The 56,470-nt window shown below is 48.5% G+C and carries 62 protein-coding genes, 3 tRNA genes, 1 rRNA gene and 2 pseudogenes (2 of these 68 running past the window's edge); 8 read left to right on the forward strand and 60 right to left on the reverse strand.

Features of this window, described 5'->3' with window-relative positions; translation table 11 throughout:
• Positions 1-359: the 3' portion of a L,D-transpeptidase family protein gene (locus tag EBB54_RS15950; protein WP_125128178.1), read on the forward strand. The gene continues 1,405 nt to the left of window position 1, outside the view; 359 of the gene's 1,764 nt are visible here — the last part of the coding sequence; its start codon lies beyond the left edge, outside the window; it ends in the stop codon at positions 357-359.
• Between the two features lie 238 nt (positions 360-597).
• On the opposite strand, the gene EBB54_RS15960 is transcribed toward EBB54_RS15950, so the two are convergent.
• The 7 genes from EBB54_RS15960 to EBB54_RS15990 form a co-directional block, all read right to left on the reverse strand.
• Positions 598-1,239 carry an ATP-binding cassette domain-containing protein gene (locus EBB54_RS15960; RefSeq protein ID WP_125128179.1) on the reverse strand — a complete coding sequence of 214 codons (642 nt, stop codon included), beginning with the start codon at positions 1,237-1,239 and terminating at the stop codon, positions 598-600.
• Positions 1,240-1,302: 63 nt separating this feature from the next.
• Positions 1,303-2,112, reverse strand: coding sequence for an ABC transporter permease (locus EBB54_RS15965; protein ID WP_125128180.1), 810 nt, complete (start codon positions 2,110-2,112; stop codon positions 1,303-1,305).
• 6 nt (positions 2,113-2,118) lie between these two features.
• Positions 2,119-2,496: a DUF6034 family protein gene (locus EBB54_RS15970; RefSeq protein ID WP_148099375.1), complete on the reverse strand. Its 378-nt coding sequence runs from the start codon at positions 2,494-2,496 to the stop codon at positions 2,119-2,121.
• Positions 2,472-3,086: a DUF6034 family protein gene (locus tag EBB54_RS15975; protein ID WP_125128182.1), complete on the reverse strand. Its 615-nt coding sequence runs from the start codon at positions 3,084-3,086 to the stop codon at positions 2,472-2,474. The genes EBB54_RS15970 and EBB54_RS15975 overlap by 25 nt, the downstream gene beginning before the upstream one ends.
• Positions 3,087-3,166: 80 nt before the next feature.
• Entirely contained in the window at positions 3,167-4,063 is an 897-nt protein-coding gene (locus EBB54_RS15980) for a hypothetical protein (RefSeq protein ID WP_330554531.1), read from the reverse strand.
• Positions 4,053-4,958 carry an ABC transporter permease gene (locus EBB54_RS15985; protein WP_243127694.1) on the reverse strand — a complete coding sequence of 302 codons (906 nt, stop codon included), beginning with the start codon at positions 4,956-4,958 and terminating at the stop codon, positions 4,053-4,055. Before EBB54_RS15985 ends, EBB54_RS15980 begins: the two co-directional genes overlap by 11 nt.
• Entirely contained in the window at positions 4,955-6,478 is a 1,524-nt protein-coding gene (locus EBB54_RS15990) for a DUF6034 family protein (RefSeq protein WP_125128183.1), read from the reverse strand. The genes EBB54_RS15985 and EBB54_RS15990 overlap by 4 nt, the downstream gene beginning before the upstream one ends.
• A gap of 194 nt (positions 6,479-6,672) precedes the next feature.
• Here EBB54_RS15990 and EBB54_RS15995 point away from each other — a divergent pair, with 194 nt between their 5' ends.
• Positions 6,673-8,280 carry an ATP-binding protein gene (locus EBB54_RS15995; RefSeq protein WP_125128184.1) on the forward strand — a complete coding sequence of 536 codons (1,608 nt, stop codon included), beginning with the start codon at positions 6,673-6,675 and terminating at the stop codon, positions 8,278-8,280.
• Between the two features lie 202 nt (positions 8,281-8,482).
• Here the strand turns inward: EBB54_RS15995 and EBB54_RS16000 are convergent, their stop codons facing one another.
• From EBB54_RS16000 to EBB54_RS16040, 9 genes are all read right to left on the reverse strand, one after another.
• Entirely contained in the window at positions 8,483-9,337 is an 855-nt protein-coding gene (locus EBB54_RS16000) for a YitT family protein (RefSeq protein ID WP_125128185.1), read from the reverse strand.
• A 56-nt stretch (positions 9,338-9,393) separates the two neighbouring features.
• A complete protein-coding gene (locus tag EBB54_RS16005) occupies positions 9,394-9,909 on the reverse strand; it encodes a transcription repressor NadR (protein ID WP_044990291.1) in 516 nt (171 codons plus the stop codon).
• 40 nt (positions 9,910-9,949) lie between these two features.
• Entirely contained in the window at positions 9,950-10,801 is an 852-nt protein-coding gene (gene nadC / locus EBB54_RS16010) for a carboxylating nicotinate-nucleotide diphosphorylase (RefSeq protein WP_004075350.1), read from the reverse strand.
• 65 nt (positions 10,802-10,866) lie between these two features.
• Complete coding sequence (locus EBB54_RS16015; protein ID WP_125128186.1) at positions 10,867-12,351, reverse strand: FAD-binding protein; 1,485 nt, start codon at positions 12,349-12,351, stop codon at positions 10,867-10,869.
• Between the two features lie 134 nt (positions 12,352-12,485).
• Positions 12,486-13,391 (reverse strand): quinolinate synthase NadA, encoded by a 906-nt coding sequence (gene nadA, locus EBB54_RS16020; RefSeq protein ID WP_125128187.1) that lies wholly within the window; start codon positions 13,389-13,391, stop codon positions 12,486-12,488.
• 285 nt (positions 13,392-13,676) lie between these two features.
• On the reverse strand, positions 13,677-14,270 hold the full coding sequence (locus EBB54_RS16025) for a DUF6661 family protein (protein WP_125128188.1): 594 nt from the start codon (positions 14,268-14,270) through the stop codon (positions 13,677-13,679).
• Positions 14,260-15,324, reverse strand: a complete 1,065-nt coding sequence (locus EBB54_RS16030) for an AAA family ATPase (protein WP_125128189.1) — start codon at positions 15,322-15,324, stop codon at positions 14,260-14,262. Before EBB54_RS16030 ends, EBB54_RS16025 begins: the two co-directional genes overlap by 11 nt.
• A gap of 209 nt (positions 15,325-15,533) precedes the next feature.
• A complete protein-coding gene (locus tag EBB54_RS16035; RefSeq protein WP_125130849.1) occupies positions 15,534-16,727 on the reverse strand; it encodes a coenzyme F420-0:L-glutamate ligase in 1,194 nt (397 codons plus the stop codon).
• Positions 16,728-16,955: 228 nt separating this feature from the next.
• Positions 16,956-17,642: a DUF6198 family protein gene (locus EBB54_RS16040; RefSeq protein WP_125128190.1), complete on the reverse strand. Its 687-nt coding sequence runs from the start codon at positions 17,640-17,642 to the stop codon at positions 16,956-16,958.
• Positions 17,643-17,816: 174 nt separating this feature from the next.
• Between EBB54_RS16040 and EBB54_RS16045 the strand changes: the two genes are divergently transcribed.
• A complete protein-coding gene (locus EBB54_RS16045; RefSeq protein WP_004075338.1) occupies positions 17,817-18,701 on the forward strand; it encodes a LysR family transcriptional regulator in 885 nt (294 codons plus the stop codon).
• A gap of 148 nt (positions 18,702-18,849) precedes the next feature.
• On the opposite strand, the gene EBB54_RS16050 is transcribed toward EBB54_RS16045, so the two are convergent.
• The 5 genes from EBB54_RS16050 to EBB54_RS16070 form a co-directional block, all read right to left on the reverse strand.
• A complete protein-coding gene (locus EBB54_RS16050) occupies positions 18,850-19,209 on the reverse strand; it encodes a YccF domain-containing protein (RefSeq protein WP_125128191.1) in 360 nt (119 codons plus the stop codon).
• Positions 19,210-19,260: 51 nt separating this feature from the next.
• The gene (locus EBB54_RS16055) at positions 19,261-19,683 is read right to left on the reverse strand and encodes a hypothetical protein (RefSeq protein ID WP_125128192.1); all 423 of its coding nucleotides are present in this window, start codon (positions 19,681-19,683) and stop codon (positions 19,261-19,263) included.
• A 290-nt stretch (positions 19,684-19,973) separates the two neighbouring features.
• Complete coding sequence (locus EBB54_RS16060; protein WP_125128193.1) at positions 19,974-20,723, reverse strand: energy-coupling factor ABC transporter ATP-binding protein; 750 nt, start codon at positions 20,721-20,723, stop codon at positions 19,974-19,976.
• Between the two features lie 11 nt (positions 20,724-20,734).
• Positions 20,735-21,535, reverse strand: a complete 801-nt coding sequence (gene cbiQ, locus EBB54_RS16065) for a cobalt ECF transporter T component CbiQ (protein ID WP_125128194.1) — start codon at positions 21,533-21,535, stop codon at positions 20,735-20,737.
• Position 21,536: 1 nt separating this feature from the next.
• Entirely contained in the window at positions 21,537-22,538 is a 1,002-nt protein-coding gene (locus EBB54_RS16070; RefSeq protein ID WP_004075328.1) for an energy-coupling factor ABC transporter permease, read from the reverse strand.
• 368 nt (positions 22,539-22,906) lie between these two features.
• Here EBB54_RS16070 and EBB54_RS16075 point away from each other — a divergent pair, with 368 nt between their 5' ends.
• Positions 22,907-23,998 (forward strand): response regulator, encoded by a 1,092-nt coding sequence (locus tag EBB54_RS16075; protein WP_125128195.1) that lies wholly within the window; start codon positions 22,907-22,909, stop codon positions 23,996-23,998.
• Positions 23,999-24,125: 127 nt separating this feature from the next.
• Here EBB54_RS16075 and EBB54_RS16080 read toward each other — a convergent pair whose 3' ends face one another.
• The 26 genes and pseudogenes from EBB54_RS16080 to EBB54_RS16200 form a co-directional block, all read right to left on the reverse strand.
• On the reverse strand, positions 24,126-25,331 hold the full coding sequence (locus EBB54_RS16080; protein ID WP_125130851.1) for an ABC transporter permease: 1,206 nt from the start codon (positions 25,329-25,331) through the stop codon (positions 24,126-24,128).
• Complete coding sequence (locus tag EBB54_RS16085) at positions 25,331-26,107, reverse strand: ABC transporter ATP-binding protein (RefSeq protein ID WP_125128196.1); 777 nt, start codon at positions 26,105-26,107, stop codon at positions 25,331-25,333. The genes EBB54_RS16080 and EBB54_RS16085 overlap by 1 nt, the downstream gene beginning before the upstream one ends.
• Positions 26,108-26,121: 14 nt before the next feature.
• The gene (locus tag EBB54_RS16090) at positions 26,122-26,598 is read right to left on the reverse strand and encodes a hypothetical protein (protein WP_044990220.1); all 477 of its coding nucleotides are present in this window, start codon (positions 26,596-26,598) and stop codon (positions 26,122-26,124) included.
• On the reverse strand, positions 26,535-26,804 hold the full coding sequence (locus tag EBB54_RS16095; protein ID WP_004075318.1) for a helix-turn-helix transcriptional regulator: 270 nt from the start codon (positions 26,802-26,804) through the stop codon (positions 26,535-26,537). The genes EBB54_RS16090 and EBB54_RS16095 overlap by 64 nt, the downstream gene beginning before the upstream one ends.
• 163 nt (positions 26,805-26,967) lie before the next feature.
• Positions 26,968-27,657, reverse strand: a complete 690-nt coding sequence (locus EBB54_RS30200) for a hypothetical protein (RefSeq protein WP_154677798.1) — start codon at positions 27,655-27,657, stop codon at positions 26,968-26,970.
• 91 nt (positions 27,658-27,748) lie between these two features.
• Positions 27,749-29,002: a M56 family metallopeptidase gene (locus tag EBB54_RS16110; protein WP_125128199.1), complete on the reverse strand. Its 1,254-nt coding sequence runs from the start codon at positions 29,000-29,002 to the stop codon at positions 27,749-27,751.
• On the reverse strand, positions 28,999-29,400 hold the full coding sequence (locus tag EBB54_RS16115) for a BlaI/MecI/CopY family transcriptional regulator (RefSeq protein WP_004075310.1): 402 nt from the start codon (positions 29,398-29,400) through the stop codon (positions 28,999-29,001). The genes EBB54_RS16110 and EBB54_RS16115 overlap by 4 nt, the downstream gene beginning before the upstream one ends.
• 426 nt (positions 29,401-29,826) lie before the next feature.
• Positions 29,827-30,174 (reverse strand): PilZ domain-containing protein, encoded by a 348-nt coding sequence (locus EBB54_RS16120; protein ID WP_004075308.1) that lies wholly within the window; start codon positions 30,172-30,174, stop codon positions 29,827-29,829.
• A 137-nt stretch (positions 30,175-30,311) separates the two neighbouring features.
• A complete protein-coding gene (locus tag EBB54_RS16125) occupies positions 30,312-31,130 on the reverse strand; it encodes a 4Fe-4S binding protein (protein WP_125128200.1) in 819 nt (272 codons plus the stop codon).
• Positions 31,123-31,245 (reverse strand): CD1871A family CXXC motif-containing protein, encoded by a 123-nt coding sequence (locus EBB54_RS16130; RefSeq protein ID WP_408640800.1) that lies wholly within the window; start codon positions 31,243-31,245, stop codon positions 31,123-31,125. Before EBB54_RS16130 ends, EBB54_RS16125 begins: the two co-directional genes overlap by 8 nt.
• Positions 31,246-31,615: 370 nt before the next feature.
• Positions 31,616-32,089, reverse strand: a complete 474-nt coding sequence (locus EBB54_RS32645; protein ID WP_279229970.1) for a hypothetical protein — start codon at positions 32,087-32,089, stop codon at positions 31,616-31,618.
• A gap of 36 nt (positions 32,090-32,125) precedes the next feature.
• A pseudogene (locus EBB54_RS32650) lies at positions 32,126-33,172 on the reverse strand (collagen-like protein); the annotation flags it as partial.
• Positions 33,173-33,727: 555 nt separating this feature from the next.
• On the reverse strand, positions 33,728-34,138 hold the full coding sequence (locus EBB54_RS16140; protein WP_004075301.1) for a cupin domain-containing protein: 411 nt from the start codon (positions 34,136-34,138) through the stop codon (positions 33,728-33,730).
• Positions 34,139-34,140: 2 nt separating this feature from the next.
• Positions 34,141-34,839: a carboxymuconolactone decarboxylase family protein gene (locus tag EBB54_RS16145; RefSeq protein WP_004075299.1), complete on the reverse strand. Its 699-nt coding sequence runs from the start codon at positions 34,837-34,839 to the stop codon at positions 34,141-34,143.
• 14 nt (positions 34,840-34,853) lie between these two features.
• On the reverse strand, positions 34,854-35,891 hold the full coding sequence (locus EBB54_RS16150) for an aldo/keto reductase (protein WP_125130855.1): 1,038 nt from the start codon (positions 35,889-35,891) through the stop codon (positions 34,854-34,856).
• A gap of 216 nt (positions 35,892-36,107) precedes the next feature.
• Positions 36,108-36,977, reverse strand: coding sequence for a LysR family transcriptional regulator (locus EBB54_RS16155; protein ID WP_125128202.1), 870 nt, complete (start codon positions 36,975-36,977; stop codon positions 36,108-36,110).
• A 283-nt stretch (positions 36,978-37,260) separates the two neighbouring features.
• A tRNA-Asn gene (locus tag EBB54_RS30205) sits at positions 37,261-37,328 on the reverse strand.
• A 19-nt stretch (positions 37,329-37,347) separates the two neighbouring features.
• On the reverse strand, positions 37,348-38,256 hold the full coding sequence (locus tag EBB54_RS16160) for a HipA domain-containing protein (protein ID WP_125128203.1): 909 nt from the start codon (positions 38,254-38,256) through the stop codon (positions 37,348-37,350).
• 31 nt (positions 38,257-38,287) lie between these two features.
• A complete protein-coding gene (locus EBB54_RS16165) occupies positions 38,288-38,572 on the reverse strand; it encodes a hypothetical protein (RefSeq protein ID WP_004075285.1) in 285 nt (94 codons plus the stop codon).
• 549 nt (positions 38,573-39,121) lie between these two features.
• Positions 39,122-39,985 (reverse strand): TIR domain-containing protein, encoded by an 864-nt coding sequence (locus EBB54_RS16170; RefSeq protein ID WP_125128204.1) that lies wholly within the window; start codon positions 39,983-39,985, stop codon positions 39,122-39,124.
• Between the two features lie 215 nt (positions 39,986-40,200).
• The gene (locus EBB54_RS16175) at positions 40,201-40,404 is read right to left on the reverse strand and encodes a helix-turn-helix domain-containing protein (RefSeq protein ID WP_125128205.1); all 204 of its coding nucleotides are present in this window, start codon (positions 40,402-40,404) and stop codon (positions 40,201-40,203) included.
• Positions 40,376-40,834 carry an RNA polymerase sigma factor gene (locus EBB54_RS16180; protein WP_004075277.1) on the reverse strand — a complete coding sequence of 153 codons (459 nt, stop codon included), beginning with the start codon at positions 40,832-40,834 and terminating at the stop codon, positions 40,376-40,378. The genes EBB54_RS16175 and EBB54_RS16180 overlap by 29 nt, the downstream gene beginning before the upstream one ends.
• A gap of 358 nt (positions 40,835-41,192) precedes the next feature.
• A complete protein-coding gene (locus EBB54_RS16185; RefSeq protein WP_125128206.1) occupies positions 41,193-41,366 on the reverse strand; it encodes a cysteine-rich KTR domain-containing protein in 174 nt (57 codons plus the stop codon).
• Between the two features lie 3 nt (positions 41,367-41,369).
• Entirely contained in the window at positions 41,370-41,774 is a 405-nt protein-coding gene (locus tag EBB54_RS16190; RefSeq protein WP_125128207.1) for an FMN-binding protein, read from the reverse strand.
• Positions 41,771-42,340, reverse strand: coding sequence for a flavodoxin family protein (locus EBB54_RS16195; RefSeq protein ID WP_125128208.1), 570 nt, complete (start codon positions 42,338-42,340; stop codon positions 41,771-41,773). The genes EBB54_RS16190 and EBB54_RS16195 overlap by 4 nt, the downstream gene beginning before the upstream one ends.
• Positions 42,337-42,981 carry a TetR/AcrR family transcriptional regulator gene (locus EBB54_RS16200; RefSeq protein WP_125128209.1) on the reverse strand — a complete coding sequence of 215 codons (645 nt, stop codon included), beginning with the start codon at positions 42,979-42,981 and terminating at the stop codon, positions 42,337-42,339. Before EBB54_RS16200 ends, EBB54_RS16195 begins: the two co-directional genes overlap by 4 nt.
• A gap of 274 nt (positions 42,982-43,255) precedes the next feature.
• Here EBB54_RS16200 and istA point away from each other — a divergent pair, with 274 nt between their 5' ends.
• From istA to EBB54_RS16215, 3 genes are read left to right on the forward strand one after another with little or no spacing between them, the layout of a single operon-like run.
• Positions 43,256-44,818, forward strand: coding sequence for an IS21 family transposase (gene istA, locus EBB54_RS16205; RefSeq protein ID WP_125128210.1), 1,563 nt, complete (start codon positions 43,256-43,258; stop codon positions 44,816-44,818).
• A complete protein-coding gene (locus EBB54_RS16210) occupies positions 44,815-45,582 on the forward strand; it encodes an ATP-binding protein (protein WP_125128211.1) in 768 nt (255 codons plus the stop codon). Before istA ends, EBB54_RS16210 begins: the two co-directional genes overlap by 4 nt.
• 20 nt (positions 45,583-45,602) lie before the next feature.
• Positions 45,603-45,965, forward strand: coding sequence for a hypothetical protein (locus EBB54_RS16215; protein WP_243127695.1), 363 nt, complete (start codon positions 45,603-45,605; stop codon positions 45,963-45,965).
• Between the two features lie 377 nt (positions 45,966-46,342).
• Here the strand turns inward: EBB54_RS16215 and EBB54_RS16220 are convergent.
• The 9 genes and pseudogenes from EBB54_RS16220 to EBB54_RS16260 all read right to left on the reverse strand — a co-directional run.
• Positions 46,343-47,521 (reverse strand): annotated as a pseudogene (locus EBB54_RS16220) (type IV secretory system conjugative DNA transfer family protein); the annotation flags it as partial.
• Positions 47,518-48,009 carry a PcfB family protein gene (locus EBB54_RS16225; protein ID WP_125128213.1) on the reverse strand — a complete coding sequence of 164 codons (492 nt, stop codon included), beginning with the start codon at positions 48,007-48,009 and terminating at the stop codon, positions 47,518-47,520. The gene EBB54_RS16225 and the pseudogene EBB54_RS16220, both read right to left, overlap by 4 nt.
• 42 nt (positions 48,010-48,051) lie before the next feature.
• Complete coding sequence (locus EBB54_RS16230) at positions 48,052-48,363, reverse strand: DUF5720 family protein (RefSeq protein ID WP_120476417.1); 312 nt, start codon at positions 48,361-48,363, stop codon at positions 48,052-48,054.
• Positions 48,356-48,718 carry a DUF7768 domain-containing protein gene (locus EBB54_RS16235; RefSeq protein WP_016223819.1) on the reverse strand — a complete coding sequence of 121 codons (363 nt, stop codon included), beginning with the start codon at positions 48,716-48,718 and terminating at the stop codon, positions 48,356-48,358. The genes EBB54_RS16230 and EBB54_RS16235 overlap by 8 nt, the downstream gene beginning before the upstream one ends.
• A gap of 50 nt (positions 48,719-48,768) precedes the next feature.
• Positions 48,769-49,653: a DUF6017 domain-containing protein gene (locus EBB54_RS16240; RefSeq protein ID WP_125128214.1), complete on the reverse strand. Its 885-nt coding sequence runs from the start codon at positions 49,651-49,653 to the stop codon at positions 48,769-48,771.
• Positions 49,654-49,720: 67 nt separating this feature from the next.
• Positions 49,721-49,912, reverse strand: coding sequence for a hypothetical protein (locus EBB54_RS16245; protein ID WP_004054660.1), 192 nt, complete (start codon positions 49,910-49,912; stop codon positions 49,721-49,723).
• A 23-nt stretch (positions 49,913-49,935) separates the two neighbouring features.
• Positions 49,936-50,211, reverse strand: a complete 276-nt coding sequence (locus EBB54_RS16250) for a DUF5720 family protein (RefSeq protein ID WP_004054662.1) — start codon at positions 50,209-50,211, stop codon at positions 49,936-49,938.
• An 11-nt stretch (positions 50,212-50,222) separates the two neighbouring features.
• Positions 50,223-51,158, reverse strand: coding sequence for a ParB/RepB/Spo0J family partition protein (locus tag EBB54_RS16255; protein ID WP_125128215.1), 936 nt, complete (start codon positions 51,156-51,158; stop codon positions 50,223-50,225).
• Positions 51,115-51,936 (reverse strand): ParA family protein, encoded by an 822-nt coding sequence (locus tag EBB54_RS16260; protein WP_125128216.1) that lies wholly within the window; start codon positions 51,934-51,936, stop codon positions 51,115-51,117. The genes EBB54_RS16255 and EBB54_RS16260 overlap by 44 nt, the downstream gene beginning before the upstream one ends.
• Positions 51,937-52,123: 187 nt before the next feature.
• Between EBB54_RS16260 and EBB54_RS16265 the strand changes: the two genes are divergently transcribed.
• Complete coding sequence (locus tag EBB54_RS16265) at positions 52,124-53,353, forward strand: DUF4368 domain-containing protein (RefSeq protein WP_125128217.1); 1,230 nt, start codon at positions 52,124-52,126, stop codon at positions 53,351-53,353.
• A gap of 104 nt (positions 53,354-53,457) precedes the next feature.
• Here EBB54_RS16265 and EBB54_RS16270 read toward each other — a convergent pair.
• The 4 genes from EBB54_RS16270 to EBB54_RS16290 all read right to left on the reverse strand — a co-directional run.
• Positions 53,458-53,538 (reverse strand) — tRNA-Asn (locus EBB54_RS16270).
• A gap of 11 nt (positions 53,539-53,549) precedes the next feature.
• Positions 53,550-53,744, reverse strand: a complete 195-nt coding sequence (locus tag EBB54_RS16275; RefSeq protein ID WP_125128218.1) for a hypothetical protein — start codon at positions 53,742-53,744, stop codon at positions 53,550-53,552.
• A 505-nt stretch (positions 53,745-54,249) separates the two neighbouring features.
• Positions 54,250-54,321 (reverse strand) — tRNA-Asn (locus EBB54_RS16285).
• A gap of 96 nt (positions 54,322-54,417) precedes the next feature.
• A 23S ribosomal RNA gene (locus tag EBB54_RS16290) occupies positions 54,418-56,470 on the reverse strand (it continues 841 nt past the right edge of the window).

Here is a 56,470-nt window from a genome sequence, read left to right on the forward strand (position 1 = left end):
AGCATATGTGGTATCTGGAAAACGGCACCGTCGTTTTTGAGTCCGACGTGGTCACCGGAAAAAACAGCACGCCCACCCCTCCCGGAGTATACAATATCCTGGAAAAGCTGTCCCCCACCGTTTTGGTCGGAAATATAGACCCGGAAACCAATGAACCGGAATACCGTTCCCCCGTAGATTTCTGGATGCGCGTCACCTGGAGCGGCATCGGCTTCCACGACGCCACCTGGCAGCCCGCGTTCGGCGGAGACGTCTACCTCTGGAACGGTTCCCACGGCTGTATCAACATGCCATACTACAATGCACAGGAATTATATTCCATATTGCAGCTCGGGACGCCGGTAGTGGTACATTACTAAATTCGCCAATACCGAAAATTAAAATTACCGTGTACTTGCTTTCAGCAAAATTATTCAGTTTGCGGAAAAAATGCCGAAAGATTTATTAGGTAAAATACTGGTATATGTGAATGCATTTTTTTGATTGAGGCAGCCCCATCAAAGGGACTGCCTCAATTTTAGAAAATATGGACAGGATGTAATTCACGGAATGCTTATTCTTTTGGAACATCCCCTTTTCTATTCCCCTTCATCCCGGTCACCGCACCTGCGTCAATCTCCCCGCATCCATCTCACAGACCGTATCGCAGAGCCGCTCGATCTCCAGCATATTATGAGCCGCAATCAGAATCGTCTTTCCCCGCTCCCTGATCTCATCCAACAGGACACAGACCTCCTCCGCCCCCCGCTTATCCAGCCCGTTAAATGGTTCATCCAGTATCAGCAGGTCCGGGTCCTCCATGATGGCCTGCGCAATGCCAAGGCGTTCCCGCATCCCAAGGGAATACTGCCCCACCTTCTTTTTCGAATCCGGGTCAAGCCCCACCGTCCGGATCGCCCCGCGCACCTCCTCATCCGTAATCAGACGTTTCAGCGCCGCCAGGCGTTTTAGATTGGCAAATCCGCTCAGCCCCGGCAAAAATCCCGGGCTCTCAATGATCATCCCCACCGATTCCGGGAAATCCGCATCCTTTCCGATCTGCTTTTTGTCCACCCATACTGCCCCGCCGTCCGGCTTCAAAAACCCGCAGATACACTTAAACATGACCGTCTTCCCGGACCCGTTAAACCCCATGATCCCATGGATCTGTCCCCGCTCAAAATGATGCGTGATCCCCTTTAAAACCGTTTCCTCTCCAAATGATTTTGTCAAATCCATCAATCTGACCGCACTTTCCATTGTATACCCCTTTCTTTCCAAATGATTTCAACCCATTCATCCATTCCCAAAATCCGCCAAGCTTCACATCAGATCCAGCCTCCTTTTTACAGCCCCAGGAAAACATCGGAAACAGACTGCACACATTCCAGACAATATCCCGATGCAGAACACATGCCCAAAGTCAAAGTTCTCGCTGCAGCCGCCAAATATCAGCAGCGCTGCCTTACTCGCTGCTTCGCGGAAATAAACCGGATCTGCCCAGCATTTCGGGCTCAGAAAAAACAAGCTCCGGTAATACCGTTCCTGAAATACGGTCAGCACATAAAACGTGACAAACGGAAGCGCATATGCGATATACGGATTTCTTGCCAGTACGGCCGCCGTCCCGCCTGCCCCCGCCCAAAGCACGCCGTTTAAAAATCCTTCTCCCAGGCTGAACAGGATCACTCCGATTATGCCCCCGATTTCACTCCCGTCCGGCGGCGGCGAAAGCCTGTAAAACCTGACAAAAGCCAGCAGCAATACCAGAAGTTCCGAGCAGAATACCATCAGTCCCCCCGGCAGGACGCACTCCCATATCTTTTTCCTGCAGTAGCTCCTCTTCCCGATCCGGCAGCAGGAAAACAGGGCATACCGGCTGCGCAGTTCCATTTCGGCACAGGCGCCTGCTGCCAGCGGGGCGCAGATCGGGACAAACATCATCCCGTTCTTTGCAGTGATACAATACTGGAAAACCTCGATCCAGACTGCCGGCCCTTCCCCTTCCTGTCCGTCAAAAAGTACGGCAAGCTGCCCCATATACTCCCGCCCGCTCAGATAAAATGCCGCGGTAAGCACTGCCAGCCCCGTCCAGAACAACACATTGGCAAACACATTTTTTATTTCTCTCATAAGCGCCTACTCCCCGGTAATAACCCTTCCATCCAGCGCGTTCACCAGATAATATATATTTTGCCAGTCCACGCCGTCTCTTCCCTCCGACACGGTAAAATACCAGACAGGTACAAGCCATGCGTTCTCCGGATTTTCGTAAGCAGGAATATAAGCATATCCCAGAACCGCATCTGTCACCGTGTAGCGGGACAATGTGGTATCACTGTCCGGCTGTTCATATGAGGAATACCGGTAGAACACCTGGTCCGCCAGTTTTTTCTGGAGCTTTTCAAATGAAAGCAGCTCCGTATTTTCCGTCACCGTCTTTGCCTCCTCCATCATTCCTTCCCACACAAACCCTTTGACGCCGCTTTCTGTCACTGTAATGGTGATCGTTTCCACCGGGAAAGGCGGAGAATACATATCATCCGTCGTTTCCGAAACCGAACTGCTTCCTGCGCCTGATCTGCAAATCCTTCTGAAAATTTCACCTCCGCCTTTTCCGGTGTGCCGTTTGTCTCCGGAGCAATTTCCACCGCGGCCTCCATCCGCTGTCTTGTTTTTAATGGATTCACCCAGGAATAGCCGCTGCCGTAGAGCCCCTGTTTTTCATCCACTCTGGATATCACATTCCGAAACACCTGTTTTGTATATGGCTGAGGCACATACAATTCCTTTCCATCCGAAAAATAATCCACCAGCCTTTCCAGCTCCTCCTGCCCAAACACATGATTCCTCACTTCGATCACAGGCAGGTTTCCGATTTTCATTTTTCCAAATTCCAGATCCGCGCTGATCGTCACCCTGTCCTCACCTTTCAGCTCTTCCATCTGCCAGTGCTCCGGAATATCCGTGTCCCGGATTTCCCCGCTTTCCAAAGGCCCCGCGATCACATCCTCACTCAGTCCTTCGGCCTTACTCACTACCGCACTCTCCTCCGGCGTTTTCCGGCAGCCTGTCATAAGAAATACGCTGAGCAGCAGCAATGGCATGATTCTCCTAAATGATATCATTTTCCCAAATAGCCTGGTTTTCCCACAGCTTCTCATACATCCACCCTCCCATTGTAACCTCACTCATCCACCTGCATAAACGAGAAATCATAATTCCGCATTTTTCTCCCCGCCAGAAGCACCAACACCACGATCAGAGCCAAAAAGATTCCCGCACTCACCTGCACCCTGGGCAGATAATCGTATCCGAAATTATGCATGGGAAACGTGGCGTGGTTCAAAGGCGACAGCCACCCGCACAGCACATTTGCCCGGTACGCCAGATTCCCTGTAAAATGAAACAGCCTCTGGAAAATCTGCGGGTTCAGGAGCAGTCCGTACAGATTCACCGCAAATGCCCCCAGCACGCCTGCCGCGCTTCCCGCGTACAGGTTCAAAGCCAGCATCAGCACCGCAATAAACAGGGAGTATAGCAGCATCAGCAAAAATACAACCGCGGCGCATTGGTACGGCGTGGAGATCTCCATGGTCTTGATGGAAACCGGCACCGTAATCCCCTCTCCCCCTCCGTATCCCAGCATAGCCGCCGTCTCGCTCCATACATTTCCCAGAAAGGAAAAGGGCGCTCCCATGATCCCCTGGACGGCCAGCAGAAAAAGATTGTAGACCGCCGTTGTGAGAACCACATAGATCACCTGCCCCGCCAGCCAGACGCTCCGCCTTGTCCGTACCAGCCAGTAGGGCGTCGCCTGGCTCACAAAAGGCATATCCGCAAACAGCAGCACCAGCAGAAGAGACGAGAGCATCACCGAAGCCGCGTCCCCATAGGTCCAGATAAACGGCTCCAGGATCTGCAGCACCGTTTCATACCGCACCGCATGGGAAAGCACCTGGTCTGAGAGCATCAGGCAGAGCACCAGAGCCATAACAAATGTCATCGCGATCCGGGGGCTCTTCCTCCATTCGGCAAAGTTCTGCCCCGCAATCTGAAAAGCCTGTCTTATATCACGCATCATCCAACCTCCTTTTCAATGCCCGGATAAACAGAAAGCCGGTCAGGGCGCAGAGCGCCAGCAGGATCAATATGCAGATCAGGTCGTTGAAATAGACCGGCGCCATCCAGTATCTGGGATTCAGAAATAAAAACCTGCGGAAGTATCTCTCCTGAAATACGCTCAGCACGTAATACAGGACAAACGGCACTGCATACGCCAGATACCGGCTGCGGGTCACAATTGCGGCAAATCCGCCTGCCATCGCCCACAAGGCCCCGTTTAAAAACCCTCTCGGGAAGCTCACAAGTACCTGCAGCAGTACCGTTGAAAATGCCGGCCCTCCCCCGCCCAATACCGGGATATCCCCGAAAACAAGGACGCTGATCCCCAGCATCAGCAGCATGGAGACGCTGAGCATCAGCCCGCCGGAGAGGATCAGCCCTGCTGCCTTCCCCGCAAGGTATTGTTTTTTCCCCGTCCGCACGCAGCTAAACAGGGCAAATCTGCTGTGAAGCTCCTGCTCCGCCTCCCCGCCTGCCGCAAATGTAACAGCGATGGGAACAAAGAGAAGCGTATGTTCTCCGCCGGAGCAAAAGGAATACGCCAGAAACCACCCCGGCCCTTCCCTGGAACCGCCTGAATCCAGCAGGAACTGCAGGTGTGTCTGTTCCGACACCAGCGCGGCAGCCAGAATCAGCAGCACCCCCGCCCAAAAACGCAGGTTCAGGATATGGTTTTTCAATTCAGCCTTTAACATATACCACATCCCCTTCTTGTCCGACCGTTCCATGTTCCTGCTTAGTTGCTCCATTTTCCTGTCCGGCCGTTCCATGTTCCTGCTTCGCTTCTCCATTATGCTGTCCGGCCGTTCCATATCCCTGCTCAGTTGCTCCATTTTCCCGTCCGATAGTTTCATTCTGCAATGGCACCTCCATCCATCCCGTTGATTGTAACCTGAAAGCCTGCAAAGTCCCGGATGTCCCCATCCAGTCCCGAGCCCTCCATCACCTCGAAGTTCCAGGCCGGAACCAGCCAGGCATTCTCCGGCTTATCAAAGGCAGTCACATAAGTGTACCTCAGCTTAGCAGAGGTCACCTGGAATCGGAAATTGGTTTTATCTTCTTCCGGCTGTCCCTTGCCCAGGTAGTAATAATAGATCTGCTCAAACAGCCGTTCCTGTATGCTGTCAAATGGAAGCAGCTTCACATGTTCCGCGATGACCGCCTCCTCCTCACACATTCCCGTCCAGGAAAACGCTTTCACCCCTTCCTCCGTGACCGTAATCGACACGGTTTCTACCGGGAAGGGAGAGGTATAACTGTCCGCGGCCTCCTCTGCGGCTGACCCGCCGGCCCGTTCCGCGGAAATCCCTCCGTATGCGCGGGTAAACACATACCGATATGCGGCCCTCGCCTCCTCCGGTTTTGCCTGCCAGAAAAAATCCCCCGGCTCTGCGTATCTCACATCCGGCATTTCCTCCTCCGGAAACCATAGTGTCCGGTCTGCCGACAGAAGCTCCATCTCCGGCACACCCAGGTCTTTCATGACCTGTTCCGCCTGTTTCTGCCCCTCTTCCGCGGAAAATGTCTCCTGCTCCAGGGCATCCTGGTATTGCCCCAGCAAATCCCGAAACTGCTCCTGATATCCGCTGGTATCCGTAATAAACTCATTCATTGCCGCATACCGCTGGATTTCTTCCAGATCATAACGGTCTGTTCCGGTTATCCAGGTAAACCTGCTGCAGTTGGCGATCTTTGGATCATAACATTCCGCCTCGATATGCGACAGCCTGCCCTTCCCCACATCCGCCGCAAAAAAAGCTTCCGCATCCGGAATCTGCTCCTTCTCCACGCCCAGCTTATAAGCCCAGCTATTGGCCGCCTCCCCGGCCGCGTCCGCTGTTTTCTTCTGAAATTTCACTTCCGCCGTTTCATCCCGGCCAGGTTTCTCCGGCGCAAGACGGACAGCCTCCTCCAAACTGCTCTTCTTTTCAAGAAATGACCCCAGTACAGGGTTTGCGTAGACCCCTTCCTTTTGGTCAATCCGATCCTTCACATTCTGGAACACCTCCTTTGTATCAGCCTGGGGCACATAAAGCTCCTCCCCATTTGCAAAATACGCCGTAAACCTTTCCAGTTCCTTCTGGGTCATCGAATGGTTTTTCATTTCCACTACTGGCAAATTTTCCGTTTCCAGCTTTCCCATCTCCAGATCCGCCAGAATCGTTACCCTGTCATTGCTCTTCTTCTCCGACACGCTCCAGTGCCCCGGCAGATCAACCTCCTGCAGTTCCCCCGGCTCCAGAGGTTCGGCCATAAGCTCCTCACTCAGGCCCTCCGCTTTACTGGCCACCGAACTTTGATCCGGCGTCGCCTGACAGCCGGAAAAAAGAAGGATACCTGCTGTGAACATGGTAACTATTTTTGCTGTTTTCATAAATTCAGCCTTCCTTTCTCAAGCTTTATGCAGTGATTTTAAAGTATATAGCAGGTATACAGTCAAGTAATTCCTTAAAAAAACCGGTGAATCATAGTAGAATTTTCCTTTTTATCATGATAAGATGTAACTGTTCAGAAGGGTAGTCCGAAGATGATCCGCCGCACAGAAGTCGGCAGAGGAGGAGTGTTACAGTGGGAAAGATATTTAATGTGACGGGACCATGCATCCCTCAAAAGCATTATATGGCAGACATAACAGAATGCATCCGGCAGATACGAAAGATGATAGACGCCGGAGCGTATTTCACAATAAACCGCGCCCGCCAGTATGGAAAAACGACTACGCTGGCGGCATTGGATAAAGCACTGGAAGAGGATTATCTTGTGATCTGGCTTGATTTTCAATCGCTCGGAAGCGCATCTTATCAGAATGAAAACACATTTTCTCTGGCGTTTCTGCAAGTGTTTATCAGAGAGTTAAAGCGTCGTCATGGGAACGAAATGCCGGGTATAAGGGAACTGACTGCAAAACTGCAGGAAATCTTAAATGAAAAAGATCCGGCTTTTGACCTTATGAAGCTGTTCGAGCAGCTGCTGGAGGTCTGCGGCAATAGTGCCAGGCCGGTTGTTTTGATGATTGATGAAGTGGACAGCGCATCGAATAATCAGGTATTTCTTGATTTTCTTGCACAACTGCGCAATTACTATCTGGAGAGAGACACAAAAGGAACTGCGGCTTTCCAGTCTGTGATCCTTGCCGGAGTACATGACATTAAAAATTTAAAAAGAAAAATACGGCCGGAAGAGGACCATAAAATAAACAGTCCCTGGAATATTGCGGCCGATTTTGAGGTGGACATGAGTTTATCCAGAGACGGGATCGAAGGGATGCTCACAGAATATGAATCGGACCATCAAACAGGCATGAACCCTTCTAAAATGGCTGGGCTTCTGCATGATTATACATCCGGATACCCCTATCTGGTATCCCGGCTCTGCAAGCTGATGGACGAAAAAATCGACGCCCGGGATGAACACACAAAGAAAAGCGCCTGGACCAGGGAAGGTTTTCTGGAGGCAGTGCGCATACTTCTGATGGAAACCAATACGCTGTTTGATTCCCTGATCGGCAAGCTGGCTGATTATCCGGAACTGGAGCAGATGCTGAAAGAACTCCTTTTCTTTGGAAAACCCATCACATACAACCCGACCAACCAGGTAATCGGCCTTGCGGTCATGTTTGGATTCGTAAAAAATGCGGCCGGAAAAGTGATACCGGAAAACCGCATTTTTGATACTTTGCTTTATAATTATTTTCTTTCTCTGGATGAAATGAAATCTTTGGATATATATACGGCATCATTACTGGATAAAAATATATTTATCCATGAAGGCCATTTGAATATGAAAAAGATTCTGGAGAAATTTGTTTTGCATTTTCATGATTTATATGGAAACAGAAAGGAAACTTTTTTGGAAGAAGAGGGCAGACGGTATTTTCTCCTTTATCTTCGCCCCATTATCAACGGAATAGGAAATTATTATATAGAAGCCCGTACCCGCAGTCTGGGAAGAACAGATATTATCGTAGATTATCGCGGCAAACAATATGTGATTGAAACAAAAATATGGCGTGGAAACGAATATAATTCCCGTGGAGAAAATCAAATTATAGATTATCTGGATGACTATAACCTGCAAACCGGATATATGCTCAGTTTTAACTTTAATCAGAAAAAACAGATCGGCGTTCAGGAAATCGTAATCAACGGCAAACGCCTTATCGAGGCTGTCGTATAATGTAAACACTTAGCAAGTTTTTTTGAATTAGAAAGAACATGTGCCGAGACACTTAACGAAATTTCTCACCAGCTTAGCGGTTTCATGCATCCGGCAAAGCCTAGATGCATGAAACCGCTGCAAAAAATACGCATTCCCGTATACAAAAAGACGTGCCATCTGCAGCTTTTCTGCATCCATTGTTCAAAAAAAGAAGCGCACATTACGCTTCTTTAAATCCTTCCCCCACCACTTCATTGGATTCCATAATCACAATAAAGCACTTCGGATCGACTTCCTTTACCATTTTCCGAATGGAATACATCTGTTTATTGTTGCAGGCGCACATCACCACTTCTTTCTTCGCCCCGGTATAGCTTCCCTTCCCGGTCAGGATTGTGGCGCCGCGGCCGATATATTCATCAATCTTGCTGGCAACCTCCTGCCCTTTATCCGTCACGATCAGGGTCATCTTGCCGGAATCGATACCGTACATGATCTTATCAATTACCACCGTCAGCAGATAGGAAATGATCAGTCCGTAGATGGTCGCATCCACATCCTGGAAAATCACCCCGCCCAGCAGCACGATGGCGCAGTCCAGCACAAACACGATCCGCCCCAGGGAGATATGCGGCTTCTTAACCCGAATCGCCATGGACACAAAATCCATTCCCCCGGTGGAGGAGCTGTTCATAAAAATCAAAGCATAACCCAGCCCCGAAAAAATGCCGGTGCAGATCGCCGCCAGCATCCGGTCCCCGGAATACACCGGAAACAGCGGTACAACATAGTCTGTGATCAGAGAGGTAATGATGACCGAACGAACCGAACGCACAAAAAACTCCCGTCCCAGCGTCCGATAGCACCCTATCGCAATCGGCGCATTGAGAAGGATGGTCGCAAATCCGATGGGCACTCCCCACAGCCGGAACATGATCAGCGCGATACCTGACACGCCCGCCAGCGGAAATTCCGCATTTGCTGCAAAATTATAGATCCCGGCCCCGATCAAAATCCCGCCGAATATATCAATAAAAAGGTCATACCACAGCCTTTTCCAATCCAGTTTTATCATATCCTCTTTTCCTCTCCAGGAGCTTTTCTATATAGCATTCGCAGATCCGCTTATTTTTATCCCCGCGTTTCCACCAGAAATTCCTTTTCCCGCAGTGTTTCTTCGATCATGTCCAGTGTTTTTTCACAGTCCGCCTCCACCATGTGGTAATGATAATCCGATGTAATATTTTTCAGCGGACTGGATTTCCCGCTTTGGATTCCCTGCAGAAATTCCATCACATTTCTCCGGGAGCGGATTCCAAGCTCTGCCTTCATCCGCCCGTATACCCGGTGGTTGACGATCACATTGACCACGCAGCCCCCCAGATCCACGATGGAGCACAGCTCCTCCTCCATCCGCTCATCCGTGTGCCGCACCTTAAACGTCCGGTTCACCGTATGGGGAGCATTCAGAATATATCCGCGGTGTGTAGATATAATATCATATCCTGCTGCCCGAATCAACGCAATATCCTGCACAATCACCTGCCGGCTCACCTCGCAGCATTCCGCCAGCGCGCTGCCGGAGACCGGAGTCTTGCTTGACCTGATTCTTTCTATGATTTTATCTCTGCGCTCTGTTCCCGTCATCATACCTGTTTCTCCCTTTCCCGCTCCCGATTTCTTTACACTATATAGCATGCAGGTTTTTCAGCGAAATGTCAAGTATCGGAGCGGAATGTGTCAGCGCGCCGCTGGAAATATAATCCACCCCCAGGGACGTCAGCCGCCCGATATTCTCTTTCGTCACATTTCCGGAACATTCCGTCTCTGCCCTGCCGTCGATGATGCGGATTGCCTCCCGCATTTCCTCCGCGGACATGTTGTCCAGCATGATAATGTCTGCCCCGGCTTCCACCGCTTCCTTCACCATATCCAGATTTTCCACTTCCACCTCGATCTTCCGTACAAAAGGCGCGTACTCCTTTGCCATCTGAACCGCTTTTGTCACGCTTCCCGCCGCCCCGATGTGGTTGTCCTTAAGGAGCACCCCGTCGGACAGGTTGTACCTGTGATTATAGCCGCCTCCCACCCGAACCGCGTACTTCTCGAATATCCGCATATTGGGCGTCGTTTTTCTCGTATCCAGAAGCTTCGTCCTGCTGCCCGACAGGAGATCCGCGACTGATCGCGTATAACTCGCAATGCCGCTCATCCGCTGCAGGTAATTCAGCGCCACACGTTCACCGGAGAGCAGGACACGGATGTCGCCGGTCACCTTTCCCAGCAGTTCCCCGGCTTTCACCACATCTCCGTCCTTGCAGAAAAACTCCGCCTTCGTCTCCCCATCCAGCAACTGAAAAACCCGTTCAAACACCTGCAGCCCGGCAATGACTCCGTCCTGCTTGCAGATCAGCTCCACTTCCCCTTCCACGGCCTCCTTCATCACCGAGTTGGTGGTCACATCCTCACTGGAAATATCCTCCCGCAAAGCCTCCATAATCAAATGATCCATCTGCAATGTTTCTGTAATTTTATTCATCTTTTTTCTCCTCACTTCATTTATTCTATATCATCCAAACCGTCCCTGCGACGGCACTTCATTCCTTATATACCATCCGAATCGTCCCTGCGACGGCCTTCCATTTTCTCCCGGATCTTCATCGCCGCCCGCTTCGCAAACACCAGGCTTTCCAGCAGGGAATTGCTTGCCAGCCGGTTGGCCCCGTGAACCCCGTTGCAGCTGGTCTCTCCCACCGCAAATAGATGCGGCATAGAGGTCCGGCTGTCCGAATCCACCCACACGCCGCCCATAAAATAATGCTGTGCCGGAACCACCGGAATGCATTCCTTCAATACATCGTATCCCTCTTCCAGACACCTCTGATAGATATTGGGAAAATGCCGCAGGATCGTCTCTTTCTCAATATGCTCCATGGACAGGTACACAAAATCCGTCCCGTCCTTTTCCATTTGTTCCCGGATCGCGGCGGCCACCACATCCCTGGGCAGCAGTTCGTCCACAAACCGTTCTTTCTTCTTATTATACAGCACCGCGCCTTCCCCGCGCACAGATTCCGAGATCAAGAACCGCCTCCCCGGCTTTTTCGAATACAGCGTGGTCGGATGGAACTGTACATAATCCAAATGCTCCAGCCGGATACCGTGCTTCTTTGAAATCTCAATCGCATCCCCCGTCAGATGCGGAAAATTCGTGGAATGGGCATACTGCCCGCCGATCCCGCCTGTGGCAAATATGGTATAGCCGGCGCGGATTTCCATCTGTTCCCTGCCCGCATCCTCTCCCGGAGCTTCTGCCTTCTCCCGCTCTCTGCACGCATCCTCTCCCTGCAAAATGCCGTCTTCCTCAGGATGTTCTCTCAGAGCCGCAGCTTCCGAATCCGTTTCCCCCTGCCTGCCGCTTTTTGTATGTTCCGCCAATATCCCGACACATACTCCGTTCTCCACGATAATATCCGTCATCGCGGTATACTCATACAGTGTCACATTTTCCAGCCTCTTCACCTGCTCCAGCAGCCTGCTGGTGATCTCCTTCCCGGTAATATCCTTGTGATACAGGATCCGCGGCTTCGAATGCGCCCCTTCCCTCGTATAAAGAAACTCCTCCGAAGAAGCCCTTGTTCCGGCAATCCCTGTTCCGCCACCGGCAGACGCATCTCCGGCAGCCTCCGTCCTGCCCCCAACAGCCGCTTCCTTTCCGGCAATCCCTGTTCCGCCACCAACAGCCACTTCTTTTCCGGCAGTCTCCGTCAGCCCGTCCTTCGTCCTATGTTCAAATTCTACTCCGTATCCTACCAGCTTGTCAATAACATCCCGGGAACCGCGGATCATAAGATCCACCGACTCCCTCCGATTTTCATAATGCCCGGCCCGCATCGTATCCTCAAAAAAGCTGTCGTAATCCTCCTCGTCCCGCAGCACAGAGATCCCTCCCTGCGCCAGAAACGAATCGCTGCTTTCCAGATCAGACTTTGTGAGCATAATGATCCTCGTATCCCGGGGCAGGTTCAAAGCGCAGAACAATCCCGCAGCGCCTGTCCCCACAATTACCACATCGGTTTCTGTTTTCATAACCCTCTCTCCTATCCACTGCAACGGACATGTCCGGCTCCGCAGGCATCCCGCGCTGTATCAATCAAATATTTCCCGCGGTTTACCTCATATTCTAAAACATACCGCGTACCGGGCGCATTCGTCCGCAAATCTCATTTCCCCAGTTCCAGCATCCTCTCCAGCGGTTTCTTCGACAGCTCCTGCAGCCCGGCATCCACTTCCACCTCGTTTTCCCCGGTTTTCAGCACATGCAGGATCTTATCCGGAGTATTCAGCTTCATATCCCGGCACACCGGCTCTGTATCTGTAAAATAAAACCGCTTTCCCGGGTTGTCCTTTTCCAGCTTCCACCGCACCCCTTTTTCCGTACAGACGATAAACTCCTCACATGCGCTTTTCGACGCATACCCGATGATCTCCGACGTGCTGCCTATGTGATCCGACTGCTCCAGCACCTTTTCTGCACATTCCGGGTGGGACAAAACGATTGCCTCCGGGTGTTCCGCTTTTGCTTTCAGAAGCTCCTGAATCTGTATTTTTTCATGAACCGGGCAATACCCCTCATTGAACAGGAAATGCTTCTCCGGTACCTGCCTTGCCACATAGCGGGCCAGATTTCTATCCGGTATAAAGAAAATCTTCCGGTTCGGCAGGGCCCTCACGATTTTCACCGCATTTGCAGAGGTCACGCATACATCTGAGTGCTTTTTTAGTTCCGCCGTGGAATTGATATAGCATACCACCGCCAAATCCTCATACTGCTCCCGCATCCGTCGGATCATCCCGGCGTCCGCCATATGCGCCATCGGGCAGTCCGCCCCCAGATCCGGCATCAGCACCGTCTTTTCCGGATTGAGTATTTTCGCGCTTTCCCCCATAAAAGCCACTCCGCAGAATACGATCGTCTGCTCCGAAAGCCCCACGGCCACCCTGCTCAGATAAAAAGAATCCCCCACATAGTCCGCAACCTCCTGCACCCCCGGCTCCGCATAATAATGCGCAAGGATGACTGCATCCCTTTCCTTCTTCAACGCATGAATTTCCTCTGTCACTGTCATCTTTCATTTCCTCCCATGCAAATATTCCCCCCCCACTATAGGTTAGGAACAGTTATTGTAATGAACAGATGCCGCGCAGCAATATGCACGGCACCCGCAAACAGCAACCATTATAACATATGATATTACATGTGACAAGACAGATATGTTTACAATTTGTTTTTTTGTTAATTTTCTATCAGCAGCAAGACAGAGACTTTTACATATAGACACGCTCAAAGAAAGCTGAAGATCAAAAAAAAGCACCGTTCAGCAACGGTACTCCTCTTTAGCCGGCCAGCAGAATCAACTGACTATCCTGAATATTTTTTTATTATATGTATTAGAATCCACCACAGATACTTTACAATCCAGCCATTGCATTTTTCTCATAATGCTTCTCTGCAGTTCTGACATAATTGCAGACTTCGGTCTCGTAAAAGTCCCAAAATTTCCTTCTAATACCAAAATAACCAATTTCTTTTTTTCCGTCTGTGAAAAATTTTTTTCAAAAACCGCTTTTGCAATTTCAGCCAGTTGATCCAGTGACTCTTTTCTATCCCCAAAAGAAGAAACTCCGCAAAGGGCAGCAAGTGTCATTGCTACCTTCTGAGGTATTTCTATGTCAAGGCTTTCTCTTTCCCCTACTTCATGAGAAGTGTGCGCCGTATCTCTTTTTTGGTTATTAGGAGCTATTCTCCAGCGATTGTCTCCCTCATGTCCGGTGCAGTTTTTGACTTCAATAAACGCGATCGTATTTTTACTGTCTGAAATGAAATCTACGCCCTTAGACGCAGGAAATTTATTAAATTTGTTTCTATAAAAGGGATCGTCATCAAATTTGACGGTTGTTCCGCCATCCGGAAACTCGAACTGCATACCGCTTTCTTCAACTACCATAAATAATCCCCTGTTCTCTGTCGTATATCGCATCAAATTCCCGCATGATTGCATTATTTTTTAAACCGGATGCCGTTTCTTTCATTTCATACATTACAGCATTTGACTCTGAATCTCGATATAGGGACATGAAACGAATATCCAGTCCATCCAGATTTAATTCCGGATAGACGGTCAGCATATTAAACTCCTGCTGAACAAAATAGTCATGCGTGGTCACAAAAATCTGAACCCCCATTTTGGCCAGTTGTACCATAGCCTGTACAATCGGATGTATCATTCCAGGATTCATATTGGTTTCCGGCTCATCCCAAAAAAGAACTGCATTTTTATTCAGGCTGCCGGATAAGATCAGATAAAGAATCATTGACAGTTTACGATATCCATCAGAAAGCAGCCCCATCTCAAATTCACCCTCGCCTTTTATTTTGAGGTAAAACTTCTTGTCCCTTTGAATGATCTGCCCCTTCATGATCTCCTCAATGCTTTTCAAAATCTCATTCTGTTCATTTGTATTTGGCCCTTTGGAAAGCGGCCTGTCCAGAAGCTTCGCCAGATCATAATACATTTCCTCAAAGTCAATATGGTATTCATCATAAAGGCTCACAAAATGTTCCGTAGTTGAAATCATTTCCTTCGTCGGAATATAAATTGCATCAAATTTCTCGAAAGGAGACATTTGTTCAGACTTGATATCTACATGATTTTCCTGACGGTTTCCAAATCCCACCGATATTTTCTGCTTATTATCAAAAACCATCGCAAATTCCGTGCGGCTGCTTCCCTGCTTTCTTCTGACCAGTCTTCCGACCTTCATTCCATCAGGCCGAAAAACCCCCTGTAATTTTTCAACAACTTGCTTTTCTTCTATATCTTTCGTTGTGACTCCGCGTTTTTCTATGCTCATCGGTTTTAAAAGCGAATACATCACTTTGAGCAGCGTTGTCTTTCCTGTACTGTTCTCACCGCAAATAATATTTATATTTTTTGACCATTCAATTTCTGCTTTGTCAAATAACATAAAATCATTTAAAATAAGTGTTTCTATTTTCATGAAATTTCACCTCTGCAACATGCTATTCCTATTAATATTTCCAGTAACAGGCCTTTTAATCATAACATAGCTTCTTTAAAATAACAATTATTGATCGCCTCATATCAAAAAAACTGCCCGGAAAGGATTCTAACCCCCTTCCCCGGCAGCCTTATTCATCTTACCTTTTTCATTCTATCTCCGTCGATGACCCTTGACCTCAGATTTCATCAGCCCTGCGTATAATTATCAAAATACCCCTGCACCAGGATCACCGGCGTCCCCTTGTCTCCCGACCCGCTGGTCAGGTCACAGAGGGAACCGATCAGGTCCGTGATCCTCCGGGGAGTCGTCCCCTGGGATACCATATCTCCCACCAGGTTCTCCTTCTTCTCCTGAATCCGCCTGGAGATCGCGTCCTTAAGCTCCTTCCCCGACAGATCCTTAAAATCATTGTCCGCCAGATATTTCAGCTTCAATTCATTGGGCGTGCCTTCCAGCCCCTTCGTATTGGCAACCGAAACACATGGGTCAGCCAGCTCCCAGATCTTGCCTACCGGGTCTTTGAACGCGCCGTCCCCATATACCATGACTTCCACATGCTTTCCTGTTTTTTCCAGAATCTGCTTCTGCACATCCTCCACCAGGCCCGTACACTCCCTGGGGAACAGCTTCACCGATTCTTCCGTGGATTTGTTCGAACCAAGCAGCCCGAAACGCTCATTGCATCCGCTGCCGTCCACCGGGCTTGTCAAAATGTCGTCCAGCCCCAGCACAACCTCTGCGCCCGCGTTTTTCAAAATCCGCTTTGTCCTTGCCCGGGTATGTATGTCGCAGGCCAGCACATGCTTCGTATAGTTCAGGATCTCCCGCGGATTGTTGGCAAAGATCACCTCTGCCTCCGCGCCCTGCTCCCGAATCAGTTCACTGTAATAGCTCACATAATCCACACCTGTAAAACGATGCTTGTTCTCCCCGAACAGCTCCCTGTACCTTGCCACATCCAGCACGTCGCTGTACGGGTTGATGCCCGCTTCATCCACCTGATCCAGGGAAACCAGTTCATTTCCCACTTCATCGCTGGGATAGCTCAGCATCAGCACGATCTTCTTCGCACCCCTCGCAATCCCTTTCAGACATACGGCAAACCGGTTGCGGGACAGAATCGGGAAAATTACGCCAATGGTCTCTCCGCCCAGCTTTTCCCTTACATCCTCTGCAATCGCGTCAATGGATGCATAATTCCCCTGGGCTCTTGCCACGATGGACTCCGTTGCCGCGATGACATCCCGGTCATGAAGTGAAAAGCCTTCACTTTCCGCCGCCTCCAGCACGCTCGTCACAATGATATCTGCCAGGTTATCGCCTTCCCGGATAATCGGACACCGGATTCCTCTTGAAACAGTACCTACTTTTCTTTCCATGTTCCATTCCCCTTGTATAATAAAGTGAATCATATCTGCCCAGTCAATCTGCACCCCGTCTGCCAGCTTCGCAGCATCCGTCTGTACAGCACACACCGCTCCTGAACAGGTGCTCATGATCCTGTATCTTTACTTTATCACACCTGAAGGGATTTCACAATGCACTTTTCACAGTAAATTCGAAATCCACCCACATCTGCGGGGTCCACAGCAGCGAATCCATTTCGATTATGCCAGCCGCAGCTTCCGCCTTCTGTAGCTGCCGTTCCTTTGGTATGTCACAAATTCCACATGCCGGTCCAGCCAGCCGTCCAGCCGACCGACCACCTTCCCCATGGTCAGCGCGCTGAGCAGCGTCCCGATCCCCAGACCGCTGATCCCGCCAAGGCATACGAAGGTCAGCACCGCCGTTATGGCCACGCAGATCAGGTCAAAAGAAACCTTGATCCTGGAAAATGCCGTCCCTGTAATATCCGACAGCTCCTTTGGAAATAAATCCGTAGGGATGATCGGCATTTTGCAGCGGTTGGACAGCGCGATCCCCGTGCAGATGATCAGATAGCTGGCCAGAAAATAGCACGCCCGGAACGGAACCGCCGAAGGCAGCGCCTGCATCCATCCCTTATGCACATCCATCATAAGCCCGAACGCAAATCCAACGCCGAAGCTCAGAAGGTACTGCGGCACAAATCTTTTTCTCAGGATCATCAGGCTGAGCACCAGCATGCTCTGAAAAATATACGTCCATGTTCCCAGGGAAAATACCGGAAGCACTTCGCTCAATGCATATGTCATACTGGAAATTGCCGAGATCCCGGTTCCCGAATACAGCATCAGAACCACGCCGAAGCTGTTCATCACAACAATGACCGGAAGCACCAGTTCCCCTCTGACCAGCGTTTTCTTTGTATCCATTTAAAATCCCTCCATTTTTTCATACAGGTTCCTTTCTGCAAATACTAAGTTAACACACATCCATACATAAAACAAATGAATAATTTCTATTTATCCATAGACAATATCTATATATTGATGTACAATCATTCCATCCATATCAGATGAACCACTTATAAAGAAAGAAGGGACTCTATGAACCTGTACCAGTTAAGATATTTCGCGGAACTCGCACATGAACAGCATTACACCAACGCGGCCCAGCACCTGAATATCTCTCAGCCCAGCCTGAGCCACGCCATTTCACAGCTGGAAGAAGAGCTTGGCGTACAATTATTTGAAAAAGCCGGGAGGGGAACCCGGCTGACCGAATACGGACACGAATTTCTGCAGTGCGTCACACGCTCCCTGTCCATCCTGGACAACGGCATTGAAAATATGCGCCGCTACGCAAGGGGCGAGGGCCTGATCCGCCTGGGCTTTCTCACCCAGCTCGGCGTCCAGTTCATTCCCAGGCTGGCATCCCGTTTTCTCTCCCTGAACCCGGACTGCCGGATCAACTTTACCTTCCACGGAGACCGGACGCCGGAACTTCTGGATGGCCTGCGGCTCCGCAAATACGACCTGGTATTCTGTGTGCGCCCCATCGAATCCGACGACCTCTCCTGCGTTCCCATCGACCGCCAGGAGCTCGTCCTGATCGTGCCGAAAGACCATCCCCTGGCCGAAAACCAATCCATCTCCCTGGAAGACACGCTGCAGTATCCCTATATCTATTTCAACAACAAAACCGGCCTGCGTTTCGTCATTGACGAGCTCTTTGAAAAAGTCGGCCGCCGCCCGGAGATCGCCTACGAAACGGACGAGGAACAGATCATCTTCGGCCTGGTCGCCTACGGCTTCGGGATTGCCGTCACCCCCTACCGTGAAATCCTTCTCAAGCTGAATGTAAAGATCCTCCCCATCGTCCGCCCCGCATGGGAGGGCAACATCTATATGGTCACCAACAAACAGACCTACCAGACCCCCGCGGTCAAAAATTTCCGCGATTTTATACTCCGGGAGCTGTTACAGCAATGATCCCCCATACTGAAAACCTGCCGCTAGCAGCTTTTCTGCATACGATGGTATACAAAAAGACTGCCATACCCGCAATTTTATCTTCGGATATGACAGCCTTTTATTACAAGTCACGCCTAGTCCAAGCGCAGCCTGTAAAGTCTTATTTTTAATATACCACGGCCCCGAACGGCATCAATGCCAGCTTCGCCAGTTTAAAATGCTGCAGCCCAAAGGGGATTCCGATCACCGTAATGCACATCACCCCGCCGATCACCAGATGCTCCAGCGCCAGCGGCAGCCCCGAGATCAGCAGCCACACAATATTCAGCAGAAATGAACCCGCTCCGCCGCCATACTGCACATCCTTCCCAAAGGGGAAGAAACTGAGCTGCGCAAATTTGAAGCACTGCAGCCCCACCGGAATCCCCACAATAGAGATACACCACAGACAGCCGGCCAGACACCAGCTCAATCCTGTCACCGCACCGCCAAACACAAACCACAGCAAATTACCTAAACATCCCATATCTGTCATCCTTTCTTTCAAATCCCATTTTAAGAGTGAACATGAATCCTTTTATACCATGTGCTTTAAATCCGCCATCAGCCTTTCTACATAGCCAATCGCTTCCTCCACCTGTTCCCTGGCCTCTTTGATCCTGGTCTGCACCAGATAATCCGCTACAAGGCCGTCAAAGAAAAAGTCCGCAAACGAAAGAAATGTACTGACCTCCATCCGCAGCTCCAGCGGGAGCTGCACATCCCCCAGCTCCTTCTGAAACCGCTGCAGGTCTCTTTTCGCCGTCTCCATGTACTCCGCTGCTTCATTCATTCTCGAATGCTTAAACATGTCGATCACAAATCCCCCTCCGAGCAAGTCGGCAATCCCCCATTTTCTTGCGCTTTCCAGCTTTTCCTGTGCCGCGCGCAGGCTGGCGAGCGCCCGTGCTCCCGCGCCCATCGCTTCTCTGATCTCCTGTTTCATTTGTTCATCTGCCATTTCCATTTCCTCACTTTCTTAAGTACTCGCAACTTTTGAATCCCAGCAAGTTTATGTGGCTTTTCGTTTCATATGCTAATTAAAAAAAGACTCCTATTATGACACCAGCCACAATAAAAGTCTTGCTATCTCATTTGATACGGATATCTCTCGATATCGGTTGACGGTTTCAAACCCATCCGGTTTCGGATGTTCAGCTACTCCCTTTCAATTGCTTGACAAAAATATATCACTCTTCCCCTCTCCTGTCAAGCATCTTAAGGAAATCTTCAGGATTTTGACATACTATTTTATTCCGCCTTACCTGTCCTCCCCTGGAGGCAGAGAGGCAGCTCCAGCCCGTTCTCTTCCAGCAATTCCCGATCCGTAAGGATCACGTCTGTGGGCCCGTCCTTCACGATCCGCCCGTCCGCCATCAGCACCGTCCTCTCACAGGTGTCCAGCACCAGATCCAGGTCATGGGACGCAATGATCTTCAAGTGCTCAAATGAATTTAAAATCCGGATCAGATTCCGCCGGTTTCTCGGATCCAGCGCAATCGACGGCTCGTCCATCAGAATGATATCCGGCGTCATGGACAGGATCGTCGCGATGGAGACCAGCTTCTTCTCTCCCCCCGACATCTTGTAGATCTGCTTCTCCTTCAGATGGGAAATCCCGGTCATTCGAAGCGCCTCTTCCACCCTTCTGTCCACTTCCTGCTCCGGCAGCCCATAATTCCTCGGAGCAAATGCAATATCCTCATAAGCCGTATTCATAAAAAGCTGGCTGTCCGAATCCTGGAATACATACCCGATCTTCGAACGGATCTGGGCCAGCGTACGCTTTTCCACCGGAATTTCCTCGATCCTTATGGAGCCTGAAAAATCCAGGTTCAGCCCTACCAGCAGCTTCAGAAACGTGGATTTTCCCACGCCGTTTGCACCGATGATCCCGATGGAATCCCTCTCCGATGCGTGCAGCGAAATCTGCCCCAGAATCTCCTTCCCCTTTTCATACCCAAACGAAACCTGTTCTACATCGATGTGTATATGGCTCATATCCGCCCCTCCTATGAAAACAGCCCTCCGACGACCAGGATCACCGGCCAGATCCGAAACACGGCAAACACCCCCAGCCAGAACAGGAGGTATGCCAGATCCTGCCGCACAAATCCGATCCGTTCCCGCATATACTGATACTCCCCCTGATACCCTCTAAGCAGCATACTTTCATAAACCTCATTTGCCCGATCCACGCTGCGCAGAAGCAGCTGCCCCGCAAGCGATCCCCATGCCCGAAAATGAATCCCCTTCTGGTGGGGCGCCCGCAGCATATACGCCTGGGTGATCCGGTTTACTTCCTCCAACAGAACCGTGACATAGCGGTAAGTCAGCATAAACTGCGTCACCACCGCCTTTGGAACATGCAGCATACGCAGCGCGCAGCAAAGCTTTTCCACAGAAGTCGTGGCGATCAGAAGATAGGAAGCCAGCACACTGAACACCCCTTTCAGGATCAAAGTCACCATGGACAGGATTCCCCCATTGACCCGAATCCCGTCAATCAGCACATAATGTTTATCCAGAAAGGGGTTCAGGATGCCCACAAAACAGACAAGCGGCAGCACGATCCGAAGACGCTTTAAGCTGTCCGCAAAAGACAGCTCCGCCAGCAGAAACACAGCCATCGGATAGACCAGCATCCCCACGGTTCCCGCCGCGTCATATTTCTGAAAAGATACCACCGTCGAAATATACACAACCGTCAGCACAAGCTTGACCAGCGGATGCACCCGGTTCACCCACTGATCCCTTGATGAGAGCATATCCATATGATGGATTTCATAAATGGCCCCGTTGATCTGATTCATACTACTCCTGTTCCGAACACTTTCTAAACAACTTGAATATATGACACAATCCCGCGCAGAGCGCAACCACCGCCGCCGCTCCCGCAATTCCCGAAACAGAGGTTCCAAGCGCTGACTCGGAGCCTTTCAGCCCATAGTCCGGCAGAAGGGAGGTGGTCTCCTGGATGGAACCTGCTGCTTCATAGATCCCGCCGTCCGCTTCCAGCTCGGCCCCTCCGGCTACCTTTTCGATGGACCATTCCAGTCCGTCCGGATTGGAAGACGCTGCCAGTGACAAAAGCCCTCCGGTCAGCACCGCCGCCGCTGCCAGGACAGCTAAAGTATGCCGGAAGGAAAATCTGCCCTCTTCCTGCTCTTTCTCCGTGCTTCCGAAAAGAAGCTCCGGCCTTGCCTCATAGACAAACACAAGCACCGCCGCCGTAATCAGCCCTTCCACAAATCCGATTGCCAGGTGGATCGGCTGCATGGTTCCCACAAATATCCCAAACGGCAGTTCCGTGATTCCAGAGACATAAGTCTCCAGACACACGCTGAACGCCCCAAGCTGCAGAGTCAGCACACATCCCAGGATGGAGGCCGCCGCAATCTTCACTTTGGACATCCCGCCCTTCATCATAGGCTTCCAGATCAGCAGCGCCCCCAAAAAACATCCGTAAAAAGCCATATTCCAGATATTGCAGCCCAGCGCCAGAAGCCCCCCGTCGGCAAATAAAAGCCCCTGGATCAGCAGCACTCCGATCATCGTCAGAAATCCCCCCCAGGGTCCCAGCAGCGCAGACAGCATCATTCCGCCGCACAAGTGCCCGCTGGAGCCTGTACCGGGAATCGTAAAATTAATCATCTGCGCCGCAAAAACAAACGCGCCCATAACCCCCATGACCGGCACCTTCTTTGTGTCTATGTCCAATTTTACCTGTTTCACCGAATATACCGCCGCTGCCGCCGAGCAGGCAAACATGGTTCCCGCCACCGCCGGAGCCACCAGAGCATCCGCCATATGCATAGCAATCCCTCCCATAAAAACATTTTCTTCTTACAACTGTCATCTTCTTACTATAACAGACTACCATATCACAGCAGCAATGCAAGCCCCCCTGGGGGTTATATTATTGAAACATGGCAGGATTTGTGCTACACTGGAACTATACAGAAAACCTGTCACTGGCAGCTTTTCTGCATACGATGGTATACAGAAAGCCTGCCGCCGGCAGCTTTTCTGCGTGCTATGGTACATATATATACAAATACCGGCTGCCGCGCGGCGGGGTGCGCGCTCCGGGAAATGCAGCAAAAAGAGACACCAGATAAAAAAGCCTCCCCGGAAAGTACAGAGATCAGACCGGTGTCTCCGGATAAAATTGAGGTGGCACTATGCATAGGATTTTAGTAGCAGATGATGTGGAAATCAACCGCGAAATACTGCGTGATATGCTGATGGACGATTATATTGTAGAGATCGCGGAGGACGGTGCCCAGGCCGTTCAGAAGCTGCAGGAATGCCCGGACGGCATCGCAGCCCTTCTTCTGGACCTGCAGATGCCGAATATGGACGGCTACGCGGTCCTGGACTGGATGAACGAGCATAAAAAGCTCAAAACCGTACCGGTTCTGATCATCAGCAGCGAGAGATCCGCAGCGATTGAAAACTATTGCTTCGAACTGGGCGTTTCGGATTTTATACACAAGCCCTTTAACAGCTCCATTGTAAAGAAGCGTGTAGACAATATCGTAGAACTGTTCGACCGCAAAAACGGCCTGGAGCAAAAGGTCGCCATGCAGACCAGGACTCTGGAAGAACAGCGCCAGATCATCCGCCTCCACACGCGGCAGCTCAGAGATACAAGGATTTTCAATGATCTGATGATGCAGTACCGCAGCGCCATCATGGTAGTGGAAGCCAAGCTCAAAGTACTCTACGAAGAATTTGCCCATGAATATAACCGCAATCCCTTTGAGTCCATCAAAAGCAGGCTCAAATCGCCGGAGAGCATCTATGAAAAGCTGGATCGGAAAGGATTTCCCATTACGGTAGAAAGTATCCGTGAATACCTGTTCGACGTGGCAGGCGTCCGCGTAATCTGCTCCTTCCCGGACGATATTTACCGTCTGGCCAATCTGGTGGTGCAGTCGAACGACATCATTCTGGTACAGAAAAAGGACTACATCAAGAACCCCAAGTCCAACGGCTACCGCAGCCTGCACCTGATCCTGGATGTGCCGATTTTCCTCTCCATCGGAAAGCAGTATGTAAAGGTGGAAATGCAGTTCAGGACCATTGCCATGGACTTTTGGGCCAGCCTGGAGCACAAGCTGAAATACAAAAAAGACGTGGAAAATACAGAGGAAATCGAACGGCAGCTAAAAGTCTGCGCCGACTCCATTGATGTGCTGGATTACCAGATGATGCAGATCCGCAGCAAAATCGACAAAGGAAATACTGCATTGCTGACACGGGATTTTTAGAACCGCGCCCCATCCCAAACTCAAGACGCTCCTTTGTTACGGCCATACGGATTATTTTAGCATAACAACAAAAAAACGGCTTATGTTCACCCACTTACCAGTGAACATAAGCCCATTTTTTGCTCTTTTATATTGCCATCGTCTTTTCGCTTTCAAATGCCTTCGCGATCACTCCCACAAGCACCGCCCCCAGCGCCAGCGTGACTCCCAGTGTCATCCCGTACTGCGCAAACGTCACCTCCTGGGTCAAAATCCCCTGCAGCGTGATGGACGTATTATAAATCGGTATCATATAGAACCAGCTCTTTGGCGTATTCGTTGTAAACATCGTCATAATCCCAAGCACCAGAACCAGCATATACATCGGCATCACGTAGGAACTCGCCTCCTTGACCGTTTTCGCAAACACGGAAACCAGCACGATGATGGCCGAATACAAAAATGCGATAGCCACCAGCAGCACCGCCAGCATTCCGATCTGTTGGGGACTCAGCGCCAGACTGACGCCTAAGTCCTCCCCTGAAGCGCCGCCCAGCATCTGGGGCATAAAGATCACCATAGCAGCCACATACACCACCGAAGACACCCCGGAAATGATCATCAGCGCAGAAACCTTTCCCAGCACAATGGAGCTCCGTTTGATCGGAGACACCAGCAGGCTGGCCATCGTCCCCCGCTCCTTCTCTCCGGCCACCATGTCCGTTCCGATCCCCATAGCCCCGGCAAACAAAAGGATGGTCACAAAGTACGGCAGCATCGTTCCCAGCATCTTCCCTCCGGCCTTCTGGTCATCCTGGATGATCATGTCCGGATTATCCGAATTTACGGTAAATACCGTCAGCTGCTGCATGTCCTCTACCCGCTCGGCCAGCAGCGCCTGCCGGTACATTTCCAGCGCCCCCGAAGAGATCATATTGAATGCAGCCCTGGAATACTCCTCAGACGGATTGTAGTAGGTCTTCACCTGTACGATCTCGTCCCCCTTCTGATAATTCTTAACCGACTCCGTAAAATTCTCCGGGAACTCGATCCAAAGGTCGGCCTCCCCGTTTCGGATCTGCTCCTTCAGGATTTCTTTGTCTTCCACAGGCCGGATCTCACAGGAGACCTCCGCCTGTTTCAAAAACCCTTCAAAATCTGCAGGCGCATGCTCCACAAAAATGACAGAGACATGCTCCTCCACGTCCTGTTCCGCTTTTTTACTCATATTGCTGACAAGGCTCATCACCACAATCATGATCACAACCGGAAGGAAAAATACAGAAAAGATCATCTTTCCGTCCTTGAACACACGCGCCAGCTCCTTGCCGCAGATCTGCTTGATCCCGCTTATCATAACGCCTCCCCCTTTCTCCCCCTGTAAAGTTCAAAAAATGCGTCCTCCAGATCCTCTGTACCGGTCTCCTGGAGAATCTCCCCAAGCCTTCCCTCGGCCACCTTTTGTCCGTCAATGATGACGCCGATCCGGTCGCAGATCTTCTCCGCCTCGGACATGATGTGGGTGGAAATGATCACCAGCTTGCCCTCGTTCCTGAGCTTTTTCAGGTAATCCGTCACCCCTCTCGCCGTCACCACGTCCAGCCCGTTGGTAGGCTCGTCGAAGATCACAATATCCGGGTCGTGAACAAGGCACACTGCGATGGCCGCCTTCTGCCCCATTCCGGTAGACAATTCCTTGATCTTCTTATGTGCAAAATCCCGGATCTCAAAGTACTCAAACAGCTCTTCCTTCCTTGCCTGCAGCTTTTCCTGCGGCACATGGTGAAGCCTTCCGAAAAAATCAAACATGTAATCCACGGAAAACTGCGGATCCAGCTTGATGTCCCCGGTCAGAAAACCGATCCGCTCCCGCACCTGCTCCGGTTCTTTCTGCACCTCGTGCCCGGCCACATAGATCTCCCCCCGGGTCGGACGGATGATAGTGGAAATGCATCTGAGGGTGGTGGTCTTTCCCGCCCCGTTGGGCCCCAACAGCCCGTAGATCTCTCCCGGCACCGCCCGGAGGCTTAAATCATCCACCGCGGTCTTTATCGGGTTGGTGGTCTTGGATTCCTTCATCTGCTTCTTATTCAGCTTATAAATCTTCGTCAGATTCCTGATCTCAATCATACTCCTTACCTTCCTTACATTCTTTTATCATAGATAAATCTTCCCACAATGAACAGGACAAAATACAGCATCACCAGCCCCCATGCCGTCCAGAATACCTCCATACTGAAAAATCCGGAAACAAGCATGATCACATATCCTGTCATAATCAGCAGCACCCCAGCCGTATTATGCGCTTTTAAAGTGAGCTGGATATTCCGCTCATCAAATTCCTGCAGCCGTTTCATCCGAAGCTTCTTCTCATCACGCAGGAGGCTTCTGATCCGCAGAAACAATATAATGCTTGCCACAAGTATCCCGCATCCGAGTCCCATGTACAGGCCGGCCACAAAGTCCTTCTCCTCCCTGACCCGTATAAGAATGACCGACACTGCGATGGATGCCGCTCCCCCGAGCATCAGCACCGGGATAAAACGCCTTCTTGTCTTTAAAGTTTCCCTGTATTCCTCATCTGTATTCGCGGGTCCCCATATTGATGACATAAACAACATACGTTTTCCTCCTCCAAATCAAATATAAAAATGTCTTCAATCCTCATCCCAAAGTACTGCGCGATCTTATGGGCAAGAACCAATGACGCCCTGTACCTCCCGTTTTCCAGGGAAATGATCGTCTGCCGCGTCACGTCCACCGCATCCGCAAGCTCACTCTGGGTAATCCGCCGCTCTTTCCTCAGTTCCTGGATTCTGTTCTTCACCTCGCCCCCCCCCTCCAGATTTTTCAGAAGTCACGTTTCCAAAAAATAGTAAAGTTAACTTGACCATTTTAGTATAGTTTGCTTTACAATAATTGTCAAGCGGATTTTACAAAAAAAAACAGCAAACGACTATTATTCGCTGCTGTTTTACAATGTATTCCGCCTATCCTTTCAGATCCATCCGCATCCTCGAAACCTGATCCCGAAATGCGGCAGCCCGGTATTTCTGTACAATCAAAGCTTTCACTCCGGGCACAGCCGCCGGACTTTTCTGCCCTGCCGAAAGCGTTCTCCCGGAAACGGCAGCCGAATATTCCTTCCCTGCCGAACCTCCCGCTTCGAAATCCCCTGACAGTGAAACCTCCATCAGGCATCTTTCCTGAGCCAGCTGTACGCAGATTTTATCCATATCCGCATCGTATCTGCCAGGAACAACGCAGCCCGCGTCACCCGTCCCCTGCATGTTCGGATCTCCTCCCGCAGACTGCACTCTTTCCACAGCCGTCGTTTCCACAGCCGGCTCTCTTGCTGCCTGTTCCGCAGCTTTCTGTGCTTCTCGCTCCGCTGCTTTCTCTGCCGCTTTCTCCTCCAGCCGGATCTCCCGTTCTGCTTTTTCTTCCTGTCTTGCCGCTTCCTGGGCTTCTTTTAGTTCCTCCCGGGCTTTTTCCAATGACTCTTCCGCCTGATCCAGTTTCATTCCGCCATATGTTCCGGCCCGTTCGATCAGTTCCAGATCCGGGTTTCTCTTATGCAGTTCCCGTGATACCATATTCATTGGCTTTAACGCCGCTTTTGCACTGGAATCCGCCGACATCAGTGCAATACTCAATCCGCCTGTTATTAAATTCGCCATACTTCCTCCTTCCGATATGCTGCAGCCGCCTGCCCCTTTGATGTCTATAGTCAATTTGCCCGGCAAATCGGCCGCCCACTCTGCCATAGTTTCATATCATTTTTAAGATCCGTGCCGTAATATATACATCACTGTCCTCATAGGGGATTTCCAGCCGTTCCTCCTGCCCACTGTAATCCACATATACAAGATTTCCGTTTCCGCCGAAGCCAGGCAGTTTTTCATATCCGCCAAAAAGAAGTGTGAACTGAGAATCTTCAATCCCATATTCCCGCAGGACAACATCCATGGCCGCCCTGTCTATATACACCTTTTCCTCGTCAGCCGAAACCGCCTTTCTGAGCATCCCGCTGTCTTTCAGAACCCAGTATTCCTCCGCGTCATTCGTGACCACCATGTCCATGAGTTTCACATAACGGGGAAATGAATTTCCGTAAATCATCAGAAAGATCCCCGCCAATACCGCCAGTGCGCAGACACATAAAATCCGCACCCTCCGCTTTTCATACGGCGCATATTCCATGATCCTCAGTATTCTCTGCCGGACTTCCCTGTATTCCTTTTCCCCCGCAAATGCAGCCGTCCCTCCAGGAGTCTCCTCCTGCAGGATTTTGATTGACCCGATCAGAAGCTTTCCATATTCATAAGCATCCATACCGCCCTCCTGCATGGCCGCCTGGTCGCAGATATCCTCCAGATCCTCCCGGAACTCCCGCATACAAACGCTCAAAAGGAAGTTCGGCCACAGCAGAACCCGGATCACGTCCCAGAGCAGATAATACCACAGATGCCCCAGCCGGATATGCGTTTTTTCATGAAACAGGATCATCTCCAGTTCTTCAGTCCCAAACTGCTCGATCATCACCGCCGGAACAGCGATTCCCGGATGAAATACCCCTGCCGCAAAGGGCGTAGCCGCCATCTCACAGACAAACACCTCCTGGCCGCAGATATACCGCTTTTCCATATGATGCAGCATCCTGTGAAGATTGCTGCGCTTTCGAATGATGACGGCCGCACTGACGGCCATACACAGCACATAGCCATATCTGGCCGGCCGGCATACCATGCAGAGATCGTTCCACCACATAAACAGCCTGCACATCCAACGGCTGTCATAAAACAGGTTCAGCTTCCCCAAAAAAGGAACTGCCAGAAATATCCCCCACACCATTCCCTTCAAAAAAATCTTCTTTCTCAATATCCCTCTGCGCAAAATAAGCACCGCAGCCAGTATCGGAAATGAAAGCAGGGCGCATCGTCCCAGCTGTATGGAAAAATAAACGGTAAGATCATCCAGCAGACTCACGAAACGCAGAAAGCTCCACCATATATTCCAGATCATTTCTTTCCTTTCCCCCTGCTCTTCTCCAAGATTTCTTCCAGCTCGCTGATCTGTTCGTCCGTCAGCGCAATGCTCTGGATCAGCGACGCAAGCGCGCCAGTCTGATTCCCCGAAAAATAACTGTCCGCAAATCTCCTGCTCTTGCTCCTCAGACATTCCTCCTTAGATTTCAACACCGAATAGTGATAAACCCTGGAATCCTTCTCATCCACTGTATGGCTCAGGATTCCCTTCTGGCACAGACGATTCATCAGCACACGGATCATCTTCGGTGTCATATCCAGTTTTCCTTTCAGCTTTTGGATCACTGCAGATGACGTCAGCGGCCCGTCACTTTCCCAAAATACTTCCATGATCAGCCATTCACTTTCACTTGGAGTTGTATCTTCATTCCCCATAAACGCTCTCCTTTCCATTTCCCGAAAACCCCGCTTTCCAAAAACGATTCTTCCTGTTACAGTATATATATCGGATAACATTTGTTTATTGTTAACATCCGTTTTCCATTTTTTTATATTTTTTAACAGTAAGGCAAAACACCTCCTGTCCCCATCCCTTCCGCACACAAAAAAGAACTGTCGGAAAATTCGGAATTTCCCCCATACGCACTGCCAGTTCTTACAAATTGCAATGTCGTATCGTATAGAAATTCCGTCTCCCGACAGTTCCTTTTTTTGTGTCTCAAATATCCGTTCGACCCCCACAGACCATGCCCTGCACCGAACCTCTATGATGATCTTCCTGCCGCGCCTAGCGTGCTGACACATTTACTTTCATTCAAATATGTCAGTACACTAGGCACGGCCTGCTAAACTGAATATATACTAATTTTCATTGATGCGGTTCAGCATCTCATAGATCTCAATCCGCTTTGCATTCACTTCCGGCAGTCCCATGAAGATCGTACCGCATATGTACCGCTCTTCCTTTGTCTGCTCAATCCGGACCACCTTCAAAAATGCATGGATCACCTCGTCGGTCCAGAGTTTCAAATGCGCTTCATACACTGCTCCGATAGACAACGGACTATTGCAGATGAATCCGACACCCGTCTTGGATACATCCAACACCTCAATCTCTACTTCTTCTGCCTTCACTGAATCATCATTCATATTTTTAATCAACAGCTTTGCCGACAGGCTCATACGTCTGTCCTTTCTTTTTTCTTCCATCTTCCGCTAGCTCCTTTCACAGCAATTCTTTCTACTTTTAATTTTAGACCATTTATCTAAATTTGTAAAGCGGACAGACCGAACTGTTTTATTTTTTAACAACAGGAGTAGTTATTAACAGCATGCTCCTGTTTTGTTTAACGGATGGCCTTCACCGGACATACCTTCTTGCATGCCCCGCAGCGGATACATTCCGGGTCGTTGGGATTCTTTACCGGATCTACCTGCATTTTACAGACATGCGCACAGGCTTTGCACTTCACACATTTTTCCTGATCCACCCGATACCGGAACACGGAAATCGGATTAAATACCGAATAGACCGCCCCCAGCGGACATAGATACTTACAGAACGGCCGATAGACCACGATCGAAAGCACAACGGTAATCAGCAGCAGAACGTTCTTCCACACGTAAAGCCACCCAAGTGCGCTCCTCAGGGATTGGTTCAGCAAAACCAATGGAATCCCGCCCTCCAATGTCCCTGCCGGACAGATCAGCTTACAAAAATAGGGCGCCCCCTGTCCCAGGATATCCACCAAAAACATCGGCAGCAATATAACAAATACAATCAGTATCAGGTATTTTAATTTTCTCAATATCCTGTCCCCGCGAAAAGACGCGATCTTTTTCGAAAACGGAATCTTATGGAGCAGATCCTGGATCAATCCGAACGGGCAGAACCATCCGCACACAAACCTGCCGATCAGTGCGCCTACAAACATCAAAAATCCTGCCACATAAAACGTCAATTTAAAATTCCAGCTCCCGATGACAGCCTGCATAGCCCCGATCGGACATGCCCCGAGAGCTCCCGGACAGGAATAACAATTCAAGCCGGGGACGCAAAGATTTTTCAGCTTCCCCTTATAAATCTTCCCCTGCGCAAACCCCAACAGATAGCTGTTGGTAAGCAGCGCCCATATTGCCTGTATCCCATGTCGTCTCTTATCCAATTCCAATACACTCCAAACATATGTTAATCGCCTTTTCCAGCACTACCGCCGCTTCCCCCCGGTAAATCCCGAACCCCATCATAGCAAGCCCGGCCGCCGTCAGCAAAAGCCCCATCCGGGAAGAGCGCAATAAGCGGCTCATTGTACCGCTCCTGTCCGTTCTTTTTTCACAATGTCTATCCGCCCTTCCAGGGAATGGTTTTCCAAACAGTTCTCGCTCACAGTATCCTCCTCCTGATCTGCCAAAAAACGCTCCGATTTTTTGACCAGTTCCTTCTGATTTTTTTATTATACTACATCCAGAATATTTGCGCAAATTATTCATATTTCTATATGACTCCCCGCTTGTTTTTTTAGCAATATGCTGTGCACTGACCATGTTTACATGAATGAACACCCTAAAACCATGCAAATATCCCGGAGGTTCCGTTGATCGCGGCCTCCGGGATACATTTATGGCTTTTGTTAATTTATATCTTGAAATATCAGGTGTACGCCAAGCTGGCGTTCATATATCCCAAGATTGCTTGAATCGGATCTGGTCCGCTTGACCTTGCATAAAATAACAGCATCAGCCTTGTGTTCTTCTCTACCCGTCTGTTCGTCCTGACCTCGCCGCTCAGCATAGTCCCGGAGGGCATTGTATCAGTAATGGAGGGCGATAGGGTAATCAGCGTTTCATCAATAGCTGTAAATATATTGCTCATTTCCTTGTCCTCGTAAAGTTGTGCGCTTATCGTAACAGTAGGGATAGTTATAAAGGACAAAGGAAAGGTGTAGAAAAAAGCCATCAAGCCATTGATCTCAATATCGAAAGGAACCGTAAAGTAACAATTTCTGACATATTCGGCTATATTTTCCACATTTATCGTAGAGCTTAACGGCGAGGGTCCCTGTCCGCTAACACCAAAACCGATCAAAGCCGGCGAGCCTGGGAGACCATCCTGAATTATTGTCATCGTAGCAGGACTCTGTGGAGTAAAGAAGAGCATTTTTTCTCCTGCTCCTCTCCCGGCTGGGCCTGTAGCTCCAGTAGGTCCGGTGGCTCCGGTCGCTCCATCGGCTCCAGTTGGACCTGTGGCTCCGGTCGCTCCATCAGCCCCGGTTGGACCTGTGGCCCCGGTTACCCCATCTGCTCCGGTTGGACCTGTGGCCCCGGTCGCTCCATCTGCCCCGGTTGGACCTGTGGCTCCAGTCGCTCCATCAGCCCCGGTTGGACCTGTGGCTCCGGTTGCTCCATCAGCTCCAGTCGGACCCGTGGCTCCGGTCGCTCCATCGGCTCCGGCTGGACCCGTGGCTCCGGTCGCTCCATCGGCTCCAGTCGGACCTGTGGCCCCGGTCGCTCCATCGGCTCCAGTTGCTCCATCAGCTCCAGTTGGACCTGTGGCTCCGGTCGCTCCATCGGCTCCGGCTGGACCCGTGGCTCCGGCTGGGCCTGTGGCTCCGGTCGCTCCATCGGCCCCGGCTGGACCTGTGGCTCCAGTTACCCCATCTGCTCCGGTTGGGCCTGTTGCCCCGGCTGGGCCATCTGCTCCGGTTGAGCCTGTGGCTCCGGTCGCTCCATCGGCCCCGGTTGGACCTGTGGCTCCGGTCACTCCATCAGCTCCAGTTGGACCCGTGGCTCCGGTCGCTCCATCAGCTCCGGCTGGACCCGTGGCTCCGGTTGCTCCATCGGCTCCGGTTGGACCTGTGGCTCCGGTCGCTCCATCGGCTCCGGCTGGGCCCGTGGCTCCGGTCGCTCCATCGGCTCCAGTTGGACCCGTGGCTCCGGTTGCTCCATCAGCTCCAGTTGGACCTGTAGCTCCGGTCGCTCCATCGGCTCCGGTCGGGCCCGTTGCCCCGGCTGGGCCTTCATCTCCCTGGCACCCTTTAGGTCCTTGAGCTCCAATCGGACCAACTTCACCCTGAATGCCCTGGGGGCCGGTTACGCCCTGCGGCCCCATGGGTCCTATTGGACCGGTAGGTCCTGCCGGACCGGGAATCCCTCTAGGACCCTGGGGACCGGCATCTCCCTGAGGACCGACAGGCCCTGCTGGCCCAATAGGACCGGCAGGTCCGGCAGGTCCTATATCTCCTTTAGGACCTTCACAGCCAGGGTCACCTTTCGGCCCTATTTCTCCACGAACTCCCTGAATGCCTTGAATACCCTGGGGGCCTGCGTAGCCTCTCGGTCCGTCGCAGCCTCTCGGTCCTGGATTTCCGGTAGGTCCTACCGGACCTGTATCACCTCTTGGACCCCTTGCACCGGGAACGCCTGGAATACCCTGGGGGCCAATCGGGCCCGGTTCTCCTCTGTCTCCTTTAGGACCGGGACAACCGGTATCCCCTTTGATACCTTGAGGACCTGCCGGTCCCTGGTCGCCTTTGGGTCCCATAGGACCGCGGAGGCAGCACGAAGGTTGGCTTTGATTCTGACTGCAATCACATGAATGATTATGATTCATAAAAACACTTCCTTTTTGGAAAATATATTGAAAAATGCCTTTTTCATTAAATATATTATGCATTGCTCAGAAATTTGCCACATTTTGTAAGACTACAGAGTTTCTGTTTCTACCCCAACACAATAATGGAAAACAAATTACCACCTACTTTTTTCATTTCAAGGCAGCATAGGCAGCTTTGTCCACCGGCTCCAACCACTCGCTGCCCACATTTTCTCCGGGAACTTCCACGGCAAGATGTGTAAACCAGCTATCCTTTGCTGCGCCATGCCAATGCTTGACACCAGTGGGGATCACCACGACATCTCCGGGGAATAGTTCCCTCACCTCCCTGCCCCATTCCTGATACCAGCCCCGTCCATTCGTGCAGAGCAAAATCTGCCCGCCGCCTTTATCCGCCTTATGGATATGCCAATTATTACGGCAGCCCGGTTCAAAAGTGACATTGCCAATCGGCACGCCTTCCGTAGTAAGCATATTCAAAAAACTCTGTCCCACAAAATATGCTGCATAGGCATCGTTGGGACCGCCCATAGGAAAAATTGTTTTTATTATATCTTCCATAACTATATCTCCTTTCCTGCGTCAACTGCTTTGTTAATACAGTGAATCGCGTTCAAACTTCTCGGATAACCAATATAAGGCAAACACTGGGAAACCACCCGGATCAAAAACTCCTTATCGTTTCCCAAATTCATATTGCCCGCTGCATGGGCGATAAGCTGCGGTTCGCACCCTCCCTGAGCAGCTAAAAAGCAGAATGTAATCATTTCCCTTTGCGCCAGATCAAGTCCTGTCCGGGTATAGTAATCCCCAAAACAATTTGCCGCCAGCCAGCGGTTGATATGTCCGGCCTTCCATGCTTCTTTCACGTGCCCTCCAAAAATATCTGCCTGTGCCTGTATCCCTTTTTCAAGGCGGTTTTCCTGCGTTGTCGTGCTTTGCCCTTCTAAAGGTAATTCTATGCCGCGGCTTTCCAAAATGGAATTTGACGCCTTCAAGTAAGGGAGAACACGTCCGATTCCAAGATAATCTACCGCCTGATACACAATCTCTTTTACCGCAATCGGCGAAAGACCGGCATCCAACGCCCTGGGCAATACAAGGCGGTATTCTTCCATTCCCTGGCAGCCGATCAAAGTTGCCAGAATCGCCATATACCGGGTCTTGTCCTCAAGCTGCTGTCCCTCCTCATGCGGAACTTCTTCAAAAGTAACATGTTCAAAACGCTCCATAAATTCCGGATCTGTTACATACAAATTCATTTTGATTCCTCCATTCAGATTTTCTGGTTTCCGGTAGACCATACGTGGCTTTTCCTTGCCGAATCCTGCGTATTCTGTGCCATAACACCCACCAAGCTGTGCGGAGCATAAGATTCTTCTAAATAAAAAATTTCCTCCGCCGATAATGTCAGCTCCGTTGCCTTTGCCGCCCCTTCTATATGGTGGAGCTTTGTTGTACCAACCACAGGTGAAGTCACCTTTGTCAAAAGCCAGGCAAGGGAAATTTCTGTCATGGATACACCTTTTTGCCCGGCCAGTTCTGCTACTCTGTCAATAATTACGCCATCCTGCCCCGCAGTTGCATCATATTTTATCTTTGCATAACTATCCTCCTGCATACGCTTTGAAGTTTCGCCGGGATGTTTCGCAAGCCTGCCGCCTGCCAATGCACTATATGGCGTCGTCGCAATATCATCCTCCGCACACAGTTTTGCCATTTCCCGTTCTTCCTCCCGGAAAATCAGGTTATAATGTCCCTGTACTGATACGAACTTTACAAAACCCTCCCTTTCTGCCAGTGCGTTTGCCTTTGCAAGCTGGTAAGCATAACAGTTAGAAATACCAATATAGCGTGCCTTTCCAGCCTTCACCACATTGTTCAAGCCTTCCATAACGTCATAAAGCGGCGTTTCATAATCCCACATGTGGTAAATGTATAAGTCTACATAGTCCATACCAAGATTAGCGAGGCTTTTGTCTATCATCCGCTCAATATGCTGCTGCCCGGTAATGCCCTCCTTGATTTCTTCCAGTGTACGGGGTAGGAATTTTGTCGCAACCACAACATCGTCCCGCTTTGCATAATCCCAAAGCGCCCGGCCAAGATACTGTTCGCTGGTTCCACTCTGATAGGCGATTGCCGTATCAAAGAAGTTCACTCCCAATTCCAGTCCCCGGCGGATGATCTGACAGGAGTGTTTCTCGTCAACCGTCCATGTATGCTGCCCGTTTCCTGCCTCACCAAATCCCATGCATCCCATACAAATACGAGATACGATCAGATCAGACGTTCCAAGTTTTATATATTCCATCATGCAGCCTCCTACTCATTCTCCATTTTATTTATTTCAATCCACTGTCTTACATCATTTGTGTACTCCTTTTCGCAGAAAATATGAAGAAAACCTGGCACTGGCAGCTTTTCTTCATACGATGATATAAAAAATGTAGGTATTCTTCCCGAACACCTACATTTTAACGAACCGCACAAAAAATGTATAATACCCCTTTTATATGACAAGAAATGCCTAAATAGCATTTTTTATTGTTTGTATAAAATGTGCGGAAATCTTATTCATTGCCTGATTCTTTTTCCAGACAAGAACAGAACCCGTTTCCAGCACAGGCATAAGCGGTACAAAACATAAATCGTCATGGTACTTAATACCGAGATCAAAGCATAAAGCCGTTCCAACTCCACCCCTTACCATTGCCGCCGCATTGATAATAAGATTATATGTTGCGGAAATATGGAGCCGCTCATAATATTCTCCAAACCAACTGGACAATTCATTTTTTACCAGATCACGCTTCACCATCAATAAGGGAACATCTGCCAGATCCTCCGGACGAATATGCTTTTTCAATGCTAATTCTGAATCCCTGCGTGTAAGGATTCCCCATTGTTCTTTATACGGCATACGTGCAAATTCGTATTTACTAATATCAACGGGCTCTGCCAGAAGCCCCATATCCAAAATGCCCTTTTCAATGCGTTCTTTAATATCGTCCGCAATCGCGCTGTGAATACTGAATTGCACGAGAGGATATTTCTGCTGAAAATCCCGAATCTGTTCTGAAAGAAACACCATACTTTTGGTTTCTCCGCACCCAATGGCAATCTCGCCTGACAGCATATCCTCTTTGTGTGAAAGCTCCCGCACAGTCTTATCTGACAGCAAAATCATTTCCTGCGCCCGGCGTTTCAACAGCATCCCATCCTCAGTCAAAATAATGCTGTGTCTGCTTCTATGAAATAATTTAACTCCTAATTCTTCTTCAAGCTGCATAAGCTGCCGGGAAAGTGTAGGCTGCGTAATGTGTAAAAGAGCCGCTGCTTTTGTAATATTTTCTTCTCTTGCGACCACCAGAAAATACTTCAAAACTCGAAATTCCATAGAATACTGCCTCCTCTGCTTTCAGTCAATTGTAGCAGATTGTCCGTGCCGTATCAACATAGTAAGAAGTAAGAAATGCTTTTTTGACATACTCATAAACAATGCCCTTTTGTCCATAGCTTGTCCCTGTTTTGGCAAATTGCGTATTATTTACCCCTTTTCCATTTACGGTTAACACTCACACGATTGCTTATGCAGATATGCAATCTATGGTACCTCGCCCTGAGACCAATTCTTAAAATAAAAAAACCGCAAGCACTAATGTTTACGGATTTTTTCAAGCTCCCTGAGTTGGGCTCGAACCAACACCCCCCTCGGTTAACAGCCGAGTGCTCTACCATTGACACAATCGCACACCGAAAAACTAATACTATCGTTCCATCTGATATTTGCTTACTTGTTTAGACATTCGTTTTACGGAATAATCCAAGATACGTTCCTTCCTTGTCATCAACATTGTTCTATAAAACTCTTTTTGCAAATCACTGATAAATGGCGTTTTTTCAATTACATTAAAAATCTCCTTCATATCTATCCGCGATAAAATCCGTAACAATGCTCTATTACACTCCTCATTGTCTAACGCAGAAATAAATTCGTAGTAATTAATTTTCTTTCCATTGTTCTGAATAGCCGATAACGGGATATTAAAAATGCGATGATTAATTTCTTGTTTATCTGCAAGAATCTTCATAATCATTCTTTCATCTGCTTGTGGATACAAGCAACTCCCACAAGCAAAAACCGGCGCCAGTGTTAATTCATCCGATTGTACATGATACAAAAAACCCCAATTACCATTATGTCTGTCCCAGTTACCAATAAAAGCATCCACAATAAACATATCCCAAAATCGTTCTCTTATTTTCTCCGGCTCCATTGCCGTCTGTTCATCAAATACAGAAAGAATGTCCGTAAGCTCTGTGCCATATCCATTTCGCTCTGAATCAATAATCTGATTTTTTAAAGACGCAAAATCCTGCAGTTCAATCCCAACAGAAGTAAAATCTTTACATGCAACAACAATTTTTTCCACACCCTTTTTTGTCTTATATGTTCCAAGAATCGTTTCCTGCACAGGAACCCCTGCTTTTTCAAATATCTTACATCCCAAATACTCCGAAATGCAACTGTTGCTATAACTCATATCGTGATTTTTCATCGGATGCGGCGGAAATTTAAGCATATACTGTTCCCCATTATATACAATCGATATTTTGCTTCCATTTGCCCCCGCGTATGATTTATTTCTTTTGGGTAATTCTGTAAAGTCTATCATATCCGAACATCATATTCCTTTCTTTTAACTATTATTCAATAAATTCATGTTTTTCTATACGCAGATATTTTTCACGCAAATACCACGCCTGTTCACTGCTTATCATTCCATTTACTTCTGTTGTGTTGATATCGCTTTGCAGATTACAGAAATCACAATCCCATTGCAGATACTCTTCCCCTGCGTCTAGTTTCTTCCATGCCTTTTTCATCTGCTCTATAGATTCCTGTAAAAAACATGGCAAGCCACACTCTAAATATCCACGATCAAAAGGCAAGCCGCTTTTCTCATCGTATTCAGCTATTCGCGAAGCCAATTCATCACCCTCTTAATTTTTATTGCTTTCACTTATTTGATTATTTATATATTATAATCTATTCTCCGACTATCTTCAATTGATTAATACAAAAAAAGAAACCCTGCATAAACTCAATACAAGGTTTCATTACATGAAAAGCCGAACCTCTACTTTTGCTTCCATATATCCCGTAGATAATTTTTCCTTCTTTTATTTTTCATTGAGCCATTGAGTATTATCTTTTTCGGTTAACAGTACATTGCTTTCTCGAATCCTTCTCTTCTATTCTGAGTATAACAAAAGCCCGTAAATACTGGAGTTTACGGTGATAAGGAAGTATAGAAACTAACTTATTATTAACGCTGACAAACAGAGTGCAAACAAGGGCAGAGAACATATCACTGTATTAGCGATTAGTTCTCTGCTTTGTTCTTTTTATATAGTTACGCAATAGAAACCAATCTTATAAAGTAGGCATATAAATCTCTTGCCTTGCCATTTCTATATCTATAAAGCCACATAATTCAAGGGGAAATTCTTTTCTATTGCGTAACATCCATATACTATTTAATTCTTCGGATATAACAATTCATACAATTTTTCAGCAATCTCTTTTGGTGTCATAAATGCCGTATTCATTGCCATTTTTCCTGCCAAAGAAGGACTGAAATTTTGCACCTCTTGTTTGGTAATATTGTGCCATATCGGCAGTATTAGTTTTCCGCCATTTGACTCTCTTTGAAAAAGCCCTTCTAATTCATAATTTGTCCAATATTTGCTAATATAACTGCGAGATAATATAACCACACCAAATTTTGATTTTTTTAGTCCTTTATCAATCTCTGTTCGAATACTATCCCCCCACTTAATAGATATTGCATCATACCAAACTTTAAGACCAAAATCATTCTGCAATAGCTGAACAAACTCGTTGGCAAAACTTTCTTTATCTTCTGTAGAATGTGAAACAAAAACATCATATTCCTCCATAGAATCAGTTTCAAATATTTTTTGTTCTGCCGTGGAAATAGATTCTTCCCTTTGAATTTGTTTGGTTAATTCATCTATTTGTCGTTCATAAGCTGCAAAAATATTTTGTTGCTGCTTTGCTAACTTTTTTGCTTGTGAATCTTCTTCTTTTTGCAGCTTATTAGCGGCATCTACTCTCTTTTTTCTTTTTTCAGCTAATTTTTGATTTATATTTGCCTTATCAGTAAGTATTTTAGAAAGTTCCTTTTGATAATTTTGAATCTGTCGCATTTTTGATTGGTATGTACTCTGTGATGTATTTTTGGTAATGCTACGCTGTACATCACCAATTCTTTTTGTTTTATCAGCTTCTTTTTTTACTAAATCCGCCATTTTCTTTTCTAAATCCGCAATATCCTTATCTATCTGATTAACGGAACGCTGTGCTTGTTCAACACTCATAAATTTACCACCTTATATTATACAAAACTACTTTTCCATTATTATTTTAGTCTTATTCTGCAAGAAAAGCAACCCTTTATGCCATAATAAATTGAGGGCGAAAGCAGTTTACTGATTTCGCCCTCTTGACTACCCACAAGCAAAAGTGGGAAAAGCTGTCAAGGGCGCATAGCGCAAAGTTTACCCTTGACAGCTTTTCCTGTCTTTGCTACTTCCTATCGGTCGAAGCGGAATTTCAATATGGCTTCAACCAGTTTAGCCTTTAGCCTGTCTTGTGTATCGTCATTGATATGCCCCTTATACATAGATAGGTATTTGATATATGCGGTGTAGTGCCGCAATACTGCGTCTACCGCTTCCGGCTCTCCGGCAACGGCTTTTTCGATTACCTCAAAAGGTATCAATTTTTTGTTCCTCATGTTTCAATCTCTCCCATTCTTTCCGCAACTGTTTCAGCGCAACATTTCTTCGACTGTTTATCGTACTTCTGCAACGCCTGTACAGTCTGCCGATTGCTTCATCACGATAGCCGATGAAGTAATAAAGCAACAAGACTTCCCGCCTTAATTGCGGCAATCTTGATAATGCCGTTGCTAACCGTTCATCATCAACGATAACTTCCTTTCCAAACACAAGAAATACAGTCGGCTTGTCCCGTTTTTCAAAGTAAATATCCATAGCATACAGCTCAAAATATCTTTCTGACATCAGATAGTCAAGGGATATTTCCCGTTCCGCTTTCCGCTTCAAATCTCGCCATGCGTTAATGGCTTCATGGCGTAGGACAACCTTGCAGAACGCATTGAACGCATATTCGATATGTTCCATGAACTGTTCAGAATATCTCATTTTTACTCACCCCCTTTCTTCCCGGTAGGGGGCTATTACAACAAACGCCCATACAACATGAAGCGGTATAGGTGTTTGGGTAATGTGAGTTATTAAGACATACTACATGATGTGTGTATTCATATCCATAGGCACAATAGTCCTTATTAATGGCTCGGCTTTTTTTGACAGGTCAACGGCTATACGATTTTGTTGCTGACATACTTTACATTCCATCACGATACCCTTTGTTAGCTGTAATACACAATCTGCTGACTTTGTAAAAATTGCTTTCTTGAACATAAAGAGAGCCGACAAACTGTGATTTCTCACAAGTCTGTCGGCTCTGCGTCTTTTATGCGTCTGGCTCTTCACTTTATTAAAATTTTTTCTCGATAACGGTTATATGCAATTCTTTTACGTCAATCCAATTTTCCTGTTTACATTTCGGACAGTAAAGAGGAAAATTTTTCAATTCTGTATCTAGCCGAATTTGTAACCTTGTTTTGCTCCCGCAGACAGGGCAATAAATCCACTCTGTTTTCCTGCTCATTTTCTATTTTTCTCCTGTTAAGGCATTTTCAACAGCTTTCTTGATGACGATGCTTGAATTTGTTGCCCCCGATACTGCGTCAACATCTATTTTCTGTTCTTCAATGATTCTGTCAACAACAACTTCTGCGCGGCTTCCACGCCCGTTTTTATGCTCCAGAATATCAATGTTTGTAATCACTCCGTTTTGAACCGTTACTTCCACTTTGGCATAAACAAAATCCACGTCATATTCTCCGACATAACCCCCATCGGGAACATTGGAAATATCTAAATTGCTGAACGTTGTTTCTTTTACTGACCTTTTATACTCTGCCACGCTTTTCAGATAAACCGCCGTAAAAATCAAAACAATAAGGAAAAGAAAAATTGCTGTAAAGGACAGGATTCTTTTTCGGGATAATTTCATTTCAGACACCTCTCAATCTTTTTCATTGTTCGCTTAGGCAGTTCTTTCTTATTCTTTGCATTTGCACATACCACTTTTCCCGCCGACTTCATGCCTGCGGTCTTGAAAAATTCGTCCATACTGCGGATTGCCCCTCTGCTTTGTCCGAATATCCACGAAAAAGGCGCGGGAGTATTGCAGGAAGTCAAAATCATATATTGTTTCCCCCGTAAGCGTGGTGTTGGAAATGTGTTTGTTTCTTCCATAGCCGTTCCCAGTAGTCGGTCAAATAAGTTTTTGACAGACGCCGGAACATTTGCCCAATAGACAGGGGCGGCAAGGATAACAAGCTGACTCTTATGTAATAGCGGGGCGATTTCCTGTATATCATCTTTCTGAATACAAATATGTGTATCCATGCAAGTCCGGCAACCGGTGCAGAAAGTAAGTTTCTTTTCATACAGAGTGATTTTTGTTACAGCATAACCTGCCTGTTCAGCTTTATGAACTGCGAAATTCAGCATGGCTGCTGTTGTCCCATTTGTATGAGGACTGCCTAAAATGGCAAGCACATTTTTTTCACTCATAAACTTTTCTCCTTAATCGCAAGCGAATGATAAACAAGGGAAAAACCATATTCCAAAAACTTTATTTTAGATAATCCCATTGATTTTTTAATATATTCTTCTTTGTTTGCGGCAAGCTGAATGATTCCGGAAAGCATACCCCAAAAATTAAATATAGCAGGCATAATATCCAAATCATTTCGTAAATCTCCCTTTTCCATGCCGGATAACAAAAAGTTTTTTATCTTTTCATTTATTTCTTCTCCAATTTGATAAGTTTCCCTTTCTTCCGACAGATACTCTTTGCTCTCAAAATCAATGTTGATTTTATCCAATACCATTTTGAAATAAAAAGGAAATTCCTCCTGATACTGTACCAGCCCGCGGCAGATAAAGTCATATCTTGCTTTTGTGGTTTCATGCTGTATCAGAGCAGAAGAGATATAGTCATAAAGTTTTTTCATACTGTTCAATACCAAAATACCGACTATCTCCTCTTTATTTTCAAAATATACATATAGTGTTGCCTTGCTGTATCCGGCGGCTTTCGCTATATCGTCCATAGAAGTCGCGGTAATTCCCCTTTCCATAAATAAAGCAGATGCCGCAGACACTATGTTTTCCCTGTGTACACTTCTAGGCTCTTTCTTTCTTCGTCCCATGTGTTCCTCCTTGCAATAATTAAACTTATGGTTTAATTATATAGAGAATATTTCTTCTTGTCAATGAGGTTTAGAGATAAATGATTATTCTAATGCTTGGGAGCCATCTATTTAAAGCTTGAGAGCCACCTGAATCCAGTGTATTTTAAAGCTTGGGAGCCACCACTATATATTGTGGTCATCCAAATATATTGCTTAAGATAAGACCCCTCTTTTAAGATGTGTTTATGAAAAGTACCCGTACTTTTCAAATACATTTTAAAGGAGGTTTTCTATGTTTAAGAAAACAAAAGTAAGACAGATCCTTGAACTTCTTCACAAGGATCTAAGTGCCAGAGAGATCTCTAAAACTTTGAAGGTCTCTCGTAATTCTGTTGCATTTGTGAAAGAATCTTATGACAAATGTGACAAAGACTGGGATGAAATATGTCTGATGAACGATGACGAGATCTATCACCTTTTTTATCCCCATACCTTCAGGCCTAGAAACAGATTTGCTCCAGTGGACTATTCGTATGTCCACAGTGAATTGAAAAAGGTCGGGGTTACAGAAATGCTGCTATGGGAGGAATACTGTGAAAAGTGTAATGCACAAGGGATTTCCCATTGCTGTTATGCTACATTCGCAAATGGCTATAAACGCTTTATAGCTGATAAAAATTATACCAGTCATATCGAACACAAACCGGGAGTAACTCTAGAGGTTGACTGGTCAGGTCCTACGATGAGCTACATGGATCCTGACAAACAGGAACAGCAAACGGCATATCTGTTTGTTGCGGCTTTTCCGTACAGCCAGTATACCTATGTAGAGGCTGCCGCTTCTATGAACCAATCAGACTGGCTGTCGTGCAATGTCCACATGCTGGAATTCTTTGGCGGGACACCTGTAAGGATTGTCTGTGACAACCTAAAAACAGGCGTGATCAAACACCCGAAACATGGAGAGGTCGTGCTGAATGATTCCTATTTATCTTTTGCAGAACACTACCAGGTTGCAATTATGCCGGCACAGGTAAAGAAACCCAAACAGAAAGCAAGTGTCGAAGGCGCGGTGGGAAAAATTGCAAGAAAGATCATCGGCATGCTCAGAAATGAAACTTTTCATTCTATAGAAGGGCTTAATTCGGCAATCAGAAAAGTGCTTGACAGGCTAAATGACAAACCCTTCCAAAAGAGAAACGGCAGTAGAAAAACAATTTATGAGCTGGAGGAAAAACCATATCTCAGAACCCTGCCAATGCTTCCCTTTGAGATCTGTGAATGGTCATATAATCACAAAGTAGGCCCGAATTCCCATATATGGTTTCACAAGGGACAATACTCTGTTCCAAGCAGTTACATAAATAAATACGTTGATGTGCAGTATAACAGTTCTCTTGTTTGTATCTACGCCTCACATCAATTAGTAGCTGAGCATAAACGTATTCCCACAGGCATTCGGAATGCGAAAAGAACAGAGATGTCCCATCTTCCATATCCAATATACACTCCGGATACAATGGAATCAACGCTGAATAAAGCAGAAGCTATTGGCAACAGTACAAGAACCGTAATAGGCAGGTTGTATGACAATGCAAAAGTAAAAGAACAGGCTCTTGTAGATGCAAGAACCGTATTGGATATCGCTGGTGTATATGGTAAAGATATCCTTGAAACAGCTTGCAGCCTTGCACTTAAGGACTTTCATCTGATTACTTACAACACGCTTATGCCTTATATGAAAAGAGCTGCAAAAAACAGAAAAAATGATCTTACAAAAAAGAACGTAAAAGATCATAAGCAGGGAATCGTAAGAGGTGCGGATTATTATAGAGAGGATGGTAAAAATTTATGAATACAGAGATCAAGAAACAATTATCAGTATTAGAACTCAGTGATTTAGTGGCTGTGATCGAGGCTCAGGAAAAAGAAGTATCTTTTGTTGACCTGACTTACAATGAGAGACTGGAACATCTGCTCTCAGCTCTAATAACAGAACGGCAGAACAGACTGATCACCAGGCTGACAAAGAATGCAGATTTAAAGTATCCCAATGCAAGCCTTGAAACTTTAGACTGTGATGCACGAGAGATCAGTAGGGAGAAAATCGCAAATCTTGCAACCATGGGATTCGTAGGTGCTGCAACAAACCTGATCATTACAGGCCCGACGGGTGCCGGGAAAACCTATCTTGCATGTGTCCTGGGTGTAGAAGCATGTAAACAGACTCTCCGGACGTGTTATATCAGAATGCCGGATATGCTGGGACATTTTCAGGCCCACAAAGATAACCTCAGAGAGCAGGTACGATACCGGAAGAAACTGGGAAACTATAAAGTGCTGATCATAGATGAATGGCTGAACTATAAGATCAATGAGAAAGAGTCAAAATTCATATATGAGTTGGTAGAACAGCGTTGTGGAAATAATCCGACGATCTTTGTCGGGCAATACGAGGTCTGTGACTGGCATGAACGGTTAGGCGGTGGAACCCAGGCCGATTCTATTATGGACCGGATCATACATAACTCTTATTCCATACCGACTACCGAAAATAACCTCAGAAAGCTGTACGATTCTCAAAAAGCCAGAAAACTTATGGAGTCCTTAAACTCATAAAAACGCAGATTTATTTTTGTATGTGGCAGACGATAAATCAACCGTTAGCAGGAAACACTGATGACTCTTTAGATGCCACAACATTTATTCCTTTTATCAGGAGGTTTTTAATGAAAATAAAGTTAGACGAACCGACCATTCCTAATGATATTCGACAAAAAATACGAAATCTACGAGTATTGCTTGATCTGGCAGACAATTTAAGGGATGAAATCCTGGCATGGTATACAGCCGAGCTAAAATCTTATGATTTCAGAGCTGATGCACAGCAAGAATTATTTAATCCTGGAACAGGAACCACTGTTGAAGGGATATCAGAACTTGCCATCATGGAGGCACTTTCCGAGCTTCAGATTTTTAATGAAGTAAGAAAGAAAAAATGAGGTGAAATTTATTTGCCATTAATTTGAAGCTGTTATTTTAAGCTTTGTTCAAGTTTTATGCAAAAGATTGTCTCGGTGATTTCGATTAGCAGACAAAGAGAGGGCAGAGCCGGTCATCAAAGGTTCTGTCTTCTTTCGTTCAAAAAGAGAATATGCTGGAAAAATAAGATTTCGAGGAATTTCGTATCAACATAACTGGCCAAAGGTCTGCTTTGTTATTTCTTAATTTTATTCAGGAACATTCCAAAATTACTCTGGACAATTCATGATATTTTCAGTACAACTATATCTTGTATCTTATAGATGGCCCCCAAGCACTAAAATCAGGACGGATTTTGGGTGGCTCTCAAGCTTTAAATTGGTGGCTCCCAAGCATTAGAATAATCAGTATCGCTCATAATGAGAAATAAGGCGGTTTTTTTGTCCCCCAGGGTGTCCAGTTCCAGCTCGTCATAGGCTGTGACCTCCCGCAGCTCGGCAATATCGAATACCGCCAGCCGCGCGCCGCAGGAAATCAGAATCGACTTCGCGGTTTTGCCCGCCGCCAGCTTATATTTTTTGTACTGCCGCACCGCGAAATGGTTGGGCTTCTCGGATTCCAGCGCGTCAAACATCAGATCAACGGGGTTTTTGTACTCCTCATCGTCCTCCCGGACCTCCATCGCGTTAATAAACTCAATCAGGGTGGAGAAGTTCTGTTCTTCCACCGGGGCCTCGTAGTGGATATATCCAATCAGGGCGCAGTACAGCAGCGTTTCCGCTTTGACCCAGAAATCGTCACCGGCTTTCCCTTCGCCCTTGGTATTGGCAATCAGGGTTGTCACCAGCTTCAAAATGTCCTTTTCGCTGTGGATATAGGCGAAAGGATTATATTTCATGGATTTTTTGAAGTTGATGGTATTCAGCACCTTGATCCGGTACGGCTCATAGATGGTATTGCCGTTCTTGTCTTTCATGGGCTTTCCGTCCTTATCCAGCTTCGGCGCGCCCCGTTGGAGCAGCTTTCCACATTCGACCAGGATTGTGCCTTTCGGATCAGTAACCACATACGAGCTATGGAGCTGCATCAGGTTGGGCTTGAGCCAGAAGCGGGTCTTGCCGGAGCCGGAACCGCCGATTACCAGCACATTTTTGTTACGGGCGGTCTTGGGGTCCTTGGGGCGGCTGCTCATGGTAAGGCGTTCCGTCTGGGTAAGGATTACATTGTTCTGGAATACCGGATCGACATAAGGGGCGATGTCCTGGGAATTTCCCCATCTCGCGGAACCGTACTCAATATTCGGGCGGTATTTCTTGGCGTTTTTGCCCTTCATGTAGACAGCCAGCCGGAGCGCCGCGCCGCAGCACAGCCCGACCAGCAGGTCCAGCGGGTGAAAGCTGGGCCAGAAACTTCCAAGAGCCGCCGGAAGGACGGAGATCAAAGACAATACCTTTTCCGAAGCGTCCGCGCCCTGGGCCATCCGCCACGCCTCCCCGAAGTTGGTGGCGAACAGCCCCATCAGGATATAGGGCAGGTTCAGCAAAACGAGCTTTTTGATGTTCAGGGGCTTTTTCATCGTTCCAGCTCCTTTCGCCTGGTGCGGTCCACCACCGCGTTTTTCACCAGCTCCTTGAACTGGTTCAGCTTCGCCAGCACAGACGGGCGGGACGCCTTGCGGACCTTCTTCTGGGTGTACTCGGTAAACGCGGAGGTCAGCGCGTCCGCGTCGCGGGCCTTGAAAAAGACCAGATATTTGGGCGGGGAGCAGCTGCGGTCCTTCTTTACCGCGTAATCCACGCCGTACTTCCGGGCAACCCGTTCAAACGCCTTGATGGAAGGGTCTGTGATCTCAAGATTGGACACGCCCTGGTTCTGCCCGATGAGCTGCTTCACCGTCTGCTTTCCCTGGGGCTTGACCTCCGCGCCCTTTTCCCGCTGTTTCTGCATCTTTTGCTCTTTCAGGTGCGCCAGATACTTCATAATTGCCGCTTTGAACAGCCTGCCGGTGAACTTTGTGCCGCTGACAATGAGCGTCAGGGTTTTGCTTTCCACTTCGTCCTGCATGGGTGTTTCGCCTCCTCTCTATGGATTTTCTGCATGGTTTCTCTATCGGAGCTGGTCTTGCCGGTCATAGTGCAGATGGCCGTTTCTGACCTTCGCATGGCTCACAATCCTGATATGCCCCTGCTCCTGGCGTTCCAGGGACTTTTTATATCCCTCCTCGGTGAGAAAGGCGCGGCTGCGTTCCCCTTTCCAGCCAACAGGGGAATCAGCGGTCAGGGTATCAAAAATAATCATGTGCCGGGTGTCCTCCGCGAACCGGTTTAAGTCCATGTAACTATGGCCGGAATACTCCCGCGCCCCGGCTTTAAGCCGCATTTCCTCCATCAGCTGGCCGATGGTCTTTTGCTCAGGCATGGTGTGCGCCCCCTTTCTCCCGGCCCTGGCCTTTCACCGTCAGAATCCCGTCCAGTGTGGTGGCGGTGATCCGCAGGCGTTCCGCGGTGGCAATATCGTTTTTGACCGTTTCATCGGTCGAGTGTCCACAGACCACCAGCACATGGGAGCGGCGCAGGTAATCTCTGGCGATGTCGATTCCGTCTTTGTGTTCCTGGGGGATTTCATCTTTCAAAAACAGCGGCAGGAACAAAACAGGGCAGACCGGGGAATATCCGGCGTCATACACCTGGCGGCAGTAGCTGGCGGCGCTTGCCGCGTTTTCATGGGGGTTCTTGCTCCAGGGAGCGGTGATATACGCAAGCGGTCGTTTCATAACAGATTCCTTTCTCCCGGCAGTTCCGGGCAGACAAAAACGGCCAGCTTTCAGAAGCCGCCGTACATATCGTGGTTGACCTGTGAGGTGTAATGGTTGCTCATGGTGGTGGGCGCGTTGAACAGCACCGTCAAAAGGTACTGCTTCATGTTCCGTACCTCGGTGGTGTTCTTTTGCAGGCAGTCCATGACAAACTCGATGTGGGAGCTGTCCAGCTTCAGGAAGCGGGAGCGCACTACCTCATGGGGGAAGTCCGCCCCGGCAATCCGGGTGGTCTTACGCTTCGCGCAGACCGTTTCCACCAGCAGCTCCACAATCTCGTCCAAATCCTCCCGGTAGGTCCCAAACCGCTGTTTGAGGCAGTCATACTCGATATTCTCCAAAATCAGCTCCCGATAACTTTCCATCTCTGTGAGCGACATCGTTTCCCTTCGCTTCGGTTCCGGTGGCTTTGCCGCCGTTCCCCGGAAGGGAATGGAATCGGTAATTGATCCGTCAGTAATTGATTTTTGGGTATTTGATTTCTCTATATTTATTTGCGTTGGATTTTCCGTTGACGGTTTTCCCGTTGCCGGATTATCCGTTGTCGGAAAACCCGACAACGGTTTTTCCAACAACGGTTGGGCGGGCGGTTCCTCTGTTACCGGACGCTCATAAATCACATACTCGTTGGCGCTGAACTTGCCGCCCGCGTCGGTGGTCTGGCGGCGCTTGATGTACCCCGCCTTTTCCAGCTCATTAACTGCGGAGCGGATCGCGTCCTTGCTTTCCCGGTTGATAACAGCCAGGCCGGAAAGGGTGTAGTCCCAATCCTCCGGCAGTGAGAGCATTTGGGACAGTAGGCCCTTTGCTTTCAGGCTCAGGCTCTTGTCCCGCAGATGATAGTTGCTCATAACGGTGTATCCCTGTGTGCGTTCTACGCGAAAAACGGCCATTTTCTGCACTCCTTTCGTTTCCCAGGGCATGAAAAAAGCCACAATCCCGTAAAAAGAATTGCGGCGTTCATTTGCTGGCTGACTTCTGCCTGTACCGGTGAAAAAACGGCGGCATGGGCGGTTTGTCAAACAGGCTCTCTAACTGCGGAAACGTCAGGGTTTGAAAAATCCGGTCAATCTCAATGGTTTCCATGTTTCGCTGGGAGCGGCAGTCCTCCCGGATGGCTTCTCTGATTTCCTTAACGGTACACATATTCATTCCTTCCTCTCAATTTGTCGGGTTTACGGGTGGCGTTTCTTTTTGGGCTTGAAGTCCAGGATATGCCCCTCAATGACGCGGGCATACCGTTTGATTTTGATGTCCCGGCGTTTCTGGCTGGCGAGAACGGCCTGGTAGCCGTCCTCGTCCAGAAACAGGCGCGTTTCATCGCCGGGTGCGCCGTAGGCGGTGCGGGGCCGCAGGACGGAAAACTCCACCATCCAGCGGGTCTTATCCTGAAACCGTTCCACAGCCAGTATGTTGTGGCCCTTTAACTCCCTGGCAACGTGATCTCTCATAGGCGCTCCTTTCAGCGTTCCTGATCTCTCTGACGCTTTTTCTGCCACTGTTCCAGCAGTTTGATGATGGTTTCCTGCATCCGGGCAGGGGTGTAGCTTTTGGGAAAATACTTCCGCAGGGTGTCGGAGGTAAACGTCACCTTGTCCAGATCGCTTTTCTTTTCCTCGCCCATAATCGCCCGCATTACGTCTATGGATAAACGACCCTCCTGACTGAATTTTTTGAGCCGCTGGGCTTGGGAAAGGGAGGGGGTGGCCTGTTCGCTGTCCATCGCGTCCAAAAGCTGGGTCTGTTCTTCTTTTTTGAGAAAGGAAAGCTCATAGGCCGGGTTCAGGGCAATTTTCTTTTCGTCCACCATGTTCAGCAGTTCGGGGATTAACTCGGTCAGGCGGATGTAGCGGAAAATCTGGTTTTTACTCTGACCGACCTGTTCCGCCAGAACCTCGCTGGACTTCTTCCCAAAATCGTTCCCAACTTGGGAACAATTTTCTTTGGAGGGCCGACCTGCTTGCCGTTTCATAGCTTCTAATTTCATCTTGTAGGCAAAGGCCCTTTCGCTGGGGAGCAGGCTTTCCCGTTGTAAATTGCTGTCAACCATGATAATCGTGGCGGCGTCATCGTCCAAATCCCGGACAATCACCGGCATGGTTTCTTTCTCTGCCAGTTCACTGGCCCGATGCCGCCTGTGTCCGGCTACCAGCTCATAGCCGCCGCTGGGGTCAGGACGGGCGATAGCAGGAACAAGAACGCCGTACTGCCGGATGCTGTCCGCTGTTTCCATCATGGCATCATCATCTTTGACCTTGAAGGGGTGTCCCTTGAACGGGTGCAGCTCGCTCAAAGAGATTTCTACCACCTTTTCCCGCCCCGCGTCGGCGCGGCTTTCCTCGGTGGTAAACAGATCATCGACCGATGCCAGCTCTACTTTTTTCGCGCTGCTTTTCAAGTTTCAACACCTCCTTAGTCAGATTTGCGTAACCCTCCGCTACTTTGCCGCCTGGGTCATGGGCGAAAATGCTCTTGCCCTCTGCGCTGATTTCCTTTGCCCGGACAGAATGGGGAATCTCGGTTCCGAACACCTTGATTTTACTGCCGTAGGTTTCCCGCAGCAGGGCGGCAATCTCTTTGGCGAAGTTAGTGCGGTTGTCCACCATTGTCAGCAGAATACCGTCTATTTGCAGTTTCGGGTTGATCTGCCGCTTGACTTTGGCTACCGTAGAGAGCAGCTGTTCCAGCCCTTTGGCGGGCAGGTACTCCGCCTGGACGGGGATTATGATCCGGTTGGCGGCGGCCAGGGCGTTGACGGTGAGCATACCCAGGGAGGGCTGGCAGTCTATGAGGATATGGGAATACTGCCCCTTTACACTGTCCAGATATTGCCGCAGAATCGTTTCCCGGCTCATAGCGTTTACCAGCGACACCTCCATGCCGGACAGCTGAATATCCGCTGGCATCAGGTCCACGCCCTCCGGGTGGCGCAGAATCCCCTCGCCGGGGCGAACCGGCTGATCGGTCAGGATACGGCCCATTGCGTCAGAGAGGGTAAAGGGCAGCTTATCCGGCTGGGGATTGCCCAGGCTGATGGTCAGGCTCCCTTGCGGGTCCCCGTCAATGAGAAGCACTTTCTTTCCGGCCTGCGCCAGTCCAATCCCTAAGTTGGCACAGGTTGTGGTTTTGCCCACACCTCCCTTTTGGTTGGCGATGGCGATGATTTGCGTGTTCAAGATAATCACCTCGTTTCTTGGTATGAAAAAAGGGAGAATGTGACCGGAATCAACATTCTCCCTTAGAAACGATATGTGATTGTGCAATAATCTGTCTTTTGTGAGGTTAGCTTTTGAGAGCCATCTCGCCGCAAACCCGCATGAATACTGGATTTTGCCTGTTTGCTTTCCCTTTCCCCAATAACCTGTGTTCAACGATTTTTACGCCAAAGACACAAGCAAAAAGGTACGGGCAATCAAACGGGCGCAGGGGCAGGCGGGGGAACATCTGACAAAGCCGCCCTACGGCTACATTGTAAGCCCTACGGACAAAAGGCAATGGATTGTAGACGAGGAAGCCGCCGCTGTGGTGAAACGGATTTTTGATTTATGTATCGGTGGGAAAGGTCCCATGCAGATAGCAAAAATCCTCAAGGAAGATAAAGTACCGACTGCCAAAGCCTACTATGCCGAGAAAAAGGGGAAAGCACTTCCCGAAAATCCTTACAACTGGAAAGACAGCACGATTGTCGGCATTTTGGAACGTATGGACTATTGCGGACATACCGTAAATTTCAAAAGCTATTCCAAATCCCACAAATTGAAAAAGCGGATTCCAACCACAAAGGAACAGCAGGCTATCTTTTTCAATACCCATGAAGCGATTGTGGAGGACGCTGTTTTTGAACGGGTGCAGGAACTAAGGGCGAACAAACGCCGCCCCACAAAGGCAGAGCGGCAAGGTTTATTCTCCGGCTTGGTATACTGTGCAGACTGTGGGAGTAAATTACATTTTGCCACTTGCAGAAGTTTTAACGGTTCACAAGACCATTACCGCTGTGCAAAGTACAAGAGCAATACTGGAAGCTGTACGGCTCACTTTATCCGCGAGGAAGTGTTGAAGCAGATAGTATGGAGCAGGATATTTGACGTGACCGCCCTTTTCTTTGATGACATCATGGCTTTCCATGAAATGATGTACGCACAACGCTCTGCCGAAACGGAAAAGGAAATGAAGCGCAGGAAACGGGAAGTCGGACAGGCAAAAAAACGGATTGTAGAACTTGACCGTACCTTCAAGCGGATTTATGAGGATGACATAAGCGGCGCAATCAGCCACGACAGGTTTTTGAAGCTGTCCGCAGAGTATGAAGCGGAACAGCGAGAACTGGAAGAAAAGGTCAAGGCAGACCAGCAGGAAGTCGATACCTACGAACAGAACAAGAGCGACTTTGACAGCTTCGCCGCAATTATCCGCAAGTATGTGGGGATAAAGGAACTCACTCCCGCAATTGTCAATGAATTTATCAAGAAAATCATAGTCCATGCGCCGGAAAAGGTAGACGGAAAACGGGTACAGAAAGTGGATATTGTTTTCAACTTTGTAGGTGAACTCAATTTCCTTTCTGCCAGTCAACCGAAACAGCAAGGCGCATAAAAACTCGGAAAGACGGTACAGCCCTCGTAATCGGGGCTATACCGCCTAATCTGATATTACTTTCTTATCACCGCAAACCTTGACGTATACGGACTTTTCTTAAGCTCCCCGAGTTGGGCTCGAACCAACACCCCCTCGGTTAACAGCCGAGTGCTCTACCAACGGATGCGTTCGCACACCGAAGAAATATGAATTTTTATGCCCCTTTTTCTACGCGGCTTCTCGGCAGATTAACACGTCTGAATTTTAGAGCCCTCTCTGGGGTTGTCTCTGGACAATCTTCATCAAAAACAACTGGTCTCTTTCTTGCCTCCGCAAGAGCAGCCTTTTCATCCTCCGAAAAAGCAAGAGATTCCATCATTTCTTTCGTCATTCCATTAGTATTTACCATAATACAGCCCCCTTTCAAAATTTGTTGCAAATCTGGCAGATATTAATCTTGTAACACCTGTTTTCCTTCTATATCAATGCCTTGATACTCTAGCATTTTTCCCGCTTTCACTTATTTGATTATTCATATTATAATCTATTCTCCGACTATCTTCAATTGATTAATACAAAAAAGAAACCCTGCATAAACTCAATACAAGGTTTCATTACATGAAAAGCCGAACCTTTATTTTGGCTTCTCTACATCCCGTAGATATTTTTTCCTTCTTTTAATTTTCTTTGTTGTCATTCCTAAGCAAGCATAATCCTAAACTACAATTTTTCCATTTTGCGCAAAAAGCCACTACTAAACGCCTAATGATATGTTTCAATAAATGTAACTCTTTCATTGAGCCATTGAGTATTATCTTTTTCGGTTAACAGTACATTGCTTTCTCGAATCCTACTCTTCTATCTTGAGTATAACAAAAGCCCGCAAACGCTGACGTATACGGACTTTTCTCAAACTCCCCGAGTTGGGCTCGAACCAACAACCCCTCGGTTAACAGCCGAGTGCTCTACCATTGAGCTATCGAGGAATACACTATTTAATTAGCACACCTTCAAAACTACACACGAAGAAAGAAATGATCATTTATCCTATCCTTACTGCTCTTACAAGCATCAACCACCTCTTGGTTATGCCCTCGACCTATTAGTGACGGTCAGCTACATACATTACTGCACTTCCACCTCCGCCCTATCTACCTCGTCGTCTTCAAGGGGTCTTACTGAATTAACTTCATGGGATATCTCATCTTGAGGGGGGCTTCACGCTTAGATGCCTTCAGCGTTTATCCCCGCCCGGCTTGGCTACTCTGCCATGCTCCTGGTGGAACAACAGATTCACCAGCGGCCGGTCCATCCCGGTCCTCTCGTACTAAGGACAGCTCCTCTCAAATATCCTACGCCCGCGCCGGATAGGGACCGAACTGTCTCACGACGTTCTGAACCCAGCTCGCGTACCGCTTTAATGGGCGAACAGCCCAACCCTTGGGACCTACTCCAGCCCCAGGATGCGATGAGCCGACATCGAGGTGCCAAACCACTCCGTCGATGTGAACTCTTGGGAGTGATAAGCCTGTTATCCCCAGGGTAGCTTTTATCCGTTGAGCGATGGCAATCCCACTTTATACCACCGGATCACTAAGTCCTACTTTCGTACCTGCTCCACCCGTCGGTGTCGCAGTCAAGCTCCCTTATGCCTTTGCGCTCTTCGAATGGTTTCCGACCATTCTGAGGGAACCTTTGAGCGCCTCCGATACCCTTTCGGAGGCGACCGCCCCAGTCAAACTCCCCACCTGACATTGTCCCACGGCCGGATCACGGCCGCTGGTTAGAAACCCAGCACTACAAGGGTGGTATCCCAACGTCGGCTCCATGGCAACTGGCGTCGCCACTTCTTTGCCTCCCACCTATCCTGTACATGCAATACCGAGTCCCAGTGTCAAGCTGGAGTAAAGCTCCATGGGGTCTTTCCGTCCTGGCGCGGGTAACCAGCATCTTCACTGGTATTTCAATTTCACCGGGTGCATTGTTGAGACAGTGCCCAAATCATTACGCCTTTCGTGCGGGTCGGAACTTACCCGACAAGGAATTTCGCTACCTTAGGACCGTTATAGTTACGGCCGCCGTTTACTGGGGCTTAAGTTCAAAGCTTCGCTTGCGCTAACCTCTCCCCTTAACCTTCCAGCACCGGGCAGGCGTCAGCCCATATACCTCACCTTTCGGTTTCGCATAGACCTGTGTTTTTGCTAAACAGTTGCTTGGGCCAATTCTCTGCGGCCACATCTCTATGGCACTCCTTCTCCCGAAGTTACGGAGTCATTTTGCCGAGTTCCTTAACAATGCTTCTCCCGTCGGCCTTAGGATCCTCTCCTCATCCACCTGTGTCGGTTTACGGTACGGGTACCATATGAACAATAGCGGCTTTTCTCGGCAGCTCGGCCACACGCTTCCCTACTTTAATTCGGTCCGTATCACGCTCTCCCATTATACACCGGATTTGCCTGATGTACTGGTACTTCGCTTACACCGGTCTTTCCAATCCCGGCTCGTGCTCTCCTCTCTGCGTCCCCACAGTTCTGTCATATGGCAGTACAGGAATTTCAACCTGTTGTCCATCGGCTACGTCTCCCGACCTCGCCTTAGGCCCCGACTTACCCAGGGCAGATCAGCTTTACCCTGGAAACCTTAGATATTCGGCCGGAAGGATTCCCACCTTCCTCTCGCTACTCATTCCGGCATTCTCTCTTCGGTACAGTCCACAGCTCCTTTCGGTACTGCTTCTTCCCGTACCCAATGCTCCTCTACCAGCCATCATTCGATGGTTCCTAGGCTTCGGCAGTGTGTTTCAGCCCCGGACATTTTCGGCGCAGGACCTCTCGACTAGTGAGCTATTACGCACTCTTTTAATGTATGGCTGCTTCTGAGCCAACATCCTAGTTGTCTTTGAAATCCCACATCCTTTTCCACTTAACACACATTTTGGGGCCTTAGCCGCAGGTCTGGGCTCTTTCCCTCTCGACTGTCCAACTTATCTCGTACAGTCTGACTCCCATACACCATCTACGCGGCATTCGGAGTTTGATATCCCTTGGTAAGCTTTGACGCCCCCTTAGGAATTCAGTGCTCTACCTCCGCAAGACTTGTATGAGGCTAGCCCTAAAGCTATTTCGAGGAGAACCA

It is taken from the genome of Schaedlerella arabinosiphila (assembly GCF_003885045.1).
In the GTDB taxonomy this organism is placed as follows: domain Bacteria; phylum Bacillota; class Clostridia; order Lachnospirales; family Lachnospiraceae; genus Schaedlerella; species Schaedlerella arabinosiphila.

Excerpts from the sequence above, each read along its gene's own strand:
- EBB54_RS15960 (WP_125128179.1), bottom strand. The coding sequence starts at position 1,239 with ATGGAAAGTGCGGTCAGATTGATGGATTTGACAAAATCATTTGGAGAG.
- EBB54_RS15965 (WP_125128180.1), bottom strand. The coding sequence starts at position 2,112 with ATGAGAGAAATAAAAAATGTGTTTGCCAATGTGTTGTTCTGGACGGGG.
- EBB54_RS15975 (WP_125128182.1), bottom strand. The coding sequence starts at position 3,086 with ATGCCATTGCTGCTGCTCAGCGTATTTCTTATGACAGGCTGCCGGAAA.
- EBB54_RS15980 (WP_330554531.1), bottom strand. The coding sequence starts at position 4,063 with ATGATGCGTGATATAAGACAGGCTTTTCAGATTGCGGGGCAGAACTTT.
- EBB54_RS15985 (WP_243127694.1), bottom strand. The coding sequence starts at position 4,958 with ATGAAACTATCGGACGGGAAAATGGAGCAACTGAGCAGGGATATGGAA.
- EBB54_RS15990 (WP_125128183.1), bottom strand. The coding sequence starts at position 6,478 with ATGAAAACAGCAAAAATAGTTACCATGTTCACAGCAGGTATCCTTCTT.
- EBB54_RS16000 (WP_125128185.1), bottom strand. The coding sequence starts at position 9,337 with ATGATAAAACTGGATTGGAAAAGGCTGTGGTATGACCTTTTTATTGAT.
- EBB54_RS16005 (WP_044990291.1), bottom strand. The coding sequence starts at position 9,909 with ATGACGGGAACAGAGCGCAGAGATAAAATCATAGAAAGAATCAGGTCA.
- nadC (WP_004075350.1), bottom strand. The coding sequence starts at position 10,801 with ATGAATAAAATTACAGAAACATTGCAGATGGATCATTTGATTATGGAG.
- EBB54_RS16015 (WP_125128186.1), bottom strand. The coding sequence starts at position 12,351 with ATGAAAACAGAAACCGATGTGGTAATTGTGGGGACAGGCGCTGCGGGA.
- nadA (WP_125128187.1), bottom strand. The coding sequence starts at position 13,391 with ATGACAGTGACAGAGGAAATTCATGCGTTGAAGAAGGAAAGGGATGCA.
- EBB54_RS16025 (WP_125128188.1), bottom strand. The coding sequence starts at position 14,270 with ATGGTAGTTGAAGAAAGCGGTATGCAGTTCGAGTTTCCGGATGGCGGA.
- EBB54_RS16030 (WP_125128189.1), bottom strand. The coding sequence starts at position 15,324 with ATGAAAATAGAAACACTTATTTTAAATGATTTTATGTTATTTGACAAA.
- EBB54_RS16035 (WP_125130849.1), bottom strand. The coding sequence starts at position 16,727 with ATGGAAAGAAAAGTAGGTACTGTTTCAAGAGGAATCCGGTGTCCGATT.
- EBB54_RS16040 (WP_125128190.1), bottom strand. The coding sequence starts at position 17,642 with ATGGATACAAAGAAAACGCTGGTCAGAGGGGAACTGGTGCTTCCGGTC.
- EBB54_RS16045 (WP_004075338.1), top strand. The coding sequence starts at position 17,817 with ATGAACCTGTACCAGTTAAGATATTTCGCGGAACTCGCACATGAACAG.
- EBB54_RS16050 (WP_125128191.1), bottom strand. The coding sequence starts at position 19,209 with ATGGGATGTTTAGGTAATTTGCTGTGGTTTGTGTTTGGCGGTGCGGTG.
- EBB54_RS16055 (WP_125128192.1), bottom strand. The coding sequence starts at position 19,683 with ATGGCAGATGAACAAATGAAACAGGAGATCAGAGAAGCGATGGGCGCG.
- EBB54_RS16060 (WP_125128193.1), bottom strand. The coding sequence starts at position 20,723 with ATGAGCCATATACACATCGATGTAGAACAGGTTTCGTTTGGGTATGAA.
- cbiQ (WP_125128194.1), bottom strand. The coding sequence starts at position 21,535 with ATGAATCAGATCAACGGGGCCATTTATGAAATCCATCATATGGATATG.
- EBB54_RS16070 (WP_004075328.1), bottom strand. The coding sequence starts at position 22,538 with ATGCATATGGCGGATGCTCTGGTGGCTCCGGCGGTGGCGGGAACCATG.
- EBB54_RS16075 (WP_125128195.1), top strand. The coding sequence starts at position 22,907 with ATGCATAGGATTTTAGTAGCAGATGATGTGGAAATCAACCGCGAAATA.
- EBB54_RS16085 (WP_125128196.1), bottom strand. The coding sequence starts at position 26,107 with ATGATTGAGATCAGGAATCTGACGAAGATTTATAAGCTGAATAAGAAG.
- EBB54_RS16090 (WP_044990220.1), bottom strand. The coding sequence starts at position 26,598 with ATGTTGTTTATGTCATCAATATGGGGACCCGCGAATACAGATGAGGAA.
- EBB54_RS30200 (WP_154677798.1), bottom strand. The coding sequence starts at position 27,657 with ATGGCGAATTTAATAACAGGCGGATTGAGTATTGCACTGATGTCGGCG.
- EBB54_RS16110 (WP_125128199.1), bottom strand. The coding sequence starts at position 29,002 with ATGATCTGGAATATATGGTGGAGCTTTCTGCGTTTCGTGAGTCTGCTG.
- EBB54_RS16115 (WP_004075310.1), bottom strand. The coding sequence starts at position 29,400 with ATGGGGAATGAAGATACAACTCCAAGTGAAAGTGAATGGCTGATCATG.
- EBB54_RS16120 (WP_004075308.1), bottom strand. The coding sequence starts at position 30,174 with ATGGAAGAAAAAAGAAAGGACAGACGTATGAGCCTGTCGGCAAAGCTG.
- EBB54_RS16130 (WP_408640800.1), bottom strand. The coding sequence starts at position 31,245 with ATGGGGCTTTTGCTGACGGCGGCCGGGCTTGCTATGATGGGGTTCGGG.
- EBB54_RS32645 (WP_279229970.1), bottom strand. The coding sequence starts at position 32,089 with ATGACAATAATTCAGGATGGTCTCCCAGGCTCGCCGGCTTTGATCGGT.
- EBB54_RS16140 (WP_004075301.1), bottom strand. The coding sequence starts at position 34,138 with ATGGAAGATATAATAAAAACAATTTTTCCTATGGGCGGTCCCAACGAT.
- EBB54_RS16145 (WP_004075299.1), bottom strand. The coding sequence starts at position 34,839 with ATGAATTTGTATGTAACAGATCCGGAATTTATGGAGCGTTTTGAACAT.
- EBB54_RS16150 (WP_125130855.1), bottom strand. The coding sequence starts at position 35,891 with ATGGAATATATAAAACTTGGAACGTCTGATCTGATCGTATCTCGTATT.
- EBB54_RS16155 (WP_125128202.1), bottom strand. The coding sequence starts at position 36,977 with ATGGAATTTCGAGTTTTGAAGTATTTTCTGGTGGTCGCAAGAGAAGAA.
- EBB54_RS16160 (WP_125128203.1), bottom strand. The coding sequence starts at position 38,256 with ATGATAGACTTTACAGAATTACCCAAAAGAAATAAATCATACGCGGGG.
- EBB54_RS16170 (WP_125128204.1), bottom strand. The coding sequence starts at position 39,985 with ATGAGTGTTGAACAAGCACAGCGTTCCGTTAATCAGATAGATAAGGAT.
- EBB54_RS16175 (WP_125128205.1), bottom strand. The coding sequence starts at position 40,404 with ATGAGGAACAAAAAATTGATACCTTTTGAGGTAATCGAAAAAGCCGTT.
- EBB54_RS16180 (WP_004075277.1), bottom strand. The coding sequence starts at position 40,834 with ATGAGATATTCTGAACAGTTCATGGAACATATCGAATATGCGTTCAAT.
- EBB54_RS16185 (WP_125128206.1), bottom strand. The coding sequence starts at position 41,366 with ATGAGCAGGAAAACAGAGTGGATTTATTGCCCTGTCTGCGGGAGCAAA.
- EBB54_RS16190 (WP_125128207.1), bottom strand. The coding sequence starts at position 41,774 with ATGAAATTATCCCGAAAAAGAATCCTGTCCTTTACAGCAATTTTTCTT.
- EBB54_RS16195 (WP_125128208.1), bottom strand. The coding sequence starts at position 42,340 with ATGAGTGAAAAAAATGTGCTTGCCATTTTAGGCAGTCCTCATACAAAT.
- EBB54_RS16200 (WP_125128209.1), bottom strand. The coding sequence starts at position 42,981 with ATGGGACGAAGAAAGAAAGAGCCTAGAAGTGTACACAGGGAAAACATA.
- istA (WP_125128210.1), top strand. The coding sequence starts at position 43,256 with ATGTTTAAGAAAACAAAAGTAAGACAGATCCTTGAACTTCTTCACAAG.
- EBB54_RS16210 (WP_125128211.1), top strand. The coding sequence starts at position 44,815 with ATGAATACAGAGATCAAGAAACAATTATCAGTATTAGAACTCAGTGAT.
- EBB54_RS16215 (WP_243127695.1), top strand. The coding sequence starts at position 45,603 with ATGTGGCAGACGATAAATCAACCGTTAGCAGGAAACACTGATGACTCT.
- EBB54_RS16225 (WP_125128213.1), bottom strand. The coding sequence starts at position 48,009 with ATGCAGGACGAAGTGGAAAGCAAAACCCTGACGCTCATTGTCAGCGGC.
- EBB54_RS16230 (WP_120476417.1), bottom strand. The coding sequence starts at position 48,363 with ATGCCTGAGCAAAAGACCATCGGCCAGCTGATGGAGGAAATGCGGCTT.
- EBB54_RS16235 (WP_016223819.1), bottom strand. The coding sequence starts at position 48,718 with ATGAAACGACCGCTTGCGTATATCACCGCTCCCTGGAGCAAGAACCCC.
- EBB54_RS16240 (WP_125128214.1), bottom strand. The coding sequence starts at position 49,653 with ATGGCCGTTTTTCGCGTAGAACGCACACAGGGATACACCGTTATGAGC.
- EBB54_RS16245 (WP_004054660.1), bottom strand. The coding sequence starts at position 49,912 with ATGAATATGTGTACCGTTAAGGAAATCAGAGAAGCCATCCGGGAGGAC.
- EBB54_RS16250 (WP_004054662.1), bottom strand. The coding sequence starts at position 50,211 with ATGAGAGATCACGTTGCCAGGGAGTTAAAGGGCCACAACATACTGGCT.
- EBB54_RS16275 (WP_125128218.1), bottom strand. The coding sequence starts at position 53,744 with ATGGTAAATACTAATGGAATGACGAAAGAAATGATGGAATCTCTTGCT.